Here is a 46,856-nt window from a genome sequence, read left to right on the forward strand (position 1 = left end):
GATTCCGTCTCGCGCCATTTTATATCGCGGGTGTAGTTTAGTGGTAAAACTACAGCCTTCCAAGCTGTTGTCGCGAGTTCGATTCTCGTCACCCGCTTTATAATTTCCAAGGATAACTTGGAATGGGCGCGTAGCTCAGGTGGTTAGAGCGCACGCCTGATAAGCGTGAGGTCGGTGGTTCGAGTCCACTCGTGCCCATATATGGAGAATTACTCAAGAGGCTGAAGAGGACGGTTTGCTAAATCGTTAGGTCGGGTAACTGGCGCAAGGGTTCGAATCCCTTATTCTCCGTCGTTAAACTATGATTATCGATAAGATAATCGTTTTTTTTAATTTCATTTTGTATAGAGGTATCCTGACTTGCATAGAGTAAAATTGTATCGCTTTTTTTTAATGCTAACCATCGCAAGCTTATTTTTTTCCCTCATTTTTATGGTCTATCGCACATCGGTTTCTCCGTATGTTGCCAGTATGCTTCGAAGTCCTATGACTCAGTTTGATTCTTTTGTGTCACGACCTCTTTTTGCTATTAAAGAAAGTATTTCTGAGGGTCATGCATTAATATCGACATTTTCTGATAATAAAACATTACAAAAAGAACTTAAAATTTATAAAGCAAAGGCCTTTAGAGAGAAGAATTTGCAAGCTGAAAATGATGAGTTGAGGCAATTATTGCATCTATCATCCACTAAATGGGATACTGATAAGCCTATTTTTGGAAAAATTATTTCTAGAAACCCTTATAGTTGGAGTCAAACTGTTATTATTGACACCAATGCAACTTCTTTGAAAAAGAAATCTTTGGTAACTTCTGAAGCTGGTTTATTGGGTCAGGTGACCAGTACTAGTAAATCATCTGCTCATGTTGAGTTATTAACGAGTGGCAAAGAGATTGATTTGCCAGTCAAAATGTTATCTGATAAGACTATTATTTATGGTAATTTAAAACAGTTTCAGGTGGACTCTCAAACGATGGTAATTAGTGAATTTAATTCCAATAATCCTGTTTCCTTAGGTACTAAGGTTTACACCAGTGGTTTAGATGGTGAGACATTGGCGGATATTCCAATTGGTAAGGTAGTGGGATTTGTTGATTCACCTGATCGTTTAAAACGACAAATATTGATTTCTTTATTTGCAGATTTCGATCACATTAATTATGTTCTTGTAGCTAGAAAAGGAGAATCATGATTAAGCAAAGAATTTATAGTTTTCCTTTTTTATTTCTGTTTTTTTTGATGGATACTCATATTTCAAATGCAGTCAATGCAATTTTTAGTTCGGAGTATAAGATTTCCTGTCACTTTTTTGTCTTTTTCTTTTTAATATTTTTAGTTCATATGAGTGAAAAGCGCTCAATGCTCTTTTTTGCTACTCTGATAGCATTTATTTTTGATTATTATTATTTTAATCAGTTAGGAATTTTTATCTTTTCTTTGCCTTTGGTGACTTTTTTTATCATTTGTTTGATTCAACTATTTCCTAAGGTTATTGGAGGTTTCCAACTGTTTCTATTATTTTTCATCTTTATTTTCTTACTAGATGTGATGAGTTTTATCGCTGCACGCTATTTTTCTTTGACCCATTTGACGCTGTCTTATTTTCTGACTTTTCAGATGTTGCCAACTTTATTTTTCAATTTCATTACCTTTTTAGCCTTGAAAAACCTGATAAGAAAGCAAAAAGCTTAATTATTACATACAACTGTAACAATTGCGTAACATTAAAACCCTATTTTTTTGGTAGAATATAAGATGTCTTATCGAAAAGGAGTAGTTTTAACATTATGAAAAAAAGAATTCTATCTGCAGTTCTAGTAAGTGGAATAACACTTGGAACAGCAACTACAGTTGGAGCAGAAGATTTTCAAGCGAAGATTGTAGCAAAGGATTTAGTTATTTCAAATCTTAATGCGCAACAGCGTGCTGCTCAAAAAGAAGTACTAGCTTTGGAAAAAGCAGTTAGTTTATTACAGTCTGAGCAAGATAAATTAGCTACAGAAAATACACAACTTAATTTAAAATCAGTTCAATTTGAACAAGAGATTCAAGTATTGGCGAGTCAAATTATTGCGCGCAATGAAAAATTGGATAATCAAGCTCGTAGTGCTCAAAAAAATCGTACAACACAAAGCTATATTAACGCACTTTTGAACTCTAAATCAATTTCTGATGCTATCACTCGTCTTGTTGCTATTAATAGAGCTATTTCGGCAAATGCTAAAATGTTAGAACAGCAAAAATCTGACAAATTAGCAATTGTCGAAAAACAAAAAGCTAATCAGTTGGCAATCAATACGATAGCAACTAATATGGAAGCTATTGAAGCTAATCAAAATGCTTTGAAAACACAGCAAGCTGATTTAAAGGTGGCTACTGTTAATTTAAAATTGGAGCTAACAACGGCGGAAAATGAGAAAGCAACCTTACTTTCTCAAAAAGCAGAAGCTGAAAAAGCGGCCGCACAAGCAAAAGCAGAAGCTGAAAGAGCAGCTGCTGAAAAAGCCGCACAAGCAAGTGCACAAGCACAATCGGTACAGAGGGCGCAGGCAGCAGTGGTAACGATTGCTCCTAGTACGCCTGCAGCTACACCTGCTCCTAGTACGCCTGCAGCTACACCTGCTCCATCAGCAATGGTTGCTACACCTGTTGTTTCAAGACCACAAGTTTCTTATAGCTCAGGAAACACTTATCCTATCGGGCAGTGTACTTGGGGAGCTAAGTCATTGGCACCTTGGGTTGGTAATAACTGGGGAAATGCTAACCAGTGGGGAGATAGCGCACGTGCCGCAGGGCATTCTACAGGCTCAACTCCAGTAGTTGGTTCGGTTATTGTTTGGCCATATGACGGTAATGGTTATGGGCATGTTGCTTATGTTACCTCAGTATCTGGTTCGACAATTACTGTTATGGAATCTAACTACTCAGGAAATCAATCTATCGGAGATTACCGTGGTAGCTTTGATGTCAATGCATCTGGCTCACACTACTTTATTTACCGTTAACAGAAAATATATCATAATTGATAAAGAGGGAACACTAGTGTCCTCTTTTTTTATATGATAAGAAAAGAAAGATTATCTGATTATTTTTTGTACCTGTCTTTGCTAGACTATCATAAGCAGCTGTGAAGAGAATGACTTACGATATTTTTAATGTTTTCTTTAATTTCATTTGATAAATTGGTTAAAAAGCGTTAAAATGGTATAGGATTAAAACTTTGGAGGAAAAAATGTCTTATTCTGATTTAAAATTGTTTGCGCTTTCGTCAAACAAAGAATTAGCGGAAAAAGTTGCTTCTGCTATGGGGCTTCAATTAGGTAAGTCTACGGTACGTCAATTCTCAGATGGTGAAATTCAGGTAAACATCGAAGAATCTATCCGTGGGCACCATGTGTTTATTTTACAATCAACGAGCTCACCAGTTAATGACAATTTGATGGAAATTTTAATCATGGTTGATGCTTTAAAACGTGCTAGCGCTGAAAAAATTTCTGTTGTGATGCCTTATTATGGTTATGCTCGTCAAGACCGTAAAGCGCGTTCGCGTGAGCCAATTACATCTAAATTAGTTGCTAATATGCTAGAAGTTGCTGGAGTTGACCGTTTATTAACAGTAGATTTACACGCTGCACAAATTCAAGGCTTCTTCGATATTCCTGTTGACCATTTGATGGGAGCACCTCTTATTGCCGATTATTTTGATCGTCATGGTCTCGTGGGTGAAGATGTTGTTGTTGTTAGTCCAGACCATGGTGGTGTGACGCGTGCTCGTAAACTAGCACAATTCCTCCACACACCAATTGCTATTATTGATAAGCGTCGTAGTGTTGATAAAATGAACACTAGTGAAGTGATGAATATTATTGGTAATGTTAAAGGTAAAAAATGCATTTTGATTGACGATATGATTGATACAGCTGGTACCATTTGTCATGCGGCGGATGCTTTAGCCGAAGCTGGTGCAACAGCAGTTTACGCTTCATGTACCCACCCTGTATTGTCTGGTCCAGCATTGATGAATATTGAAAAATCAGCGATTGAAAAATTGATTGTTTTAGATACCATTTATCTGCCAGAAGAACGCCTCATTCCTAAGATTGAACAAATTTCAATTGCCCACTTAATTGCTGAGGCGATTATCCGCATTCACGAAAGACGTCCACTTTCTCCACTTTTTGAAATGGGTAAATAATGATCAAACAGTTTGGGAATCAGTTATTCTCAGACTGTTTTATTTTAGAGAATTTTTAAGGTGCCTTCGAGCCTGTGGATAAATTGTGGATAACTAAAAATCATGAAAAGAGCAGCACTTTGTGTATAATAAGAGTGGATAAGCCCATTTTATGATAAATTGGGAAGCTGTGCTAATGAGTAGAATTGAGAACAAACTAAATTTTGTGGGGAATTATGCAAACGATAGAATCACTTGGAGTTATTCTTTATAATAAAAATTACCGAGAAGATGATAAATTAGTCAAAATATTTACAGAAATTTCGGGTAAGCGGATGTTTTTCATCAAGCATGTGAGTCATTCAAAGCTATCCTCTGTGATTCAACCATTGACCATTGCGGAGTTTATTTTGAAAATCAATGATTCAGGCTTGTCTTATATTGAAGACTATAATCATGTCGTAACGTATCGGCGAATTAATGAAGATTTGTTTCGACTATCTTATGCGTCATATATTTTGTCTTTAGCAGATGTTGCCATTTCAGATGGAGAGCCTGATCCACAACTGTTTTCGTTTTTAAAGAAGACACTTGATTTAATGGAAGAAGGTCTAGATTATGAAATTTTGACTAATATTTTTGAGATACAACTGTTGGGTCGTTTTGGCATCCAGTTGAATTTTCAACAATGTGTTTTCTGCCATCGGCAAGGACTACCATTTGATTTTTCGCATCAGTATTCGGGTGTCTTGTGTCCACAACATGTCCACGAGGATGACCGGCGTTATCGATTGGATCCTAATGTGATTTATTTATTGGGGCGATTTCAGACAATTCGTTTTGAGGAGTTGCGAACAATCCAGTTAAGCAAAGAGATGAAACAGAAGCTACGTTTTTTTATCGATGAGTTGTACGATAATTATGTAGGCATTCGATTGAAAAGCAAGCAGTTTATTGATGATTTGGATAAATGGGGTGACGTCATGAAAGAAAATGATAAGCCTTAATACTAAGGATAATGTTACTGTTTTATGGGAAATATAAGTGTAATATGCTATAATAAATACACTATTTTCATCATAAAAATAGGTTAAAGGAGCAAAAATGAAGAAAATTGCTATAGACGCTATGGGGGGGGATAATGCCCCTAAAGCTATTGTTGAGGGTGTTAATAAAGCTATTCAAAGCTTTTCGGATATCGAAATTCAGCTTTATGGCGATGAAGAAAAAATTAAACCTTATTTAATTGAGTCTAATCGTGTTTCTATTATTCATACTGATGAAAAGATTCATTCTGATGATGAGCCTGCTAAAGCTATCCGTCGTAAAAAAAATTCTTCGATGGTTTTAGCCGCAAAGGCTGTTAAAGATGGTGAGGCAGATGCTATTCTCTCTGCTGGAAATACTGGTGCACTATTGGCGGCAGGGCTCTTTGTTGTTGGGCGTATAAAAGGAATTGACCGTCCAGGTTTGATGTCTACAATGCCAACCATGGACGGTAAAGGTTTTGATATGTTGGACTTAGGAGCTAATGCGGAAAATACGGCAGCTCATTTACATCAATACGCTGTTTTGGGTTCTTTTTATGCCAAACAAGTGCGTGGTGTTGCTAAGCCCCGTATTGGTTTGCTCAATAATGGCACTGAAATGACCAAGGGAGATGCTCTAAGAAAAGAAACTTATGAGCTCTTAGCTGCTGATACTAGCTTGCATTTTGTTGGTAATGTGGAGGCACGTGATTTGATGTCAGGAGTTGCGGATGTCGTTGTTGCAGATGGTTTCACAGGAAACGCTGTGCTGAAATCTATCGAAGGAACAGCAATAGCTATAACAGGGCAATTAAAAGAGGCGATTAAGTCTGGTGGTTGGAAAGCTAAAATGGGTGCTTTTTTCTTGAAGGACAGCCTTTATGATTTGAAAAATACTTTGGATTACTCGAATGCCGGTGGTGCTGTTTTATTTGGTTTGAAAGCTCCGCTGGTAAAATCACACGGTTCGAGTGATGCCAAGGCTATTTTCCACACCATTAAACAGGTTCGTGTCATGTTGGAGACAGACCTTGTTGGACAATTAGCGACAGCCTTTTCTAAGGAGGCTGAAAAGAATGACTAAAGAAGCAATTTTAGAAAAGTTGATATTGTTGATGCGTCAACAAAAAGATAACTTAGATAGTCAGATTACCGAAAAAACTCATCTGAGAGATGATTTAGGAGTTGATTCCATTGAACTGGTGGAATTTGTGATTAATGTTGAAGATGAATTTGGGATTGCTATTCCAGATGAAGATATCGATACAATGACCTCCATAGGAGAGTTGGTAGATTATTTGGTAGTCCGTTTACACTGAGGTCAAAAAGTATAAAAGAGCTGCAGCTCTTTTTTTTGTGATTAAAAACGAACATTTAGTTATTTTGATTGGTAAAAGTAAATAAAAATATTGAATATTTACTCTCTATATGGTATCCTTTAATAAAAAAGCGCACGAAAGGCGAACAATTAAATGTCAAACCAACTTATTTATTCAGGTAAAGCAAAAGACATCTACGCTACAGAAGATGAGGATGTTATTTTATCGGTTTATAAAGACCAAGCTACGATGCTCAATGGTGCTCGTATGGAAACCATTGCTGGAAAAGGTGCTCTTAATAATCAGATATCATCTCTGATTTTTAAATGGTTGAATGCTGCGGGCGTAGCCACTCATTTTATTAAGCAAGTCTCTCAGACAGAACAATTGAATAAGAAGGTTCGGGTCATTCCTTTGGAGGTTGTTTTACGCAATGTGGTTGCAGGTTCTTTTGCGAAACGCTTTGGACTAACAGAAGGCGATTTGCTAGAATCACCTATTATTGAGTTTTATTATAAGAGTGATGCTTTGGATGATCCTTTTATGAATGACGAGCACATCAAATGCTTAAAACTTATCAATGATGACGAGATTGCTTACATTAAAAAGGAAACCCATCGTATTAATGAGCTACTTAGTGATTGGTTTAGTAAGGTTGGTCTGACATTGATTGATTTTAAACTTGAGTTTGGCTTTGATAAGGATGGCAATATTGTCTTGGCAGATGAGTTTTCTCCTGACAATAGTCGCTTGTGGGATGCTGATGGCAATCATATGGACAAGGACGTCTTTAGACGCCAGTTGGGCAGTTTGACAGATGCTTATCAGATTGTACTTGACCGATTAAAAGCTCTCGACTAATTGATATTCTCTTGCTGTTACGTTCTCGTAAGATTAGGACATTAGGCAGTGTTACGATTCAATACTTAGACCAAACCCGTTAAATAAAAAGGAACCAGACATGAATAAACGTATTTTTGTTGAGAAAAAATCAGATTTTCAGATTAAGGCTCAATCATTGCTAAAAGAATTAACCCATCACTTACAATTAAAAACAGTGACCGACTTACGCATTATCCAAGTCTATGATGTTTTTAATTTGGCAGATGATTTAGTGGCGCGTGCGCAAAAGCATATTTTTGCTGAGCAAGTGACGGATCATTTATTGACAGAAGAAGCTGTGCAAGATGCATTGGATAGCTACACTTTCTTTGCTATAGAGTCTTTGCCTGGACAATTTGACCAACGCGCAGCAAGTTCAAAAGAAGCTTTATTGTTATTAGGTAGCTCTAGTGATGTCCATGTGTTCACCTCACAGCTTTACTTGGTGAATAAAGACAGTGATGCTACTGAAGTAGAAGCGTTAAAACAGTATTTATTAAATCCAGTTGATTCGCGGTTCAAAGATATTACGGCAGAACTTGTTTTTCATGAATTTTTAGCATCTGAAACAACAATTCCACGACTAGACGTGTTTGAAACCTACGATGCCGAGGATTTTGCTCGTTACAAGTCGGAACAAGGTTTGGCTATGGAGGTAGCTGACTTACTCTTCATTCAAGATTATTTCAAGTCTATTGGGCGAGTTCCGACCGAGACAGAATTGAGAGTTTTAGACACTTATTGGTCAGATCATTGTCGTCATACGACTTTTGAGACAGAATTAAAGACAGTTGATTTTTCGGCTTCTAAATTTAAAGACCAACTCCAAGCGACTTATGATAAGTATTTAAACATGCGTGAAGAGCTTAGACGCTCGGAAAAGCCACAAACATTAATGGATATGGCTACTATTTTTGGACGATATGAGCGTGCACAGGGACGATTAGATGATATGGAAGTATCTGACGAAATCAATGCTTGCTCAGTTGCTATTGAGGTTGATGTTAATGGTGTCAAAGAGCCTTGGCTTTTGATGTTTAAAAACGAAACTCATAATCACCCAACAGAAATTGAACCTTTTGGAGGCGCTGCTACCTGTATTGGTGGAGCCATTCGTGACCCATTGTCAGGTCGTTCGTATGTTTACCAAGCGATGCGGATTTCTGGAGCAGGAGATATCACCGAACCTGTATCCGAAACACGCAAGGGCAAGTTGCCACAACAAGTGATTTCCAAAACAGCTGCTCATGGGTATTCTTCATATGGTAATCAAATTGGCTTAGCCACGACATATGTCAAAGAGTATTTTCATCCAGGGTTTGTCGCTAAGAGAATGGAACTCGGAGCTGTTGTTGGTGCCGCTCCTAAAAGAAATGTTGTCCGTGAAAAACCAGAAGCAGGAGACCAAGTGATCCTTTTAGGAGGAAAAACAGGTCGTGATGGTATCGGTGGGGCTACAGGATCGTCTAAGGTTCAAACGATTGAGTCTGTAGAGACTGCAGGAGCAGAGGTTCAAAAAGGTAACGCTATCGAAGAGCGTAAAATTCAGCGTCTTTTTCGTGATGGTGATGTAACACGCCTCATTAAAAAATCAAATGATTTTGGTGCAGGAGGTGTTTGTGTTGCTATCGGTGAATTAGCTGATGGTCTTGCCATTGACCTCAATAAAGTTCCTTTAAAATATCAAGGCTTAAACGGGACAGAAATAGCCATTTCAGAATCACAAGAACGCATGGCGGTTGTGGTTGCTCCAAGTGACGTTGACAGTTTTATTAGAGCATGTCATAAGGAAAACATTGATGCTGTTGTGGTTGCAACGGTTACTGAACGACCAAGTTTAGTCATGACCTGGAATGGTCAGACCATTGTTGATCTTGAACGCTCATTTTTAGACACGAATGGTGTGCGCGTGGTAGTAGATGCAAGAGTTGTTGATAGCAATACTGCCTTACCAGAACAACGCAAGACATCATTAAATACCTTAGAAGCTGATACGATAGAAGTTTTATCAGATCTTAATCATAGTAGCCAAAAGGGCTTACAGACTATTTTTGATAGTTCGGTTGGCCGTTCAACGGTTAATCACCCTCTGGGAGGTCGTTATCAAATTACACCGACAGAGGCATCCGTTCAAAAGCTCCCCGTTCAGCATGGGGTCACAACGACTGCTTCAGTTATTGCGCAAGGATACCATCCTTATTTAGCAGAATGGTCTCCGTATCATGGTGCAGCATATGCTGTGATTGAAGCAACTGCACGATTGGCAGCAGCAGGAAGCCGTTGGTCTCAGGCACGTTTTTCTTATCAAGAATATTTCCAACGAATGGACAAGCAAGCAGACCGCTTTGGTCAACCTGTTTCAGCCTTGCTTGGTTCGATTGAAGCGCAGTTGCAATTAGGGCTACCTTCTATCGGAGGTAAGGACTCTATGTCAGGTACTTTTGAAGAATTGACTGTTCCACCAACCTTAGTTGCATTTGGGGTGACAACAGCAGATGTTAATCATGTGTTATCACCAGAATTTAAAACCGCTGGGGAATCTATTTACTATTTGCCAGGGCAAATTCTTTCAGAAGACATTGCCTTTGATGTGATCAAACGGAATCTTGTCACCTTTGATGTCATCAAAGAAAAGCATCAAATTACCTCAGCTTCAGCAGTAAAATATGGAGGCGTGGTAGAGGCTCTTGCTTTAGCAACATTTGGTAATCGTATTGGAGCAAATGTCGTGTTGTCAAACTTAGATCAGGCATTGAGTGCACAACTAGGAGGCTTCTTATTTACCTCAAAAGAAGTGATTTCCGAAGCTATTAAAATTGGAGAAACGGTCTCTGAGTTTCAGGTGCAAGTAAATGAGTTAACCATGTCAGCAGACAAACTCTTAAAAGCATTTGAGAGGACATTAGAAGACGTTTACCCAACAGTGTTTGAACAGTCAGACCTTTTAGAAGAAGTACCCGCTGTTGTATCATCGTCAGTGATTAAAAACCAAAAGAAAGTTGCAAAACCATTGGTTTATATTCCAGTATTTCCTGGAACAAACTCTGAATACGATTCAGCTAAAGCTTTTGAGCAAGCTGGAGCAGAAGTTGCGCTCGTACCTTTTGTGACCTTAGATGAAGCAGCTATTGAAGCTTCTGTGGTTGAGATGGTAAAACATATTCAAAAAGCACAGATTCTTTTCTTTGCAGGAGGTTTCTCAGCAGCGGATGAGCCGGATGGATCGGCAAAATTCATTGTTAACATCTTGTTAAACGAGAAGGTTCGCCGTGCGATAGATGCTTTTGTTGATCGTGGTGGTCTAATTATTGGTATCTGTAATGGTTTCCAAGCTCTTGTCAAATCAGGTTTATTGCCTTATGGAAACTTTGAAGATGCTAATGAAACCAGTCCAACCCTCTTTTATAATGATGCCAACCAACACGTTGCCAAAATGGTTGAAACAAGAATAGCCAACACCAACTCTCCATGGTTGAATGGGGTAGCAGTTGGTGACATTCACTCTATCCCAGTGTCACATGGCGAAGGAAAATTCGTGGTTACTGCGAAAGAGTTTGCAGAGCTAAGAGCTTATGGTCAAATTTTTAGTCAATATGTTGATTTTTCAGGTAAACCAAGTATGGATTCGAGGTATAATCCTAACGGCTCTCTCCACGCTATTGAAGGAATCACAAGTCGCAATGGTCAAATTATTGGGAAAATGGGGCATTCTGAACGTTATGAAGACGGTCTCTTTCAAAATATTCCTGGTCAAAAAGATCAACAGTTGTTTATATCAGCAGTGAATTATTTTACGAAAAATTAAGCTGAACCATTTGGTGATTTCAAAACAGAATCAATGTCTAAGTCTTGACTGTTATGAGACAGTCAAGGAGTAGCGCTGATTATTAAAAATAAAGGGTAAAAGCCCTACTCATATAGAGGTAAAAATGACATACGAAGTAAAATCTCTCAATGAAGAGTGTGGTGTTTTTGGGATATGGGGTCATCCTCATGCCGCTCAAGTCACCTATTTTGGACTACATAGTCTACAACACCGAGGTCAAGAAGGAGCAGGGATTGTTTCGAATGATCAAGGACAACTCCATCAGCATCGAGATATCGGCTTATTATCAGACGTCTTTAAAAATCAAGATGATTTAAATAAATTAACCGGAGACTCAGCGATTGGGCATGTTCGCTATGCAACTGCGGGAACAGCATCAATCAATAACATTCAGCCCTTTTTGTATCAGTTTACAGATGCTCAATTTGGTCTTTGTCACAATGGAAATCTAACCAACGCCCTCTCATTGAAAAAAGAGCTAGAACGTGAAGGAGCCATTTTTAATGCCTCGTCTGACACAGAAATTTTGATGCATTTGATTCGTCGAAGCCATCATCCTGATTTTATTGGCAAGGTCAAAGAAGCACTAAATACGGTCAAGGGTGGTTTTGCTTACCTACTCATGACGGAGGATAAGTTGATTGCAGCGCTTGACCCAAATGGGTTTAGACCTCTTTCAATCGGGCAAATGAAAAATGGTGCTTGGGTGGTCTCTAGTGAAACCTGTGCTTTTGAAGTTATTGGAGCGCAGTGGGTACGAGATGTTATGCCTGGCGAGATGATTATCATCGATGATACAGGAATCACGTATGACCGATACACGACTGAGACCCAGTTAGCGATTTGTTCTATGGAATACGTCTACTTTGCACGTCCTGATTCTACTATCTATGGGGTTAATGTCCACACCGCTCGTAAAGAAATGGGAAAAAGGCTGGCGCAGGAATTTAAACATGAAGCAGACATAGTGGTTGGTGTGCCCAATTCATCTTTGTCAGCAGCCATGGGGTTTGCAGAAGAATCGGGTCTTCCAAACGAAATGGGACTGGTCAAGAATCAATACACCCAGAGGACCTTTATCCAGCCAACTCAAGAGTTGCGTGAACAGGGTGTTCGTATGAAATTATCAGCTGTTTCAGGAGTTGTTAAAGGCAAGCGCGTGGTAATGATCGACGATTCCATTGTTCGTGGAACCACTTCGCGTCGTATTGTCAATCTATTGCGTGAGGCAGGTGCAACAGAGGTGCACGTTGCTATTGGCAGTCCTGAATTAAAATACCCGTGCTTTTATGGGATTGATATTCAGACCCGACGGGAATTGATTTCTGCCAATCATACGGTAGATGAGGTTTGTGACATTATTAGAGCAGATAGCCTTACCTATTTATCCTTAGACGGTATGGTAGACGCTATCGGTTTGGACACAGATGCCCCTAATGGTGGTTTGTGTGTGGCCTACTTTGATGGCAAATACCCAACGCCACTGTATGATTACGAGGAAGAGTACCTTCGTAGTTTGGAAGAAAAAACCAGTTTTTACATTGAAAAAGTAAAATAGCGACAAGGGATTTTTGAGAGATGAGGTTATCAGCTTCTATTTTGAGGCTATTGCCAGAGGTTTCTCTTAAAAAAGTTTCTTGCGCTGCTATTTTCAAAACAGAAAGAAGAAAAATATGTCTAAAAATGCTTATGCTCAGTCAGGTGTTGACGTTGAAGCAGGTTATGAAGTTGTTGAACGAATCAAAAAGCACGTCGCTCGCACGGAACGCGCGGGTGCTATGGGTGCTCTAGGAGGCTTTGGGGGCATGTTTGACCTGTCGCAAACAGGTGTCAAGGAACCTGTCTTGATTTCAGGTACAGATGGTGTAGGCACAAAACTCATGCTAGCCATTCAGTACAACAAGCATGATACTATCGGTCAGGATTGTGTTGCCATGTGTGTTAATGACATCATTGCAGCAGGAGCAGAGCCACTTTATTTTCTAGACTACATTGCCACAGGAAAAAACGAACCAGAAAAGCTTGAGCAAGTGGTCGCTGGTGTTGCAGAAGGGTGCGTTCAAGCAGGAGCAGCACTCATTGGTGGTGAAACAGCTGAAATGCCTGGCATGTATGGTCAAGATGATTATGACCTTGCAGGTTTTGCGGTAGGTATCGCTGAAAAATCACAAATTATTGATGGTAGTAAGGTCGCTTCGGGAGACGTTCTTCTCGGTCTTGCTTCAAGTGGTATCCACTCAAATGGTTATTCCTTAGTTCGTCGTGTTTTTGCAGATCATACGGGTGATGAGATGCTTCCGGAATTAGATGGCAAAGGCTTAAAAGAAGTGCTTTTAGAGCCGACACGTATTTATGTTAAAGCGGTACTTCCTTTGGTTAAAGAAGGCTTGGTAAACGGGATTGCACATATCACAGGTGGTGGTTTTGTTGAAAATATTCCTAGAATGTTTAGTGACCACTTAGCTGCTGAGATTGATGAGACTAAAGTACCTGTGCTACCAATTTTCCAAGTGATTGAGCAATTAGGAGACATTGATCATCATGAAATGTTTGAAATCTTTAACATGGGAATTGGACTAGTGCTTGCGGTCAAACCAGAAAATGTTGAGCGTGTCAAAGCATTGCTTAATGAACCAGTTTATGAGATTGGGCGCATTGTCGATAAAACGACTGAGCGTGTTGTGATTAAATGAATAAAAAGATAGCTATTTTTGCATCTGGCAACGGGTCTAATTTTCAGGTAATTGCAGAACAATTTCCGGTTGCCTTTGTGTTCTCAGATAAACCTGACGCATATGTGCTAGAGCGAGCCCGTATTTTGGGAGTGCCAGCATATCATTTTGAGCTTAAAGCATTTGAGACAAAGCAAGCCTATGAAAATGCTTTGGTGAGTTTGCTAGAGGAGCATCAGATTGATTTGGTGGTTTTAGCAGGATATATGAAAATTGTTGGTGAGCGCTTGTTAGCGGCTTATGAAGGACGAATGATTAACATTCACCCAGCTTATTTACCTGAGTTTCCGGGCGCCCATGGGATAGAGGATGCTTGGGATGCTGGAGTTGCTCAGTCTGGGGTGACGGTACATTGGATTGATGGTGGCATTGATACTGGTCAAATCATCCAACAAGTACGCGTGCCACGCCTGGCAGGTGATTGCTTTGAAGACTTTGAAGCAAGAATTCACGACGCAGAGTATAAGCTTTATCCAGAAGTCTTGATGGCTCTAGGTGTTGAAAAAAAGCCTCTCTAGCAGACGAGCAAGGACCGAATCTTTGGTAACTTCCTGTATGACGTAGGGTTACTAGCTGTATTTTAATTAAGGAGAATAAAAAATGACGAAACGTGCACTAATTAGTGTCTCAGATAAAACGGGGATTGTAGATTTTGCTCAGGAACTAAAAAACCGTGGTTGGGAAATCATTTCCACAGGAGGCACAAGAGTAGCTTTAGAAAAAGCAGGTGTCACGACTATTGCGATTGATGATGTGACGGGTTTTCCTGAAATGATGGATGGACGTGTCAAAACTCTCCACCCGAATATTCACGGTGGTTTGTTGGCGCGTCGCGATTTAGACAGTCACCTAGAAGCTGCTAAGGCTAACAATATTGACTTGATTGATCTTGTGGTGGTTAACTTGTATCCGTTTAAAGAAACCATTGCACGACCAGATGTTACCTACGGACAAGCGGTTGAAAACGTTGATATTGGTGGTCCTTCGATGCTTCGGTCTGCAGCAAAAAACCATGACAGCGTGACAGTGGTTGTTGACCCAAGTGACTACACAGGTGTTCTTGCAGAGCTAAGAACTGATGGGGAAACGACTTATGAGACACGTCAGCGGTTAGCAGCTAAGGTTTTTCGCCATACAGCAGCTTATGATGCGTTGATTGCTGAGTATTTTACAGCACAAGTTGGAGAAAACAAGCCCGAAAAACTGACATTGACTTATGATTTGAAGCAAGAAATGCGTTACGGGGAAAACCCACAACAGCATGCTGATTTTTATCAAAAGGCTTTGCCGACAGCATACTCGATTGCCTCAGCTAAGCAACTAAATGGCAAGGAATTATCATTTAATAATATTCGTGATGCAGATGCAGCGATTCGTATTATTCGTGATTTCAAAGACCGCCCAACAGTTGTTGCCCTCAAACACATGAATCCTTGTGGCATTGGGCAAGCAGGGGATATTGAGACGGCTTGGGACTTTGCTTATGAAGCAGACCCTGTGTCGATTTTTGGTGGCATTGTGGTTTTGAATCGCGAAGTAGACGCAGCGACCGCTCAAAAAATGCATGGCATCTTTTTAGAAATTATTATTGCACCAAGTTATTCTGACGAAGCGCTAGCCATTTTAACAACGAATAAAAAGAATCTTCGTTTGCTAGAATTGCCATTTGATGAGCAGAATGCTAGTGAAATAGAAGCTGAATATACAGGTGTTGTTGGAGGCATGCTGGTCCAAAATCAAGACGTTATTGAAGAAAAAGCAGAGACATGGCAAGTAGTGACCAAGCGTCAACCAAGTGAGCAGGAAAAAGAAGCCTTAGAATTTGCCTGGAAATCCATTAAATATGTCAAGTCAAATGGTATTTTGATTGCCAATGATCACATGACATTGGGTGTAGGACCTGGTCAAACCAACCGTGTGGGCTCTGTTCGGATTGCTATCGAGCAAGCTAAGAATCGTTTGGAAGGCGCAGCCCTAGCTAGTGATGCTTTCTTTCCTTTTGCTGATAATATTGAAGAAATTGCTGCCGCAGGCATTAAGGCTATTATTCAGCCTGGTGGTTCTATTCGAGACCAAGATTCTATTGATATGGCCGACCAACATGGCATTACAATGGTCTTTACAGGAGTGAGACATTTTAGACATTAAACTCATTAACATCATTTTCTGATAAAAAATACCGTTTGACGCGATTGGTCAAACGGTATTTTAATGTTTAGTTGAGTGTTTAGATTTTTTTGGCCTTGTCTGTACTTACCCATGTTCCACGTGAACCAATTTGGACATAAATACCATTCGATGGTTTGTCAACTTTTAGAACCTTATAGGTTCCAGGAATAGAGAAGTATTCACCTGGTCGAAGGATCTGGTCTCCAGTAATATTGCCAGCAGCATCGGTTTCATTGACAGGGGTTGGGTCAATGAGGTTATAGTGAGTGGGATCACCTCCTGCTAAACTAGCACTAGTGACGAGATTTCCTTGGACACTAGTGACTTGGAAAGCCTCAGGAAATGATACGGTGTCGCCTACTGTGATATTGACAGTGACCGTTTCAGAAACAGACGGTTTACTTGGCGAAGGCTGTTCTGCTATTTTTCGGATAGGGATATAGCGACGATTTCCAGAAAAGCTAAGGTAGCTAATCCATTCATAGCCCTCGGCTGTCACGACTTGATCATAATGAACGGATTGCCCAGTATCATAGTGAGTCAAATCAGGGCTTGATAATTTGGGTTCGCCTTTAATAGGACTTTTACTTGTGAAATGGTAGGTTCCGCTTTGTGCAAGTGACGTTGCGGTTTCAGGTTTTTCTTGGCTAATCGGCTGAACCTGATGACTAACTATTGTGTTGAGGTCTTTAAAGTGAATATAGCCACTCACATGATTTTTATGAATTGTTCGTTTATGGTATTTTTCGGGACCTTGCCCAGCGTTGTAATTATATTCTTCAATAGTGACGTAATCGCCCTTGATATCTGCGACCCAAGCCACATGACCATATAAAGCATGAGACTGATTGATGCCTTTGTCCCACCAGGCAACCGCACCAATTTTTGGGGTTTTATTGACTTGATAGCCTTGGTTTCTGGCAATATGTCCCCAAGAATCAGCGTTGCCATACCCTCTTGGGAGACTAAACCCGTTAGCAGAGCTCAATCGAAAAGCTACAAATGAGGTGCATTGGCGCAAATACATGTTCCAAGAGTCAATGCCAAACCCTTTCTTCCACTTAGTCGGGTAATTATCTCCCAAAACGGCAGCATGAACAACACCAGACGGAGTGGTAGTAAAGGGAGATGCCAGAGATGATACGGCACCATTAAGACTTAAAAGGATTGCTCCTGAAACTAAAAATTGACGATATGTTTTCATTCATTTCCTCCTGTAACTTACTATTCGAAAGACAAGAGAGAAAAAGATGAGTCTTTTTCAAAAATTAGAAGCAATCAATAGGGGTTGTCAGATGATTACTAGCATAATCTTTCTTTTTTACGAACAAATATGTTATAATATCTATATAAAATTCGTATTATGGAGTGTGTCATGAAATTACTTGTTGTGGGTTCTGGTGGTCGCGAACATGCGATTGCTAAAAAGTTACTGGATTCTGATTGTGTTGATACTGTGTTTGTAGCGCCTGGAAACGACGGGATGCTTACTGATGGTATAGAAATAGTAAATATCGATATTTCCGAACATTCCGCTTTGATTGATTTTGCAAAAACTAATGAAATCGCATGGACTTTTATCGGACCTGATGATGCATTAGCAGCAGGAATTGTTGATGCGTTTAACCAAGCAGGTCTCAAAGCATTTGGACCAAGTCGCTTGGCGGCAGAGCTTGAGTGGTCTAAGGACTTTGCTAAGGAAATCATGGTCAAATACAAGGTACCAACCGCAGCCTATGCCACATTTTCAGATTTTGATAAAGCAAAAGCCTATATTGAACAAAAAGGAGCGCCAATTGTGGTCAAAGCCGATGGCTTAGCACTTGGAAAAGGTGTTGTGGTGGCAGAAACAGTTGATGAAGCTATCGCTGCTGCAGAAGAAATGCTCTTAGACAATAAGTTTGGAGATTCTGGGGCAAGGGTTGTTATTGAGGAATTTCTTGTTGGCGAAGAGTTTTCACTGTTTGCCTTTGTCAATGGGGACCAATTTTATGTGATGCCACCCGCTCAGGATCACAAAAGGGCCTTTGATGGTGATCAGGGACCTAATACAGGAGGTATGGGAGCTTATTCACCAGTACCACAGTTGCCTCAATCAGTAGTAGACACGGCTATCGAAACCATTATCAAACCAGTTTTAAAGGGTATGATTGCAGAAGGTCGCCCTTACTTAGGGATTTTATACGCAGGGCTTATTTTAACAGCTGATGGGCCTAAGGTCATTGAGTTTAATGCACGGTTTGGTGACCCAGAAACACAAGTCATTTTGCCACGATTGACCTCGGATTTTGCACAAAATCTGACTGATATTCTTATGAAAAAAGAACCTAACATCACTTGGTCTGAACATGGCGTAACCCTAGGAGTTGTTGTAGCTTCAGAGGGGTATCCGATGGTCTATGAAAAAGGTGTCAGCTTACCGCCTAAAACAACAGGAGAGGTTGTGACTTACTATGCAGGGGTAAAAGGTTCTGAAACAGGCCATGAACTAGTGTCCAATGGTGGGCGTGTTTATATGTTGGTAACATCAGAAAAAACCGTCAAAGCTGCACAAGACACGATATACCAAACCTTATCACAACAAGAAACAACTGGTTTATTTTACAGAACAGATATTGGGAGCAAAGCCTTATGAGTCAACTAACGATTTCAATTATTATGGGAAGCAAGTCGGATTGGCCGACGATGGAAAAAGCTGCAGCTATTTTGGACGAGTTTGGTGTGGCTTATGAGAAACGGGTGGTTTCGGCTCATAGGACACCAGATCTTATGTTTACTTATGCCGAAGAAGCACGAGCACGCGGCATTAAAATTATCATTGCAGGAGCAGGTGGGGCAGCCCATTTGCCAGGTATGGTCGCTGCAAAAACGACACTGCCAGTCATCGGTGTGCCCATTAAGTCAAGGGCTCTTAGTGGAATTGATTCGCTTTATTCTATTGTACAGATGCCAGCAGGAGTACCAGTGGCAACGATGGCTATCGGAGAGTCAGGCGCTAAAAATGCAGCCTTGATGGCCTTGCGTATCTTATCTATTGATAATCAACAGATAGCTCAAGCGCTAGCTGATTTTCATAAAAGAGAAGGGCAACTAGCAGAGGAGTCTACTCATGAGCTTAACTAAAACAATTGGCATCATTGGTGGTGGTCAATTAGGGCAAATGATTGCTATTTCAGCGATTTATATGGGGCACAAGGTTGTGACACTAGACCCTTCAGCGGACTGCCCTGCTGCGCGTGTGAGTGATGTTATTGTGGCGTCCTACGATAATGTAGAGGCTCTAAAACAGCTAGCAGAGCGTTGTGATGTCTTGACCTATGAGTTTGAAAATGTTGATGCAGATGCTCTAGATGCTGTTGTTTCAGAGCAACAGTTACCACAAGGGACCGATTTATTGCGTCTTTCTCAAAATCGTATTCTGGAAAAAGAGTTCTTGACTCAAAAAGCTGATGTGGCAGTAGCCCCATACAGAGTCATTACATCAAGTGCAGACTTGAGAGGCATTGATTTGTCTAAAACGCATGTTCTTAAAACAGCAACAGGCGGTTACGACGGCCACGGACAAGTGGTGATCAGATCTCAAGAGGATTTGGCAGCGGCGAGCAAACTAGCAGATTCAACAGACTGTGTCTTAGAAGAATTTGTAGCCTTTGATCTTGAAATTTCAGTCATTGTTTCTGGGAATGGCACTGATCTAACTGTTTTTCCAGTTCAAGAAAACAGCCATCGTAACAATATTTTGTCAAAAACAATTGTTCCAGCACGTATTTCAAAAGACTTGTCAGAAAAAGCCCAAGCAATTGCAGTTAGCATCGCTAAGGCATTGCATCTCTCAGGAACTCTGTGTGTGGAGATGTTTGCGACAGTAGATGCTATCATTGTAAATGAAATTGCCCCACGCCCCCACAATTCAGGGCATTATTCGATTGAAGCCTGTAATTTCTCACAGTTTGACACGCATGTCTTGGGTATTTTAGGAAAGGCTTTGCCAGAGATTAGTCTCCATGGCCCAGCTACCATGCTAAACATTCTAGGACAACATTTGGCAGAAGCTCAGCGATATGTCGCCAAAAATCCTAGCGCCCACCTTCACCTTTATGGTAAACTAGAAGCGAAACATAACCGTAAAATGGGACATGTGACCGTGTTGAGCCATCTACCAGATGAGGTGGCAGAGTTTGGAGTCGAAGAGTAGCAGTTGCTTTTCACCATCAAAAAAATAAAAAGATAGAGGAAAAACATGATTGAACGTTATTCACGCCCCGAAATGGCGGCGATTTGGAGTGAAGAAAATAAGTACCGTGCTTGGTTAGAAGTTGAGATTTTGGCTGATGAGGCTTGGGCTGAGTTGGGTGAAATTCCTAAAGAAGATGTGGCAAAAATCCGTGAAAATGCGGACTTTGATATTGACCGCATCCTTGAAATTGAGCAAGAAACCCGTCATGATGTGGTAGCTTTCACTCGTGCGGTATCTGAAACACTTGGCGAAGAGCGCAAGTGGGTACATTACGGACTGACCTCTACCGATGTGGTAGATACTGCCTATGGTTACCTCTATAAACAGGCTAACGACATTATCCGTCGTGACCTTGAAACCTTTACCCAGATTGTTGCTGACAAGGCTCGTGAGCACAAATTAACTATTATGATGGGACGTACCCACGGTGTCCATGCTGAGCCTACAACTTTTGGGTTGAAACTTGCCACATGGTATAGTGAAATGAAGCGTAATCAAGAGCGTTTTGAGCATGCTGCTGCTGGCGTTGAGGCTGGAAAAATTTCAGGAGCTGTTGGGAACTTTGCCAACATCCCACCATTTGTAGAAGAATACGTCTGTGAAAAATTAGGTATTCGTCCACAAGACGTGTCTACTCAGGTGTTACCTCGTGACCTACATGCGGAGTATTTTGCAGTGCTTGCTAGCATTGCAACTTCTATTGAACGCATGGCTACAGAAATTCGCGGGCTACAAAAATCAGAGCAGCGCGAAGTCGAAGAATTCTTTGCTAAAGGGCAAAAAGGTAGCTCAGCTATGCCTCATAAGCGCAATCCAATTGGGTCTGAAAATATGACAGGACTTGCGCGCGTGGTTCGTGGGCATATGTTAACAGCTTACGAGAATGTTGCACTTTGGCATGAGCGTGATATTTCACACTCATCTGCAGAGCGCATTATCACACCAGACACGACCATTTTGATTAACTACATGCTTAATCGCTTTGGCAATATTGTTAAAAACTTAACCGTATTTCCAGATAATATGCTTCGCAACATGAATTCAACCTTTGGATTGATTTATAGCCAACGGGTCATGTTAACCTTGATTGAAAAAGGCATGACGCGAGAAGCAGCCTATGACCTTGTGCAACCAAAGACAGCTTATTCATGGGACAATCAGGTAGACTTCAAGCCACTTCTTGAAGCTGATGACCAGGTGACCTCTTTGCTGACTCAAGCAGAAATTGATGACCTGTTCAATCCTATTTACTACACCAAGCGTGTGGATGACATTTTTAATCGACTAGGACTATAAAAAGGGGGCAACTGCCTCCTTTTTAAGTTTGGGCATATCAATGAGAAAAAAGTGTTAAAATCCTCACCTATATCATGTTATCTGGACCATTATTGGAGAGAAAATGCTAGAGAATTTTGGAGAAAAGGTAAAAGAGCTCAGAATTGAGAAAAATATTACTCGCGAAGAGCTTTGTGGCGATGAAACAGAACTATCCATTCGTCAATTAGCACGAATAGAATTAGGACAATCAATCCCCACATTATCAAAAGTTATGTTTATTGCCAAAGTGCTAGATGTTAGTGTAGGATTTCTAACAGATGGTGCCGAGTTAGAAGTCCCCAAGCGCTATAAAGAACTGAAGTATTTAATCCTAAGAACACCGACCTATATGGATGACCATAAGTTAAAAATCAGAGAACAACAGTTCGATGAAATTTTTGAAGATTATTATGACCAGTTGCCTGAAGAAGAAAAAATCGTTGTTGATTGTTTGCAGTCAAAATTTGATATTTACCAAAGTGGCGATATCAATTTTGGGTCTGCGTTACTAAAGGAATATTTGATTCAAATTAGCAAAAAAGAAATCAATCAAGTAAATGATTTGCTTATCATTGATTTATATTTGACCTGCGCAATAGTTTCTTCGTTTGATCGTGATTTCTTTGATGTTAATTTATACAATTATTTTGCAGACACTATCGTGTTGTTAGAAGATCGTTTTCAGGTAGAAGATTTATTTCTTCTGAACAACCTTTTACTGACTTGTTCAGGAATAGCTGTCAAGCTTGGAATTTTTGAGAAAGTTACAGGCCTAATGAAAGTTAGTCATACCATTATGACAAAGATTCAAGATTTTCAAAAAATGCCTATTTATTGTATGTATTTATGGAAATACCACCTCCATTTGGAAGATAAAGTGTCAGCCAAAGCTTATTTTGAACAAGCAATCATATTTACACAAATGACAGGAGATGCTTATTTAGGAAAACAACTACGAACAGAATGGCAAAAAGATTATGTGGTTTAGTGGACAAAAATGTCCTGTTCAGAGTTATGACAAAATCTTATAATAGATTCTATAAAAAATAATTAGGAGTTAATAATGAACAAATACAAATATTACGCTTTGTTAATCACTAAATTTTTGATGCTCGCTGCGATGGCTGTAACAGATAAAGACTGGTGGCCATTTGGATAAAAACACCGCAAAGATTATGGTATAATAAACCTATGACAAGAATTTTAGATAATGATGTGATGGGTGATGAGTCTTCGATTGAACGGACCTTGCGCCCACAGTATTTACGAGAATACATTGGTCAAGATAAGGTCAAAGAACAGTTGACAATCTTTATTGAAGCCGCTAAGCGGCGAGATGAATCATTAGACCATGTTCTTTTGTTTGGGCCTCCTGGTTTGGGGAAAACCACCATGGCTTTTGTGATTGCTAATGAATTGGGAGTCAATCTCAAGCAAACTTCTGGACCGGCTATCGAAAAAGCAGGAGACTTAGTCGCTATACTGAATGATTTAGAGCCTGGTGATGTGCTTTTTATTGATGAAATCCACCGAATGCCTATGGCTGTTGAAGAAGTCCTTTACAGTGCCATGGAGGACTTTTACATTGATATCATGATTGGTTCGGGAGATACTAGTCGTAGCGTGCACTTAGATTTACCTCCGTTTACGCTAATAGGGGCAACGACGCGAGCAGGGATGTTGTCTAATCCCTTGAGAGCTCGTTTTGGTATTACGGGTCATATGGAGTATTACCAGGTTGATGATTTAACCGAAATTGTCATGCGGACAGCGGATATTTTTGAGATGACCATTGATCAAGAAGCAGCCTATGAACTGGCTCGTCGCAGTCGGGGAACTCCTCGTATTGCCAATCGCCTTTTGAAGAGGGTTCGAGATTATGCTCAGATTATGGGAGATGGTCTCATCACCTCTAAAATTACAGATCAGGCACTTGACATGCTAGATGTTGACCAAGAGGGGCTGGATTATGTCGACCAAAAAATCCTTCGGACAATGATTGAGGTTTATAGTGGTGGTCCTGTAGGCTTGGGAACCTTATCAGTCAACATTTCTGAAGAACGAGAGACTGTTGAGGATATGTATGAGCCTTATTTGATTCAAAAAGGCTTTATCATGCGAACGAGAACAGGTCGCGTGGCAACTCCAAAGGCGTATCAGCACCTAGGATACCCGAGGGTATCTGACTAATTGATCACAACTCTAAAACAACGCTCACAAGGACGTTGTTTTTTTGTGCGAACTGCCAAGGATACCTTTTTTATAAGGTTGAAAGGTATTTTGGTAACAGGGCAAAAAATAGTGATGCATTTTTTTAATTATGCCTTATAAATTTGCTATAATAGACCAAAGGAGTTTTCCATGAAAAAAGTATGTTTTGTTTGTCTAGGGAATATCTGTCGCAGTCCAATGGCTGAATTTGTCATGAAACGTCTAGCATCTCAAGATCAGATTGAGATTAGTAGTAGAGCCACTTCTTCTTGGGAACAGGGAAATCCGATTCACCAAGGAACCCAGTCTATTTTAAACCAATATGGCATTGCCTATGATAAAAAAAAGACAGCTCAACAAATTGACCTTGACGATTTGAGACGATTTGATTATATTATTGGAATGGATCATCAAAATGTCAGTGATCTCAAAAAACTCTCTCAGGGGAAGTGGGATGATAAAATTCACCTTTTTAACGAAGATGGAGTCCCAGATCCGTGGTATACAGGAGATTTTGAGGAGACCTATCAACTGGTGATGCAAGGTTGTCGCGACTGGCTGAGCCAGCTAAAAAATAATAATAGAATAGAAAATGTAGATGAAAAAGATAATGACTAAGTTAAATGATGTGATCAGAACATTAAACATCACTAGGGCTAAAATTGAAATATTTTCGGCGATTGTTATCCTAGTATGTGGCTTTTCAGTGGTAACGCTAATGCTTTCTTCAAAGACTAGCCTGACATATGACCATGGGCAAATCAAGTATACTGGGTACGTGCATAATCACAAGATGAATGGCAAAGGTAAGCTTGTTTTTTCAAATGGAGACACTTACGTTGGTGATTTTAAAAATGGTGTCTTTGAAGGTAAGGGCACATTTACCTCTAGTATGGGGTGGTCCTACAGCGGTGACTTCAAAAATGGTCAGGTAGATGGCCAAGGAACGCTAAAAGCAAAAAATTCGAAGGTCTATAAAGGCACCTTCAAACAGGGGATATTTCAAAAATGAGAGTAAAATGGTTTTCGTTTGTTAGGGTAACAGGACTCTTGCTAGTGTTACTCTATCACTTTTTTAAGAACAGTTTTTCAGGAGGCTTTATTGGTGTTGACGTCTTCTTCACCTTTTCAGGCTATCTCATCACTGCTTTGTTGATTGATGAGTATGCTCGCAAGCACACCATCGATATTGTTGGCTTTTTAAGACGTCGCTTTTATCGCATCTTCCCACCTCTGGTTTTAATGATTTTGGTGACTGTCCCCTTTACTTTCCTGGTGAAGAGTGATTTCATCGCAGGATTTAGGGGGCAGATTGCTGCTGCTCTGGGATTCACAACAAACTTTTATGAGATTCTAACAGGCAGTAGCTATGAAACTCAGTTTATCCCCCATCTCTTTGTTCACACATGGAGCTTAGCTATTGAGGTTCATTTTTACCTGCTTTGGGGAGTTTTGATATGGCTGTTGGCTAAAAAAGATTACACTAATAAACAGTTCAGAGGAACCTTGTTTTTAATCTCTTCAGTCATATTTGCTATTAGTTTTTTAAGCATGTTCGTGCGTGCATTCTTGGTCCCTAATGTGTCGTTGATATACTTTTCAACGCTCTCACACAGCTTTCCTTTCTTTTTAGGAGCTATGTTTGCGACGATGACTGGAATAAAAGAGACTACTGTTCGCTTTCAAAAAAACGTCCGTCTCTGGTCACGACGACATGTTATTGGCGCCATGATGGGTTCTGCTTTTCTACTCTTGATATTGACCTTTGTGCTAGATTTTAATAACATTGTGACTTATTTATTTGGCTTTGTATTAGCTAGTCTGTTTACTTCCGTTATGATTTACGCAGCGCGCGTGCTCAATGATCAAACTCCTGATTGGCAAGAGCCTAAGTTGGTGACCTATATTGCAGATGTCAGCTACGGGGTCTATCTTTTCCACTGGCCGCTTTATATTATCTTTACTCAGATTATGTCAAACTGGCTAGCTGTCTTGTTAACCACCATCTTTTCGTTCTTGTTTGCGACATTGTCTTATTATATTGTGGAGCCGTTTATACAAGGAAAGACACCTAAATTATTTGATTATCATTTAGACTTGACTCCTTATAAAACCTGGTTTGCGGGCCTTGTTAGCGTGTTAGTCTTATTGACCTTAGGGACTTTTTTGATGGCTCCAAAAGTTGGTCGCTTTGAAACTCAGCTCCTCGTTAGTTCCTTAAAGCAGTCACAGAATACGATTAACAGAACGCACACTTTGGCAGCAGGTGACGCTAATGCACTGAGTGATATCAGTATCATTGGTGATTCGGTGGCGTTAAGGTCTAGCGCAGTTTTTGCTAAAATGATGCCAACAGCTCAGTTAGATGCAGCCGTAAGTCGTAGTTTCAAGGACGCTTTTGACGTGTTTGAAAATCAAATCAGATCAAAAACCTTATCTAAAACAACTGTTTTAGCAGTTGGTGTCAACTCTTTGTATAATTACGAAGAAGAAATCCAAAAATTTGCCGATGCGCTTCCAAAAGGCAATCGTTTGGTAATTGTTTCGCCTTACAATGCCAAAAATGCGGCCCAGGTAGCAGAAGCTAGAAATTTAGCGCTAAGACTCTCTAAAAAACACAGCTATGTAGCTGTAGCTGATTGGTATAAGGTTGCTGTTGAAAATCCTGACATTTGGAATGGCAGTGATGGTGTTCACTATAGTGACGCAAGCTCAAAAGGCGCTGAACTTTATGTGTCAACCATTCAATCGGCGATTGAGCGCGTGGCTAAAAAAGATGCAAAATAAGACCTTAAGGTCTTATTTTTTTGACTTCTAAAACACGTTCAAAAAAGTTTGAAAAAAAGTTCACAATTTTATTGTGAAACTATTTACAAACTTAAAAAAAGTGATATAATATCCTTGTAAACAAAAAATTGTGAAACTATTAACAAGTAGTTTCTAGAGGAGAACTATATGGCTGAAACACAATTAACATCAGAACAAAAGATGCAAGTAGCAGAAGCTCATGTTGATGAACTTGTTCAAAAAGGACTTGTTGCCTTAGAGAAGTTCCGTCAATTGAACCAAGAGCAAGTAGATTATATTGTTGCCAAAGCTTCAGTTGCAGCCCTAGATGCTCACGGCATCTTAGCAATGCATGCTTTTGAAGAAACAGGTCGAGGTGTTTTTGAAGACAAGGCTACAAAAAACCTTTTTGCTTGCGAACATGTTGTTAATAATATGCGTGATGTGAAAACAGTTGGTGTTATTGATGATGACCCAATCACAGGCATTACTCAAATTGCGGAGCCAGTTGGTGTTATTTGTGGTGTTACTCCAACAACTAACCCAACATCAACAGCTATTTTCAAATCATTGATTGCTTTGAAAACTCGTAATCCAATCGTGTTTGGTTTCCACCCATCAGCTCAAGAATCATCAGCTCATGCAGCACAAATCGTGCGTGACGCAGCTATCGCAGCAGGAGCTCCTGAAAACTGTATCCAATGGATTTCACAACCATCTATGGAAGCAACTGGTGCTTTGATGAATCATGATGGTATCTCAACAATTCTTGCTACTGGTGGTAACGCGATGGTACGCGCGGCTTACTCATGTGGTAAACCAGCAGTTGGGGTTGGAGCTGGTAACGTTCCTGCTTACATTGAAAAATCTGCTGATATCCGCCAAGCAGCTCATGACATTGTAATGTCTAAATCATTTGACAATGGTATGGTTTGTGCGTCTGAACAAGCAGTTATCATTGATAAAGAGGTTTACAGAGAGTTTGTTGAAGAGTTCAAATCATACAAAACTTACTTTGTTAATAAGAAAGAAAAAGCCCTTCTTGAAGAATACTGCTTTGGAGCAAAAGCTAACAGCAAAAACTGTGCTGGCGCTAAACTAAATGCTACCATCGTTGGTAAACCAGCTGCTTGGATTGCTGAGCAAGCAGGATTCTCAGTTCCAGAAGGAACTAACATCCTTGCTGCAGAATGCTACGAAGTAGGTGTTAACGAGCCTCTTACTCGTGAAAAACTTTCTCCAATTATTGCAGTTATTAAATCTGAAAATGTTGAAGATGGTCTTAAAAAAGCTCGTCAAATGGTTGAGTTTAACGGACTTGGACACTCAGCTGCAATCCATACTAAAGACGAAGAGCTTGCAAAACGTTTCGGTACTGAAATTAAAGCAATGCGTATCATCTGGAACTCTCCATCAACCTTCGGTGGTATTGGTGACGTTTATAATGCCTTCATTCCATCTCTAACACTTGGATGTGGTTCATATGGACGCAACTCAGTAGGTGATAACGTTAGTGCTATCAATCTTCTTAACATCAAGAAAGTAGGGAAACGTAGAAATAATATGCAATGGTTTAAAGTTCCTTCAAAAATCTACTTCGAACGTAATTCAATTCAATACCTTCAAACCTGCGAAGGCATTGAGCGTGTTATGATTGTTACTGACAAATCTATCGAAAAACTTGGATTTGTACAACGCGTTATTGACCAATTGAATGCAAGAACAAACACAGTGGCTATCCAAGTCTTTGCAGACGTTGAGCCAGATCCAGACATCACAACTATCCGTCGTGGTACTGAAGTAATGCGCGCCTTCGAGCCAGATACAATTATCGCTCTTGGTGGTGGATCTTCAATGGACGCTGCGAAAGGTATGTGGATGTTCTATGAGCAACCAGAAGTTGACTTCTCTGACCTTGTTCAAAAATTCATGGATATCCGTAAACGTGCATTCAAATTCCCATCTCTTGGTAAGAAAGCTAAATACATTGGTATCCCAACAACATCTGGTACAGGTTCTGAAGTAACTCCATTTGCGGTTGTATCTGATAAAGCTAAAAATCGTAAATACCCACTTGCTGACTACGCATTGACACCAACAATCGCTATCGTTGACCCAGCTTTGGTTGAGTCTGTTCCAGGATTCATTGCAGCTGACACAGGTATGGATGTGTTGACTCACGCAACAGAGGCATATACTTCAAACTTTGCAAATGACTACACTGATGGTCTAGCGCTTCAAGCTATTAAATTGGTATTTGATTACCTTAAAAAATCAGTTCTTGAAAGCGATGTTGAAGCACGCGAAAAAATGCATAACGCTTCTACAATGGCAGGTATGGCCTTTGCAAATGCCTTCCTTGGTATGAGTCACTCAATGGCTCACAAGATTGGTGGGGTACACCACACTCCTCACGGACGTACAAACGCTATCTTGCTTCCATACGTTATCCGCTACAATGGTACTCGCCCAAGTAAAACAACTACATGGCCTAAATACAACTACTGGAAAGCTGATGAAAAATTCCAAGACATCGCTCGCATGTTAGGATTACCAGCATCAACTCCAGAAGAAGCTGTTGCTTCTTATGCTAAAGCAGTTTATGACTTAGGTACTGCTGTAGGTATCAAGATGAACTTCAGAGATCAAGGAATTGAAGAAAAAGCTTGGATGGATAGCTTGCATGAATTGGCTCTTCTTGCATACGAAGATCAATGTTCACCAGCTAACCCAAGATTGCCACTAGTAGCAGACATGGAAGAAATCATGGCAGATGCTTACTATGGTTATGCTGACCGTCCAGGACGCTTGAAATAATTTTTGAAATCGATGAGATGCAAATCATTACCCCCTGTGCTTTTGACACAGGGGGTATTTTATGTCTAGAATAGAGAATTCCCTAACCGAGAAATAAAATCTATGATACAATAACAAAAAAGATTTTTAAATGGGTATGATATGAAATTAATGACAGATAACCGAAAACAAATCCTCTCAATAGCCATGCCTTCCATGGTAGAAAATATATTACAAATGTTTATGGGAATTGTAGATAACTACCTAGTTGCGCAAATAGGCTTAGTGGCTATTTCTGGCGTGTCCATCGCTAATAACATTATCACCGTCTACCAAGCCCTGTTTATTGCGCTTGGGGCTGCTGTTTCGAGCTTAGTTGCAAGAAGTTTAGCAGAAAAAAATCCATCCAAACACATCAACTACATGACTCAAGCTGTTCAAGTCACACTAGTGTTATCTTGTTTTCTCGGTGTGCTATCAGTAGTCGGGAAACAAAAAATCCTTCAGGTTTTAGGCTCAGAAGCTCTGGTGACAGCAGCAGGAGGTCAGTACTTATCGATTGTAGGTGGTGGTATTGTCGCTTTAGGGTTATTGACGAGCTTGGGAGCCATTGTCCGAGCACAAGGACAAACCAATATCCCCATGCGTGTTAGCCTATTTACAAATGTTATCAATGTGTTTTTGTCATTTTTAGCAATATACGTTTTTGATTTTGGAATAGTAGGTGTCGCCTGGTCCACGGTACTATCTCGCGCTCTTGGAATTTTTGTTTTGTGCTCTTTTCTCCCTATTAAATTAATCCTTAAACAGATGTCCAAACCTCTCGGAAAAGAAGTATTTCATTTATCTCTGCCAGCAGCAGGAGAAAGATTGATGATGAGATTGGGTGATGTTTTGATAGTCGCCATCATTGTTCAATTTGGGACAGAGGCCTTAGCAGGAAATGCTATTGGAGAAACCATGAGTCAATTTAATTACATGCCTGGCATGGGCATGGCTACTGCAACAGTTATATCAGTAGCTAGCCAACTAGGAGGAGGACAAAAAAGTAAAATTGAAGAAACCATCGGAGACAGTTTTTGGCTAGCAACCTTATTGATGGGACCGATAGCTCTTGTTACTTATCTCCTAGGACCATTTGCTATTCCTTTGTTTACGGAAAACCCGAATGCCCAACAAGCCGTTATGGTGGTGCTTTTATTTTCTCTCATTGGTGTGCCAGCCACGTCTGGTACCTTAGTCTATACCGCAGCTTGGCAGGGAATCGGGAAACCCAAACTGCCGTTTTATGCCACAACGATTGGCATGTGGCTGATCCGGATTATTTTAGGGTATGTGCTTGGTGTGAGTTTAGGCTACGGGCTGTTAGGTGTCTGGTTAGCAACGGTTTTAGATAATTCAGTCAGATGGGCCATTCTTTATCAGGCTTTTAAAAAGGAACAAAAGCTTGTTCAATAAAAAATAATATAAAAAACAAGAAAAAGGCTTGCAATGGGTCTTTTTTTTTGTTATGATATTATGGTGCTGTAAAATACAGCTATAGCTATGATACGAGAGGTTGCGACACGCTCGGTTGCATTGCCACGCAACACGTGTTGGTTTTCTCGAGGAGCTAGCCTATTATCGTAAATAGACGAGAGGAGAAAAGATGGCAAACAAAAAAATCCGTATCCGTTTGAAAGCGTACGAACACCGTACACTTGATACAGCGGCAGAAAAAATCGTTGAAACTGCAACACGTACAGGTGCGACAGTAGCTGGACCAGTTCCACTTCCAACAGAACGCAGTCTTTACACTATTATTCGTGCGACTCATAAATACAAAGATTCTCGCGAACAATTTGAAATGCGTACACACAAACGCCTTATCGATATCGTGAACCCAACTCAAAAGACTGTAGATGCTCTTATGAAATTGGACCTTCCAAGTGGTGTAAACGTAGAAATCAAACTTTAATGTGATTTCTGAGCACAAAAAACGCTCGTAAAAAACTTTTTTGAGCACAAAAAACGCTCATTAAAAACTTTTGAAATATTATTAAGAAAAGGAAATATTTTCTCATGACAAAAGGAATCTTAGGGAAAAAAGTGGGAATGACTCAAATCTTCACTGAATCTGGTGAATTTATCCCTGTCACTGTCATCGAAGCAACTCCAAACGTTGTGCTTCAAGTTAAAACTGTTGAAACAGACGGTTACGAAGCAGTTCAAGTTGGTTTTGATGACAAACGTGAAGTATTGAGCAACAAACCTGCCAAAGGCCATGTAGCAAAAGCTAACACAGCTCCTAAGCGCTTCATTCGTGAATTCAAAAACATTGAAGGCTTAGAAGTTGGAGCAGAAATTACTGTAGAAACATTCGCAGCTGGAGATGTTGTTGATGTGACTGGAACTTCAAAAGGTAAAGGTTTCCAAGGTGTTATTAAACGTCACGGACAATCTCGTGGACCAATGGCTCACGGATCTCGTTACCATCGTCGTCCAGGTTCAATGGGACCTGTTGCGCCAAACCGTGTTTTCAAAAACAAACATTTGGCAGGACGTATGGGAGGCAACCGTGTAACAATTCAAAACCTTGAAATTGTACAAGTTATTCCAGAAAAGAACGTTATCCTAATCAAAGGTAATGTACCAGGTGCTAAGAAATCTCTTATCACTATCAAATCAGCAGTTAAAGCTGCTAAATAATAAGAAAGGAGAAAACAGTTAAAATGGCAAACGTAAAACTATTTGACCAAACTGGTAAAGAAGTTAGCACAGTCGAATTAAACAGCGCTATCTTCGGTATCGAACCAAACGAATCAGTTGTTTTTGATGTTGTAATCAGCCAACGCGCTAGCCTTCGTCAAGGTACTCATGCGGTTAAAAATCGTTCAGCAGTATCAGGTGGCGGACGTAAACCATGGCGTCAAAAAGGAACTGGACGTGCTCGTCAAGGTTCTATCCGTTCACCACAATGGCGTGGTGGTGGTGTTGTCTTCGGACCAACTCCACGTTCATACGGGTACAAACTTCCACAAAAAGTTCGTCGCCTTGCTTTGAAATCAGTTTACTCAGCAAAAGTTGCTGATGAAAAATTTGTAGCTGTAGAAAACCTTTCATTTGCAGCGCCAAAAACTGCTGAATTTGTGAAAGTTCTTTCAGCGCTAAGCATCGATTCAAAAGTACTTGTTATCGTTGAAGAAGGTAATGAATTTGCAGCACTATCTGCTCGTAACCTTCCAAACGTTAAAGTTGCAACTGCAACAACTGCAAGTGTTCTTGATATTGTCAATAGCGATAAACTTCTTGTAACTAAAGAAGCAATCTCTGCAATTGAGGAGGTTCTTGCATAATGAATTTGTACGACGTAATCAAAAAACCAGTTATCACTGAAAAATCAATGTATGCCCTTGAAGAAGGAAAATACACATTTGAAGTTGACACACGTGCGCACAAACTTTTGATCAAACAAGCTGTAGAAGCTGCATTTGACGGAGTTAAAGTTGCTAACGTAAACACTGTTAACGTAAAACCAAAGGCTAAACGCGTTGGTCGTTACACAGGTTTCACTTCAAAAACTAAAAAAGCTATCATCACTCTTACAGCTGATTCAAAAGCAATCGAGTTGTTCGCAGCTGAAGCTGAATAATCTAAGGAGGAAATAACGTGGGTATTAAAGTTTATAAACCAACGACAAATGGCCGTCGTAACATGACTTCTTTGGATTTCGCTGAAATCACAACAAGCACACCTGAGAAAACATTGCTTGTTTCTCTCAAAAACAAAGCTGGTCGTAACAACAATGGTCGCATTACTGTTCGTCACCAAGGTGGTGGACACAAACGTCATTACCGTATCATTGACTTCAAACGTAACAAAGATGCTGTTGAAGCAGTTGTTAAAACAATTGAGTATGATCCAAACCGTACAGCTAACATCGCTCTTGTACATTACACTGACGGAGTTAAAGCTTACATCATTGCACCTAAAGGTCTTGAAGTAGGTCAACGTATTGTTTCTGGACCAGATGCAGATATCAAAATTGGTAACGCATTGCCTCTAGTAAACATCCCAGTCGGTACAGTTGTTCACAACATCGAGTTGAAACCTGGTAAAGGTGGAGAACTTGTACGTGCTGCTGGAGCATCTGCTCAAGTATTGGGTCAAGAAGGAAAATACGTGCTTGTTCGTCTTCAATCAGGCGAAGTTCGTATGATTCTAGGTGCTTGCCGTGCAACAATTGGTACAGTTGGTAACGAACAACAGTCATTGATTAACATCGGTAAAGCAGGACGTAACCGCTGGAAAGGCATCCGCCCAACAGTTCGTGGTTCTGTAATGAACCCTAACGATCACCCTCATGGTGGTGGTGAAGGTAAAGCACCAGTTGGACGTAAAGCGCCATCTACTCCTTGGGGTAAACCAGCGCTTGGTCTTAAAACTCGTAACAAGAAAGCTAAGACAGACAAACTTATCGTTCGTCGTCGCAACGAAAAATAATGGAGTCACTAGAAGTCTAGTATGCTAATTAGACTTCTTGTCACCTTTATTTTACTCGTTTACGCTTATCTAACTTCCGCCAACTCGGTAGTTCTTCAGTGAACAAGCCGTTGTGGTACAACATTTAAAGGAGAAAACTACAAAATGGGACGTAGTCTTAAAAAAGGACCTTTCGTCGATGAGCATTTGCTAAAAAAAGTTGAAGCTCAAGCAAAAGACGAAAAGAAAAAAGTAATTAAAACTTGGTCACGTCGTTCAACGATTTTCCCAAGTTTCATCGGATACACAATCGCAGTTTATGATGGACGTAAGCATGTTCCTGTTTACATCCAAGAAGACATGGTAGGTCACAAGCTTGGTGAATTTGCACCAACTCGTACTTACAAAGGTCACGCAGCTGACGACAAGAAAACACGTCGTTAATAGGAGGAGGACACAATGGCAGAAATTACTTCAGCTAAAGCAATGGCTCGTACAGTGCGTGTTTCACCTCGTAAAACACGTTTAGTACTTGATCTTATCCGTGGTAAGAAAGTTGCTGATGCAATCGCAATCTTAAAATTTACTCCAAACAAAGCAGCTCGTGTTATTGAGAAAACTCTTAACTCAGCAATTGCTAACGCAGAAAACAACTTTGGTTTGGAAAAAGCTAATTTGGTAGTATCTGAAACATTCGCAAACGAAGGACCAACAATGAAACGTTTCCGTCCAAGAGCGAAAGGATCAGCTTCACCAATCAACAAACGCACAACTCACGTAACAGTAGTTGTGGCAGAAAAATAAGGAGGTAAAATCGTGGGTCAAAAAGTACATCCAATTGGTATGCGTGTCGGTATCATCCGTGACTGGGATGCGAAATGGTATGCTGAAAAAGAATACGCGGATTACCTTCATGAAGATCTTGCAATCCGTAAATTCATTAAAAAACAATTAGCAGAAGCGTCAGTTTCAACTATTGAAATTGAACGTGCTGTCAACAAAGTGATTGTTTCACTACATACTGCTAAACCAGGAATGGTTATCGGTAAAGGTGGAGCAAACGTTGACTCTCTTCGTGGTCAACTTAACAAATTAACTGGTAAGCAAGTACACATCAACATCATTGAAATCAAAGCACCAGACCTTGATGCTCACCTTGTTGGTGAAAACATTGCTCGTCAACTTGAGCAACGTGTTGCTTTCCGTCGCGCTCAAAAACAAGCTATCCAACGTACAATGCGTGCTGGAGCTAAGGGGATCAAAACCCAAGTTTCAGGTCGTTTGAACGGTGCTGATATCGCTCGTGCCGAAGGTTATTCAGAAGGAACTGTTCCTCTTCATACCCTTCGTGCTGATATCGACTATGCTTGGGAAGAAGCAGATACTACATATGGTAAACTTGGTGTTAAAGTTTGGATTTATCGTGGTGAAGTTCTTCCAGCTCGCAAAAACACTAAAGGAGGCAAATAACATATGTTAGTACCTAAACGTGTTAAACACCGCCGTGAATTTCGTGGGAAAATGCGTGGTGAAGCCAAAGGTGGAAAAACTGTAGATTTTGGTGAATTTGGTCTTCAAGCTACAACTAGCTCATGGATCACTAACCGTCAAATCGAAGCTGCTCGTATCGCGATGACTCGTTACATGAAACGTGGTGGTAAAGTTTGGATTAAGATCTTCCCTCATAAATCTTATACAGCTAAAGCTATCGGGGTTCGTATGGGTTCTGGTAAAGGTGCACCTGAAGGTTGGGTATCACCTGTTAAACGTGGTAAAGTAATGTTTGAACTTGGTGGGGTTTCTGAAGAAATCGCTCGCGAAGCTCTCCGTCTTGCTAGCCACAAATTACCAGTTAAATGCAAATTCGTAAAACGTGAAGCAGAATAAGGAGAAGACATGAAACTTGAAGAAATCAAAAAGTTTGTTGCTGAGCTTCGTGGCTTGTCTCAAGAAGAGCTTGCTAAAAAAGAAAACGAACTCAAAAAAGAACTTTTCGACCTTCGTTTTCAAGCTGCAGCAGGTCAACTTGATCAAACTGCCCGTTTGAACGAAGTTAAAAAACAAATTGCACGTGTGAAAACTGTGCAATCTGAAATGAAATAATAGATTGGGAAAGGAGAAATTCTAATAATGGAACGTAATCAACGTAAAACCCTTGTTGGACGTGTGGTATCTGACAAGATGGACAAAACAATCACTGTTGTAGTTGAAACAAAACGTAACCACCCAGTCTATGGTAAACGTATCAACTATTCTAAAAAATACAAAGCACATGATGAGAAAAACCTTGCTAAAGAAGGCGATATTGTTCGTATCATGGAGACTCGTCCGCTATCAGCTACAAAACGATTCCGTCTTGTAGAGGTTGTGGAAAAAGCTGTTATTATCTAATCAAACTAAAAGGAGAAAATTGAAATGATTCAACAAGAAACTCGCTTGAAAGTTGCTGATAATAGCGGTGCCCGTGAGATCTTGACTATCAAAGTACTTGGTGGTTCAGGACGTAAATTCGCTAACATCGGTGACGTAATCGTTGCTTCTGTAAAACAAGCTACTCCTGGTGGAGCGGTTAAAAAAGGTGATGTTGTTAAAGCTGTTATTGTTCGTACAAAAACTGGTGCACGCCGTCCAGACGGTTCATACATCAAATTTGACGACAATGCTGCGGTAATCATCCGTGATGACAAAACTCCTCGCGGAACTCGTATCTTTGGCCCAGTTGCACGTGAACTACGTGAAGGTGGCTACATGAAGATTGTTTCACTTGCACCAGAAGTACTTTAATCTTTAAAAAGAAACAAACTAAGTCCCCTAGGTTTTACCTAGGGTGCCCATAGGGGCGTAAGAAAAAATAGGAGAAACCCATAATGTTTGTAAAAAAAGGCGACAAAGTTCGCGTAATTGCTGGTAAGGACAAAGGCACTGAAGCTGTTGTTCTTAAAGCACTTCCGAAAGTTAACAAAGTTGTTGTTGAAGGTGTTGGCATGATTAAAAAACACCAAAAACCAAATACTGAAAACCCTCAAGGTGCTATCGTAGAAAAAGAAGCTCCAATCCATGTATCAAACGTCCAAGTTCTTGATAAAAATGGTGTGGCAGGACGTGTTGGTTATAAAGTTGTCGACGGCAAAAAAGTTCGTTACAACAAAAAATCAGGCGAAGTGCTTGATTAATCACGAAGGAAAGGAGAAGCATAATGGCAAATCGTTTAAAAGAAAAATATACTAACGAAGTAATTCCTGCGTTGTCAGAGAAATTCAATTACACATCAGTTATGGCTGTGCCAAAAGTTGAGAAAATCGTTCTTAACATGGGTGTTGGTGATGCTGTATCAAACGCAAAAAACCTTGAAAAAGCTGCTGCTGAGTTAGCGCTTATTTCAGGACAAAAACCACTTATTACTAAAGCTAAGAAATCAATCGCTGGCTTCCGTCTTCGTGAAGGTGTTGCAATTGGTGCGAAGGTTACTCTTCGTGGCGAACGCATGTACGAATTCCTAGACAAATTGGTTAGCGTTTCACTCCCTCGTGTTCGCGATTTCCACGGTGTACCAACAAAATCATTTGATGGTCGTGGTAACTACACTCTTGGTGTGAAAGAACAACTTATCTTCCCAGAAATCAACTTTGATGATGTTGATAAAGTGCGTGGTCTTGATATCGTAATCGTCACTACTGCAAATACTGACGAAGAATCACGTGAATTGCTTAAAGGCCTTGGAATGCCTTTTGCAAAATAATAGGGGGTAAATAAATTGGCTAAAAAATCTATGATTGCTAAAAACAAACGTCCTGCGAAACACTCAACCCAAGCATACACTCGTTGTGAAAAATGTGGACGTCCACATTCAGTTTACCGCAAATTCAAACTTTGCCGTGTTTGCTTCCGTGAGTTGGCTTACAAAGGTCAAATTCCAGGTGTTGTTAAAGCTTCTTGGTAATAATATGTGGCAACGAACCCATGCATTCTGATAAAGAGACTCCTTTTTTGATTGCTTAATCACAAAAAGAAAGACCTTGATTGGAATGTTAGTTCTTGTTGCACTATATAATAAAAGAATCACTATTGATTCGAGTTCAATGAGGCATCAACCAAAATTGAACATAACTAGCCCTAGGGCATCATTAACTAGCAAGTGAGTTATTCAAACTACTAGTAAGAGGAGAACATAAAAATGGTTATGACTGACCCAATCGCAGACTTTTTGACACGTATTCGTAATGCTAATCAAGTAAAACACGAAGTGCTAGAAGTACCTGCATCAAACATCAAAAAAGGGATCGCAGACATCCTTAAACGTGAAGGTTTTGTTAAAAACGTAGAAGTTATTGAAGACGACAAACAAGGAATCATCCGTGTATTCCTTAAATATGGTCAAAATGGCGAACGCGTTATCACTAACTTGAAACGTATTTCAAAACCGGGTCTTCGTGTGTATTCTAAACGTGAAGATGTTCCTAAAGTTCTTAACGGACTAGGAATTGCAATCATTTCAACTTCTGAAGGTCTTTTGACTGACAGAGAAGCTCGCCAAAAAAATGTTGGCGGTGAAGTGTTAGCATACGTTTGGTAATTTAAGATAGAAAAAGCGTGATGGTTTGTGTGTCATAAAGAGTAATGTCTATTCACACAAATCATGGCTTTGGTTCATTTAGTTTACTAAATGACCTATCAGCACCAAACGCCCCGTGAAAACTCGTCGCATTAGCGGCTTGACAATCTAACAGGAGAAAAATAATGTCACGTATTGGTAATAAAGTAATTATCATGCCTGCAGGTGTTGAAATCAGCAACAACAATAACGTTGTTACTGTTAAAGGCCCTAAAGGCGAACTCACTCGTGAGTTCAACAAAAAAATTGAAATCAACATCGAAGGAAATGAGATCACTCTCACTCGTCCTAACGACTCAAAAGAAATGAAAACAATCCATGGGACTACTCGTGCGAACTTGAACAACATGGTTGTTGGTGTTTCTGAAGGTTTCAAAAAAGATCTTGAAATGAAAGGTGTCGGTTACCGTGCACAACTTCAAGGATCAAAACTTGTCCTTTCAGTAGGTAAGTCTCACCAAGATGAAGTAGAAGCTCCAGCAGGTATTACATTTACTGTAGCTAACCCAACATCAATTTCAGTTGAAGGTATCAACAAAGAAGTTGTTGGACAAACTGCTGCTTACATCCGTAGCTTGCGTTCACCAGAGCCTTATAAAGGCAAAGGTATTCGTTACGTTGGTGAATACGTACGTATCAAAGAAGGTAAAACTGGTAAATAATGTCCATGGTTGGACATTAGAAAGAGTTTTCTATCTTTTGCCCAACTGTCTTATTTACAACTTGTCAAATAGACAAACTTAAAAATTTAAGAGGTGAAAATTGTGATTTCGAAACCAGATAAAAACAAAATCCGCCAAAAACGCCATCGTCGCGTTCGCGGTAAACTCTCTGGAACTGCAGAACGCCCACGTTTGAACGTATTCCGTTCTAATACAGGCATCTACGCTCAAGTTATTGATGACGTAGCGGGTGTAACGCTCGCAAGTGCATCAACTCTTGATAAAGAAGTTTCTCAAGGAACAAAAACTGAACAAGCCGTTGTAGTCGGCAAACTTGTTGCTGAACGTGCAGTGGCTAAAGGTATTTCTGAAGTGGTGTTTGACCGCGGTGGATATCTATATCACGGCCGTGTTAAAGCTATGGCTGACGCAGCTCGTGAAAACGGATTGAAATTCTAATAGGGAGGACACAAAATAATGGCATTTAAAGATAATGCAGTTGAACTTGAAGAACGCGTAGTTTCTATTAACCGTGTTACAAAAGTTGTAAAAGGTGGACGTCGTCTCCGTTTTGCAGCCCTTGTAGTTGTTGGTGATGGAAATGGTCGTGTTGGATTCGGTACTGGTAAAGCTCAAGAAGTACCAGAAGCTATTCGTAAAGCGGTTGAAGCTGCTAAGAAGAGCATGATTGAAGTACCAATGGTTGGCACAACAATTCCTCACGAAGTTTACACAAACTTCGGTGGAGCAAAAGTATTGTTGAAACCAGCTGTAGAAGGTTCTGGAGTTGCCGCTGGTGGTGCAGTACGTGCCGTCATCGAATTAGCAGGTATTGCTGATATTACTTCAAAATCTCTAGGTTCTAATACACCAATCAACATTGTTCGTGCAACTGTTGAAGGACTAAAACAACTTAAACGTGCAGAAGAAGTTGCCGCACTACGTGGCATCTCAGTTTCTGACTTAGCATAAGAAAGGGGATCATCATGGCTCAAATTAAAATTACTTTGACTAAGTCTCCAATCGGACGTAAGCCAGAACAACGTAAAACAGTTGTTGCTCTTGGACTTGGTAAATTAAACTCTTCAGTAATCAAAGAAGATAATGCAGCTATCCGTGGTATGGTTACTGCAATCTCTCACTTGGTTACCGTTGAAGACGTTAAATAAACGCTTCGTTAGGAAACGCAAGTTTTCTAGATTAATTCGCAGAACCGACTTTTGTCAGTTATTCATGATTGAGTGACTAACAGTGGTCGGTTAGTGTGTATCAATGGTTGCCGTAATGCAACTGAGTTAAATAATGTATAGGCGAGTTTCTATAGGAGGTCCTTTCTTCCTATAGAGGCGCTAGCATTTTACAAAAAAGGAGAAAAAATGAAACTTCATGAATTAAAAGCTGCTGAAGGTTCACGTAAAGTACGTAATCGTGTTGGACGTGGTTCTTCATCAGGTAATGGTAAAACATCTGGCCGTGGTCAAAAAGGTCAAAAATCTCGTAGTGGTGGCGGCGTACGCCTTGGTTTTGAAGGTGGACAAACACCATTATTCCGTCGTATTCCAAAACGTGGATTTACAAACATCAATGCTAAAGAATACGCTCTTGTTAACCTTGATCAACTAAATGTTTTTGAAGATAACACAGAGGTTACTCCAGTTGTTCTTAAAGAAGCTGGAATTGTCCGTGCTGAAAAATCAGGAATTAAAATTCTTGGTAACGGCGAATTGACTAAAAAGTTGACTGTTAAAGCAGCTAAATTCTCAAAATCTGCTGAAGCAGCAATCACTGCTAAAGGCGGTTCAATCGAAGTTATCTAATGAGGGGAACTCATTATGTTCTTAAAAATACTTAAAGATGCATTGAAAATAAAGGCTGTTAGAAAAAAAATCTTTTTCACAATCTTTATTATCCTTGTATTCCGAATCGGGACACACATTACTGTTCCAGGAGTGAATGCAAAAAGCTTAGAGCAATTGAGTGAATTACCCTTTTTGAACATGTTGAACCTGGTTAGTGGGAATGCCATGAGAAACTTTTCTGTTTTCTCAATGGGTGTTAGTCCATACATCACGGCATCGATTGTTGTTCAACTTTTACAAATGGATATTTTACCCAAGTTTGTTGAGTGGGGCAAACAAGGAGAAGTTGGCCGTCGTAAGTTAAATCAAGCTACGCGTTATATTTCTTTAGTATTGGCTTTTGCTCAATCAATCGGTATCACGGCTGGCTTTAACGCCATCTCAAGTGTCGCTTTGGTAAAAACACCAGATGTATCTACTTACTTGCTTATCGGAGCATTGCTCACAACTGGTAGTATGGTTGTTACCTGGCTTGGTGAACAAATCACAGATAAAGGTTTTGGTAATGGGGTGTCGATGATTATCTTTGCAGGGATTATCTCAGCAATTCCAAACGCCATTGCAACAATCCGTGAGGATTATTTTGTCAACGTTAAAGCAAGTGATATGCAATCGTCATACCTTGTTGTTGGTATCTTGATTTTAGCAGTTCTTGCAATTATCTTTTTCACAACCTATGTTCAACAAGCGGAATACAAAATTCCAATCCAATATACAAAACTTGTTCAAGGAGCACCAACAAGTTCATACCTTCCCCTTAAAGTAAATCCAGCAGGCGTCATTCCCGTTATCTTTGCCAGCTCGATTACAACTATTCCAAGTACGATTATACCTTTCTTTCAAAATGGTCGAGATATTCCGTGGTTAAATCAACTACAAGAGCTATTTAACTATCAAACCCCAGTGGGAATGATGGTCTATGCACTATTGATTATTTTGTTCTCTTTCTTCTATACTTTTGTACAAGTAAACCCTGAGAAAACAGCTGAAAATCTACAAAAGAACTCGTCCTACATTCCAAGTGTTAGACCTGGACGTGAAACAGAACAATTTATGTCATCATTGCTAAAAAAATTAGCAACAGTAGGAGCAATTTTCCTAGCTTTTATCTCTCTTGCACCCATTGCAGCACAACAAGCCCTAAACCTTTCTTCTAGTATTGCTTTAGGAGGGACTAGTTTGCTGATTTTGATCTCAACAGGTATTGAAGGGATGAAACAACTTGAAGGCTATCTTCTCAAGAGAAAATATGTCGGATTCATGAACGCTACAGAATAGAATACAGGTTGACAATGTCAACCTTCTATTTTGTTTTTTAATGACAACAAGACTTTTAAACAGCATTATTATTTCTTGTTGCCATTTGAAAACAAAATACAAAGGAAACTTTCCTATATTATTTAGTCAAAAAGGAGAAAAAGATGAACCTTTTAATCATGGGATTGCCAGGTGCTGGCAAGGGAACTCAGGCAGCAAAAATTGTTGAATCGTTTGGTTTGATTCATATCTCAACAGGAGATATGTTCCGTGCCGCAATGGCTAATCAAACAGAAATGGGAAAACTTGCCAAGTCATACATTGATAAAGGCGACTTGGTACCAGATGAAGTAACAAATGGTATTGTCAAAGAGCGTCTTGCTCAAGCAGACATTAAAGAAAAAGGCTTTTTGTTAGATGGCTATCCAAGAACAATTGAGCAAGCTCAGGCTTTGGATGTCACCTTGAAAGATTTAGGACTTTCGCTCGACGGTGTTATCAATATTGATGTTGATCCTGCTTCTTTGCTTGAGCGATTGAGCGGACGCATTATTAATAAAAAAACAGGGGAAACCTTCCACAAAGTCTTTAACCCACCAGTAGGAGACTATGACGAGAATGATTTTTACCAACGTGAAGATGATAAGCCAGAAACTGTGAAACGTCGTTTAGATGTTAATATTGCTCAAGGGGAACCTATTTTGGGACATTATCGTCAAGCTGACCTTGTTCATGATATCGATGGCAACCAAGCCATTTCAGAAGTTTTTGATGCCATTTCAGAAGCAATCAAAAGCTTAAAATAAAATAAGGATAAGTCTTGCGCAAGCTATTGCTATGTGATATAATAGGCTAGTCTGACTTATAATTGTTACCTCTGTTTTTCAGAGGACATCAAATCGAAATTTAGGGGGTGCTTTTGCGTGGCAAAAGAAGACGTGATTGAAATTGAAGGCAAAGTTGTAGAAACAATGCCAAATGCAATGTTTACTGTTGAATTAGAAAATGGCCATCAGATTTTAGCAACTGTATCAGGAAAAATCCGCAAAAATTACATTCGTATTTTAGTGGGTGACCGTGTTACTGTAGAGATGAGTCCATATGATTTGACACGTGGACGCATCACATACCGCTTTAAATAATCGAAATAATTGGAGGGATTAAAAAATGAAGGTAAGACCATCGGTTAAACCAATTTGCGAATACTGCAAAGTCATTCGTCGTAACGGTCGTGTTATGGTGATTTGTCCAACAAATCCAAAACACAAACAACGTCAAGGATAAGATAGAAAGGAGACAAAATGGCTCGTATAGCTGGAGTTGATATTCCAAATGATAAACGCGTAGTAATTTCACTTACTTACGTCTTCGGAATTGGTCTTGCAACGTCTAAAAAAATCTTAGAAGCAGCTGGTATCTCAGAAGATATCCGTGTTAAAGATTTAACATCAGACCAAGAAGATGCAATCCGTCGTGAAGTAGACGCTATCAAAGTTGAAGGTGACCTTCGTCGTGAAGTGAACTTAAACATCAAACGTTTGATGGAGATCGGTTCATACCGTGGAATTCGTCACCGTCGTGGACTACCTGTTCGCGGACAAAACACTAAAAACAACGCTCGCACTCGTAAAGGTAAAGCTGTCGCGATTGCAGGTAAGAAAAAATAAAATAGGAGGTAAAAAAATTGGCTAAACCAACACGTAAACGTCGTGTGAAAAAGAATATCGAGTCAGGTATTGCTCACATTCACGCAACATTTAACAACACTATTGTTATGATTACAGATGTGCATGGTAACGCTCTTGCATGGTCGTCAGCCGGTGCTCTTGGTTTCAAAGGTTCTCGTAAATCTACTCCTTTTGCTGCTCAAATGGCTGCAGAGGCTGCTGCAAAATCTGCGCAAGAACACGGATTAAAAACTGTTGAAGTTACTGTAAAAGGTCCTGGTTCAGGTCGCGAATCTGCAATCCGTGCCCTAGCTGCTGCTGGTCTTGAAGTAACTGCAATTCGTGATGTGACTCCTGTACCACACAATGGTGCTCGTCCTCCAAAACGTCGTCGTGTATAATCAAAAAACAAATAGTACACAAGTTTCGTTTCGAGGGGTGAAAAAATGATTGAGTTTGAAAAACCAATAATAACAAAAATTGATGAAAAAAAAGATTACGGTAGATTTGTAATCGAACCACTTGAACGTGGATATGGTACAACTCTAGGTAATTCTCTTCGTCGTGTACTCTTGTCGTCCCTTCCAGGTGCAGCAGTTACGTCAATTAAAATTGATGGAGTATTACACGAATTTGATACAATCCCAGGTGTACGTGAAGATGTTATGCAAATAATCCTTAATGTTAAAGGACTTGCAGTAAAATCATACGTCGAAGACGAAAAGACTATTGAACTTGAAGTAGAAGGCCCTGCAACTGTAACTGCGGGGGATATTCTCACCGATAGTGATATCGAACTTGTAAACCCGGATCATTATCTTTTTACCATCGCTGAAGGACATTCTCTGAGAGCAACAATGACCGTTGCTAAAAAGAGAGGCTATGTGCCAGCTGAAGGCAACAAAAAAGATGATGCACCTGTGGGCACACTGGCAGTAGATTCAATCTATACGCCAGTTAAAAAAGTTAACTATCAAGTAGAACCTGCCCGCGTTGGTAGCAATGATGGCTTTGATAAGTTAACAGTTGAAATCATGACAAACGGAACAATTATTCCTGAAGATGCATTAGGACTATCTGCTCGTGTATTAATCGAACACTTAAATCTATTTACTGATTTGACAGATGTTGCGAAAGCTACAGAAGTTATGAAAGAAACAGAAAAAGTGAACGACGAAAAAGTATTAGACCGAACCATCGAGGAACTTGATTTGTCCGTACGCTCATATAACTGTTTAAAACGTGCCGGAATCAATACGGTATTTGATTTGACAGAAAAAACTGAGCCTGAAATGATGAAAGTTCGAAACCTTGGACGTAAGAGTCTTGAAGAAGTTAAGATAAAACTTGCTGATCTTGGTCTCGGACTAAAAAACGATAAATAATATAGGAGGACAAAATGGCTTACCGTAAACTAGGACGCACAAGCTCTCAACGTAAAGCAATGCTTCGTGATTTAACTACAGATCTTCTAATCAACGAATCAATTGTAACAACTGAAGCACGTGCAAAAGAAATCCGTAAAACAGTTGAAAAAATGATTACACTTGGTAAACGTGGTGATCTTCATGCTCGTCGCCAAGCTGCTGCATACGTACGCAACGAAGTTGCATCAGAAAACTATGATGAAGCTAATGATAAATACACATCAACTTCAGCACTTCAAAAACTTTTCTCTGAAATTGCACCTCGTTATGCAGAACGTAACGGTGGATACACTCGTATTCTCAAGACAGAACCACGCCGTGGAGATGCTGCTCCAATGGCAATCATTGAATTAGTTTAATTTTTATCAATTTTGTTGAGTGTTATGATGATGGAATAGGTTATTAACTATTCTTAGTCTAGCTCTGGTCTACCGCTAGGAAAACTCCTAGCGGGAACACTCATCATGTTGTTAGTAAGTAACGCTTGTTTACGAAATGTTTCTAAAACATAGAAATTTTTCGTAAGCAGGCGTATTTTGATTGCCAAAATTTGGGTCAGAGTAGTAAAATTGCTAAAAATCTATGCTTTTGGCTATCATATTATTAAAAAATCGAGAGAGATTAAACGATTGATTGGCTTTTAAAAAGTATCATCCTAGTTTGGAGGTGAGTAACGAATAAAATATTCAGGAAATTTAAGTTAGACGGTAGATATTTGCTACGTAATAACATTTTGATAAACTTAAGGAGCAAAGCTATACAGAGGGGTCAAAGCTTCTTAAGCATCAGCTAGATCATAGGCAGAGCTGCCACAAGCTACTAATACAGCTCATAGGAAGCTCCAGAGTGCTTCAGTAGCAGTTTAAACTGATTAGATGGTATCTAGGGACATGAGTCTAAACAACGCCCTGTGCCTTATGTAACTAGACAGTTTAGGAATGAGGGACTTGATATGGCATAAGAATGATTTATAGTTGATCAGTTAGTAATGCCTTGCTATGGTCACTGCAACAAGTTTGAGATAGGTTTACACCAATAATGTTCCAGCTATTAATGAAAAAATGTACTAGCCTTAACAATTATCTCTGATTGGAATTGTACTTGGACCCCATGCCATGAGTAATCATTTTATAGATAGTTTTAACAGGTTTAGGGATTATTTAGTCTTTTCATCAGTTCATTAAACAAAATCAGCTTTAGAAATTTCAAATAAACAGCATTCTGTTATTGTCAAATATTTCTCTTTGAGGTATAATACTTTTATATCTCAAAAGTAAGTCTTTGTATTGAACGACAATTGCATCTTTTTGAGATAGCTTCTAATATCTAAATCTATTAATATTATTTTTAAATGTTTGTGTTGATAAAAAATATTTAAAAATATGACAAAACCTATTGACAAAGGTGTGATAGTGTCGTATACTAATAAAGTTG

The 46,856-nt window shown here is 39.8% G+C and carries 54 protein-coding genes and 3 tRNA genes; 56 read left to right on the forward strand and 1 reads right to left on the reverse strand.

Features of this window, described 5'->3' with window-relative positions:
* Positions 1–26: 26 nt before the first annotated feature.
* The 16 genes from AKK44_RS00005 to purH all read left to right on the forward strand — a co-directional run bounded on the left by AKK44_RS00005 (position 27) and on the right by purH (position 16,108).
* A tRNA-Gly gene (locus tag AKK44_RS00005) sits at positions 27–97 on the forward strand.
* A 27-nt stretch (positions 98–124) separates the two neighbouring features.
* Positions 125–198 (forward strand) — tRNA-Ile (locus AKK44_RS00010).
* Positions 199–203: 5 nt separating this feature from the next.
* Positions 204–291: transfer RNA gene (locus AKK44_RS00015), tRNA-Ser, on the forward strand.
* A gap of 102 nt (positions 292–393) precedes the next feature.
* Positions 394–1,191, forward strand: a complete 798-nt coding sequence (gene mreC / locus AKK44_RS00020) for a rod shape-determining protein MreC (RefSeq protein WP_236686631.1) — start codon at positions 394–396, stop codon at positions 1,189–1,191.
* Positions 1,188–1,691, forward strand: a complete 504-nt coding sequence (mreD, locus tag AKK44_RS00025; protein ID WP_054277990.1) for a rod shape-determining protein MreD — start codon at positions 1,188–1,190, stop codon at positions 1,689–1,691. The genes mreC and mreD overlap by 4 nt, the downstream gene beginning before the upstream one ends.
* A gap of 95 nt (positions 1,692–1,786) precedes the next feature.
* Positions 1,787–3,004: a peptidoglycan hydrolase PcsB gene (gene pcsB, locus AKK44_RS00030; RefSeq protein WP_054277991.1), complete on the forward strand. Its 1,218-nt coding sequence runs from the start codon at positions 1,787–1,789 to the stop codon at positions 3,002–3,004.
* Positions 3,005–3,231: 227 nt separating this feature from the next.
* On the forward strand, positions 3,232–4,194 hold the full coding sequence (locus AKK44_RS00035) for a ribose-phosphate diphosphokinase (protein ID WP_037595625.1): 963 nt from the start codon (positions 3,232–3,234) through the stop codon (positions 4,192–4,194).
* A gap of 215 nt (positions 4,195–4,409) precedes the next feature.
* On the forward strand, positions 4,410–5,180 hold the full coding sequence (gene recO, locus AKK44_RS00040; protein ID WP_054277992.1) for a DNA repair protein RecO: 771 nt from the start codon (positions 4,410–4,412) through the stop codon (positions 5,178–5,180).
* 97 nt (positions 5,181–5,277) lie between these two features.
* Entirely contained in the window at positions 5,278–6,285 is a 1,008-nt protein-coding gene (gene plsX, locus AKK44_RS00045) for a phosphate acyltransferase PlsX (RefSeq protein ID WP_054277993.1), read from the forward strand.
* Positions 6,278–6,520 carry a phosphopantetheine-binding protein gene (locus AKK44_RS00050; protein ID WP_054277994.1) on the forward strand — a complete coding sequence of 81 codons (243 nt, stop codon included), beginning with the start codon at positions 6,278–6,280 and terminating at the stop codon, positions 6,518–6,520. Before plsX ends, AKK44_RS00050 begins: the two co-directional genes overlap by 8 nt.
* A gap of 153 nt (positions 6,521–6,673) precedes the next feature.
* On the forward strand, positions 6,674–7,381 hold the full coding sequence (purC, locus tag AKK44_RS00055; protein WP_054277995.1) for a phosphoribosylaminoimidazolesuccinocarboxamide synthase: 708 nt from the start codon (positions 6,674–6,676) through the stop codon (positions 7,379–7,381).
* Between the two features lie 100 nt (positions 7,382–7,481).
* Positions 7,482–11,207 (forward strand): phosphoribosylformylglycinamidine synthase, encoded by a 3,726-nt coding sequence (locus AKK44_RS00060; RefSeq protein ID WP_054277996.1) that lies wholly within the window; start codon positions 7,482–7,484, stop codon positions 11,205–11,207.
* Between the two features lie 124 nt (positions 11,208–11,331).
* Positions 11,332–12,786, forward strand: coding sequence for an amidophosphoribosyltransferase (purF, locus tag AKK44_RS00065; RefSeq protein ID WP_054277997.1), 1,455 nt, complete (start codon positions 11,332–11,334; stop codon positions 12,784–12,786).
* A gap of 115 nt (positions 12,787–12,901) precedes the next feature.
* Positions 12,902–13,921, forward strand: a complete 1,020-nt coding sequence (gene purM, locus AKK44_RS00070) for a phosphoribosylformylglycinamidine cyclo-ligase (protein WP_054277998.1) — start codon at positions 12,902–12,904, stop codon at positions 13,919–13,921.
* Entirely contained in the window at positions 13,918–14,478 is a 561-nt protein-coding gene (gene purN / locus AKK44_RS00075; protein ID WP_054277999.1) for a phosphoribosylglycinamide formyltransferase, read from the forward strand. Before purM ends, purN begins: the two co-directional genes overlap by 4 nt.
* An 82-nt stretch (positions 14,479–14,560) precedes the next feature.
* The gene (gene purH / locus AKK44_RS00080) at positions 14,561–16,108 is read left to right on the forward strand and encodes a bifunctional phosphoribosylaminoimidazolecarboxamide formyltransferase/IMP cyclohydrolase (protein ID WP_054278000.1); all 1,548 of its coding nucleotides are present in this window, start codon (positions 14,561–14,563) and stop codon (positions 16,106–16,108) included.
* Between the two features lie 79 nt (positions 16,109–16,187).
* On the opposite strand, the gene AKK44_RS00085 is transcribed toward purH, so the two are convergent.
* On the reverse strand, positions 16,188–17,333 hold the full coding sequence (locus AKK44_RS00085; protein ID WP_054278001.1) for an SH3 domain-containing protein: 1,146 nt from the start codon (positions 17,331–17,333) through the stop codon (positions 16,188–16,190).
* A 171-nt stretch (positions 17,334–17,504) separates the two neighbouring features.
* Here AKK44_RS00085 and purD point away from each other — a divergent pair, with 171 nt between their 5' ends.
* The 40 genes from purD to rplQ all read left to right on the forward strand — a co-directional run bounded on the left by purD (position 17,505) and on the right by rplQ (position 45,781).
* The gene (purD, locus tag AKK44_RS00090) at positions 17,505–18,764 is read left to right on the forward strand and encodes a phosphoribosylamine--glycine ligase (protein WP_054278002.1); all 1,260 of its coding nucleotides are present in this window, start codon (positions 17,505–17,507) and stop codon (positions 18,762–18,764) included.
* Positions 18,761–19,252 (forward strand): 5-(carboxyamino)imidazole ribonucleotide mutase, encoded by a 492-nt coding sequence (gene purE / locus AKK44_RS00095; protein WP_037595643.1) that lies wholly within the window; start codon positions 18,761–18,763, stop codon positions 19,250–19,252. The genes purD and purE overlap by 4 nt, the downstream gene beginning before the upstream one ends.
* Positions 19,239–20,324, forward strand: coding sequence for a 5-(carboxyamino)imidazole ribonucleotide synthase (gene purK, locus AKK44_RS00100; RefSeq protein WP_054278003.1), 1,086 nt, complete (start codon positions 19,239–19,241; stop codon positions 20,322–20,324). The genes purE and purK overlap by 14 nt, the downstream gene beginning before the upstream one ends.
* 45 nt (positions 20,325–20,369) lie before the next feature.
* Complete coding sequence (gene purB, locus AKK44_RS00105) at positions 20,370–21,662, forward strand: adenylosuccinate lyase (protein WP_054278004.1); 1,293 nt, start codon at positions 20,370–20,372, stop codon at positions 21,660–21,662.
* A 103-nt stretch (positions 21,663–21,765) separates the two neighbouring features.
* The gene (locus tag AKK44_RS00110) at positions 21,766–22,671 is read left to right on the forward strand and encodes a helix-turn-helix domain-containing protein (RefSeq protein ID WP_054278005.1); all 906 of its coding nucleotides are present in this window, start codon (positions 21,766–21,768) and stop codon (positions 22,669–22,671) included.
* A 203-nt stretch (positions 22,672–22,874) separates the two neighbouring features.
* A complete protein-coding gene (gene ruvB / locus AKK44_RS00115; protein WP_054278006.1) occupies positions 22,875–23,873 on the forward strand; it encodes a Holliday junction branch migration DNA helicase RuvB in 999 nt (332 codons plus the stop codon).
* 171 nt (positions 23,874–24,044) lie between these two features.
* A complete protein-coding gene (locus AKK44_RS00120) occupies positions 24,045–24,512 on the forward strand; it encodes a low molecular weight protein-tyrosine-phosphatase (protein WP_054278007.1) in 468 nt (155 codons plus the stop codon).
* Positions 24,505–24,906 carry an MORN repeat-containing protein gene (locus AKK44_RS00125; protein WP_054278014.1) on the forward strand — a complete coding sequence of 134 codons (402 nt, stop codon included), beginning with the start codon at positions 24,505–24,507 and terminating at the stop codon, positions 24,904–24,906. The genes AKK44_RS00120 and AKK44_RS00125 overlap by 8 nt, the downstream gene beginning before the upstream one ends.
* A complete protein-coding gene (locus tag AKK44_RS00130) occupies positions 24,903–26,681 on the forward strand; it encodes an acyltransferase family protein (RefSeq protein ID WP_054278008.1) in 1,779 nt (592 codons plus the stop codon). Before AKK44_RS00125 ends, AKK44_RS00130 begins: the two co-directional genes overlap by 4 nt.
* 168 nt (positions 26,682–26,849) lie before the next feature.
* A complete protein-coding gene (gene adhE / locus AKK44_RS00135) occupies positions 26,850–29,498 on the forward strand; it encodes a bifunctional acetaldehyde-CoA/alcohol dehydrogenase (protein WP_054278009.1) in 2,649 nt (882 codons plus the stop codon).
* A 150-nt stretch (positions 29,499–29,648) separates the two neighbouring features.
* Positions 29,649–30,935 (forward strand): MATE family efflux transporter, encoded by a 1,287-nt coding sequence (locus AKK44_RS00140; RefSeq protein ID WP_054278015.1) that lies wholly within the window; start codon positions 29,649–29,651, stop codon positions 30,933–30,935.
* 190 nt (positions 30,936–31,125) lie between these two features.
* Positions 31,126–31,434 carry a 30S ribosomal protein S10 gene (rpsJ, locus tag AKK44_RS00145; RefSeq protein WP_003046044.1) on the forward strand — a complete coding sequence of 103 codons (309 nt, stop codon included), beginning with the start codon at positions 31,126–31,128 and terminating at the stop codon, positions 31,432–31,434.
* 104 nt (positions 31,435–31,538) lie between these two features.
* Positions 31,539–32,165, forward strand: a complete 627-nt coding sequence (gene rplC / locus AKK44_RS00150; protein ID WP_037595661.1) for a 50S ribosomal protein L3 — start codon at positions 31,539–31,541, stop codon at positions 32,163–32,165.
* Between the two features lie 23 nt (positions 32,166–32,188).
* Positions 32,189–32,812, forward strand: a complete 624-nt coding sequence (gene rplD / locus AKK44_RS00155; RefSeq protein WP_037595665.1) for a 50S ribosomal protein L4 — start codon at positions 32,189–32,191, stop codon at positions 32,810–32,812.
* Positions 32,812–33,108 carry a 50S ribosomal protein L23 gene (locus AKK44_RS00160; protein ID WP_037595666.1) on the forward strand — a complete coding sequence of 99 codons (297 nt, stop codon included), beginning with the start codon at positions 32,812–32,814 and terminating at the stop codon, positions 33,106–33,108. The genes rplD and AKK44_RS00160 overlap by 1 nt, the downstream gene beginning before the upstream one ends.
* Before the next feature lie 17 nt (positions 33,109–33,125).
* Positions 33,126–33,959, forward strand: coding sequence for a 50S ribosomal protein L2 (rplB, locus tag AKK44_RS00165; protein WP_037595668.1), 834 nt, complete (start codon positions 33,126–33,128; stop codon positions 33,957–33,959).
* A 144-nt stretch (positions 33,960–34,103) separates the two neighbouring features.
* Entirely contained in the window at positions 34,104–34,382 is a 279-nt protein-coding gene (gene rpsS, locus AKK44_RS00170) for a 30S ribosomal protein S19 (RefSeq protein ID WP_054278010.1), read from the forward strand.
* Positions 34,383–34,397: 15 nt separating this feature from the next.
* Complete coding sequence (gene rplV / locus AKK44_RS00175) at positions 34,398–34,742, forward strand: 50S ribosomal protein L22 (RefSeq protein WP_012657637.1); 345 nt, start codon at positions 34,398–34,400, stop codon at positions 34,740–34,742.
* A gap of 12 nt (positions 34,743–34,754) precedes the next feature.
* Complete coding sequence (gene rpsC / locus AKK44_RS00180) at positions 34,755–35,408, forward strand: 30S ribosomal protein S3 (RefSeq protein ID WP_054278011.1); 654 nt, start codon at positions 34,755–34,757, stop codon at positions 35,406–35,408.
* Between the two features lie 3 nt (positions 35,409–35,411).
* On the forward strand, positions 35,412–35,825 hold the full coding sequence (gene rplP / locus AKK44_RS00185; RefSeq protein ID WP_037595675.1) for a 50S ribosomal protein L16: 414 nt from the start codon (positions 35,412–35,414) through the stop codon (positions 35,823–35,825).
* 9 nt (positions 35,826–35,834) lie between these two features.
* Positions 35,835–36,041 (forward strand): 50S ribosomal protein L29, encoded by a 207-nt coding sequence (gene rpmC, locus AKK44_RS00190; RefSeq protein WP_003046054.1) that lies wholly within the window; start codon positions 35,835–35,837, stop codon positions 36,039–36,041.
* Positions 36,042–36,068: 27 nt separating this feature from the next.
* Positions 36,069–36,329 (forward strand): 30S ribosomal protein S17, encoded by a 261-nt coding sequence (rpsQ, locus tag AKK44_RS00195; RefSeq protein WP_037595682.1) that lies wholly within the window; start codon positions 36,069–36,071, stop codon positions 36,327–36,329.
* A gap of 24 nt (positions 36,330–36,353) precedes the next feature.
* Entirely contained in the window at positions 36,354–36,722 is a 369-nt protein-coding gene (rplN, locus tag AKK44_RS00200) for a 50S ribosomal protein L14 (RefSeq protein WP_000615920.1), read from the forward strand.
* Between the two features lie 83 nt (positions 36,723–36,805).
* Positions 36,806–37,111, forward strand: coding sequence for a 50S ribosomal protein L24 (rplX, locus tag AKK44_RS00205; protein ID WP_003046059.1), 306 nt, complete (start codon positions 36,806–36,808; stop codon positions 37,109–37,111).
* A 23-nt stretch (positions 37,112–37,134) separates the two neighbouring features.
* Entirely contained in the window at positions 37,135–37,677 is a 543-nt protein-coding gene (gene rplE, locus AKK44_RS00210; protein ID WP_008087625.1) for a 50S ribosomal protein L5, read from the forward strand.
* A gap of 15 nt (positions 37,678–37,692) precedes the next feature.
* Positions 37,693–37,878, forward strand: a complete 186-nt coding sequence (locus tag AKK44_RS00215; protein ID WP_002987746.1) for a type Z 30S ribosomal protein S14 — start codon at positions 37,693–37,695, stop codon at positions 37,876–37,878.
* A gap of 234 nt (positions 37,879–38,112) precedes the next feature.
* Positions 38,113–38,511, forward strand: a complete 399-nt coding sequence (rpsH, locus tag AKK44_RS00220; protein ID WP_037595684.1) for a 30S ribosomal protein S8 — start codon at positions 38,113–38,115, stop codon at positions 38,509–38,511.
* 164 nt (positions 38,512–38,675) lie between these two features.
* The gene (gene rplF, locus AKK44_RS00225) at positions 38,676–39,212 is read left to right on the forward strand and encodes a 50S ribosomal protein L6 (protein WP_037595687.1); all 537 of its coding nucleotides are present in this window, start codon (positions 38,676–38,678) and stop codon (positions 39,210–39,212) included.
* A 102-nt stretch (positions 39,213–39,314) separates the two neighbouring features.
* A complete protein-coding gene (gene rplR / locus AKK44_RS00230) occupies positions 39,315–39,671 on the forward strand; it encodes a 50S ribosomal protein L18 (RefSeq protein ID WP_037595688.1) in 357 nt (118 codons plus the stop codon).
* 18 nt (positions 39,672–39,689) lie between these two features.
* The gene (gene rpsE, locus AKK44_RS00235; protein ID WP_037595691.1) at positions 39,690–40,184 is read left to right on the forward strand and encodes a 30S ribosomal protein S5; all 495 of its coding nucleotides are present in this window, start codon (positions 39,690–39,692) and stop codon (positions 40,182–40,184) included.
* A gap of 14 nt (positions 40,185–40,198) precedes the next feature.
* Positions 40,199–40,381: a 50S ribosomal protein L30 gene (gene rpmD / locus AKK44_RS00240; RefSeq protein ID WP_003046072.1), complete on the forward strand. Its 183-nt coding sequence runs from the start codon at positions 40,199–40,201 to the stop codon at positions 40,379–40,381.
* Positions 40,382–40,588: 207 nt separating this feature from the next.
* Entirely contained in the window at positions 40,589–41,029 is a 441-nt protein-coding gene (rplO, locus tag AKK44_RS00245) for a 50S ribosomal protein L15 (protein WP_037595693.1), read from the forward strand.
* 15 nt (positions 41,030–41,044) lie between these two features.
* A complete protein-coding gene (gene secY, locus AKK44_RS00250) occupies positions 41,045–42,349 on the forward strand; it encodes a preprotein translocase subunit SecY (protein ID WP_054278012.1) in 1,305 nt (434 codons plus the stop codon).
* Between the two features lie 143 nt (positions 42,350–42,492).
* Complete coding sequence (locus AKK44_RS00255; RefSeq protein WP_054278013.1) at positions 42,493–43,134, forward strand: adenylate kinase; 642 nt, start codon at positions 42,493–42,495, stop codon at positions 43,132–43,134.
* 117 nt (positions 43,135–43,251) lie between these two features.
* Positions 43,252–43,470: a translation initiation factor IF-1 gene (infA, locus tag AKK44_RS00260; protein WP_001040189.1), complete on the forward strand. Its 219-nt coding sequence runs from the start codon at positions 43,252–43,254 to the stop codon at positions 43,468–43,470.
* Positions 43,471–43,495: 25 nt separating this feature from the next.
* Complete coding sequence (gene rpmJ / locus AKK44_RS08535) at positions 43,496–43,612, forward strand: 50S ribosomal protein L36 (protein ID WP_000868345.1); 117 nt, start codon at positions 43,496–43,498, stop codon at positions 43,610–43,612.
* A gap of 17 nt (positions 43,613–43,629) precedes the next feature.
* Positions 43,630–43,995, forward strand: coding sequence for a 30S ribosomal protein S13 (gene rpsM / locus AKK44_RS00265; protein WP_037595701.1), 366 nt, complete (start codon positions 43,630–43,632; stop codon positions 43,993–43,995).
* A gap of 17 nt (positions 43,996–44,012) precedes the next feature.
* Positions 44,013–44,396: a 30S ribosomal protein S11 gene (gene rpsK / locus AKK44_RS00270; protein ID WP_003080097.1), complete on the forward strand. Its 384-nt coding sequence runs from the start codon at positions 44,013–44,015 to the stop codon at positions 44,394–44,396.
* 45 nt (positions 44,397–44,441) lie between these two features.
* A complete protein-coding gene (locus AKK44_RS00275) occupies positions 44,442–45,380 on the forward strand; it encodes a DNA-directed RNA polymerase subunit alpha (RefSeq protein WP_037595702.1) in 939 nt (312 codons plus the stop codon).
* A 14-nt stretch (positions 45,381–45,394) separates the two neighbouring features.
* Complete coding sequence (rplQ, locus tag AKK44_RS00280) at positions 45,395–45,781, forward strand: 50S ribosomal protein L17 (RefSeq protein ID WP_037595703.1); 387 nt, start codon at positions 45,395–45,397, stop codon at positions 45,779–45,781.
* The last annotated feature ends 1,075 nt before the right edge of the window (positions 45,782–46,856 follow it).

Origin of the sequence: Streptococcus phocae (assembly GCF_001302265.1) — a bacterium.
Lineage (GTDB): Bacteria > Bacillota > Bacilli > Lactobacillales > Streptococcaceae > Streptococcus > Streptococcus phocae.

Bases quoted from the DNA above. Each gene is read 5' to 3' on its own strand.
- purB (WP_054278004.1), top strand. From the start codon at position 20,370: ATGATTGAACGTTATTCACGCCCCGAAATGGCGGCGATTTGGAGTGAA.
- rpsM (WP_037595701.1), top strand. From the start codon at position 43,630: ATGGCTCGTATAGCTGGAGTTGATATTCCAAATGATAAACGCGTAGTA.
- rpsH (WP_037595684.1), top strand. From the start codon at position 38,113: ATGGTTATGACTGACCCAATCGCAGACTTTTTGACACGTATTCGTAAT.
- rpsJ (WP_003046044.1), top strand. From the start codon at position 31,126: ATGGCAAACAAAAAAATCCGTATCCGTTTGAAAGCGTACGAACACCGT.
- AKK44_RS00125 (WP_054278014.1), top strand. From the start codon at position 24,505: ATGACTAAGTTAAATGATGTGATCAGAACATTAAACATCACTAGGGCT.
- AKK44_RS00085 (WP_054278001.1), bottom strand. From the start codon at position 17,333: ATGAAAACATATCGTCAATTTTTAGTTTCAGGAGCAATCCTTTTAAGT.
- rplF (WP_037595687.1), top strand. From the start codon at position 38,676: ATGTCACGTATTGGTAATAAAGTAATTATCATGCCTGCAGGTGTTGAA.
- rplE (WP_008087625.1), top strand. From the start codon at position 37,135: ATGGCAAATCGTTTAAAAGAAAAATATACTAACGAAGTAATTCCTGCG.
- AKK44_RS00255 (WP_054278013.1), top strand. From the start codon at position 42,493: ATGAACCTTTTAATCATGGGATTGCCAGGTGCTGGCAAGGGAACTCAG.
- rplN (WP_000615920.1), top strand. From the start codon at position 36,354: ATGATTCAACAAGAAACTCGCTTGAAAGTTGCTGATAATAGCGGTGCC.
- rpsE (WP_037595691.1), top strand. From the start codon at position 39,690: ATGGCATTTAAAGATAATGCAGTTGAACTTGAAGAACGCGTAGTTTCT.
- pcsB (WP_054277991.1), top strand. From the start codon at position 1,787: ATGAAAAAAAGAATTCTATCTGCAGTTCTAGTAAGTGGAATAACACTT.
- rplQ (WP_037595703.1), top strand. From the start codon at position 45,395: ATGGCTTACCGTAAACTAGGACGCACAAGCTCTCAACGTAAAGCAATG.
- purD (WP_054278002.1), top strand. From the start codon at position 17,505: ATGAAATTACTTGTTGTGGGTTCTGGTGGTCGCGAACATGCGATTGCT.
- AKK44_RS00050 (WP_054277994.1), top strand. From the start codon at position 6,278: ATGACTAAAGAAGCAATTTTAGAAAAGTTGATATTGTTGATGCGTCAA.
- recO (WP_054277992.1), top strand. From the start codon at position 4,410: ATGCAAACGATAGAATCACTTGGAGTTATTCTTTATAATAAAAATTAC.
- purF (WP_054277997.1), top strand. From the start codon at position 11,332: ATGACATACGAAGTAAAATCTCTCAATGAAGAGTGTGGTGTTTTTGGG.
- rplD (WP_037595665.1), top strand. From the start codon at position 32,189: ATGGCAAACGTAAAACTATTTGACCAAACTGGTAAAGAAGTTAGCACA.
- purE (WP_037595643.1), top strand. From the start codon at position 18,761: ATGAGTCAACTAACGATTTCAATTATTATGGGAAGCAAGTCGGATTGG.
- rplX (WP_003046059.1), top strand. From the start codon at position 36,806: ATGTTTGTAAAAAAAGGCGACAAAGTTCGCGTAATTGCTGGTAAGGAC.
- purK (WP_054278003.1), top strand. From the start codon at position 19,239: ATGAGCTTAACTAAAACAATTGGCATCATTGGTGGTGGTCAATTAGGG.
- AKK44_RS00130 (WP_054278008.1), top strand. From the start codon at position 24,903: ATGAGAGTAAAATGGTTTTCGTTTGTTAGGGTAACAGGACTCTTGCTA.
- AKK44_RS00275 (WP_037595702.1), top strand. From the start codon at position 44,442: ATGATTGAGTTTGAAAAACCAATAATAACAAAAATTGATGAAAAAAAA.
- purC (WP_054277995.1), top strand. From the start codon at position 6,674: ATGTCAAACCAACTTATTTATTCAGGTAAAGCAAAAGACATCTACGCT.
- rpsS (WP_054278010.1), top strand. From the start codon at position 34,104: ATGGGACGTAGTCTTAAAAAAGGACCTTTCGTCGATGAGCATTTGCTA.
- rpsQ (WP_037595682.1), top strand. From the start codon at position 36,069: ATGGAACGTAATCAACGTAAAACCCTTGTTGGACGTGTGGTATCTGAC.
- rpmD (WP_003046072.1), top strand. From the start codon at position 40,199: ATGGCTCAAATTAAAATTACTTTGACTAAGTCTCCAATCGGACGTAAG.
- AKK44_RS00110 (WP_054278005.1), top strand. From the start codon at position 21,766: ATGCTAGAGAATTTTGGAGAAAAGGTAAAAGAGCTCAGAATTGAGAAA.
- secY (WP_054278012.1), top strand. From the start codon at position 41,045: ATGTTCTTAAAAATACTTAAAGATGCATTGAAAATAAAGGCTGTTAGA.
- rplV (WP_012657637.1), top strand. From the start codon at position 34,398: ATGGCAGAAATTACTTCAGCTAAAGCAATGGCTCGTACAGTGCGTGTT.
- ruvB (WP_054278006.1), top strand. From the start codon at position 22,875: ATGACAAGAATTTTAGATAATGATGTGATGGGTGATGAGTCTTCGATT.
- AKK44_RS00160 (WP_037595666.1), top strand. From the start codon at position 32,812: ATGAATTTGTACGACGTAATCAAAAAACCAGTTATCACTGAAAAATCA.
- mreD (WP_054277990.1), top strand. From the start codon at position 1,188: ATGATTAAGCAAAGAATTTATAGTTTTCCTTTTTTATTTCTGTTTTTT.
- adhE (WP_054278009.1), top strand. From the start codon at position 26,850: ATGGCTGAAACACAATTAACATCAGAACAAAAGATGCAAGTAGCAGAA.
- rpmJ (WP_000868345.1), top strand. From the start codon at position 43,496: ATGAAGGTAAGACCATCGGTTAAACCAATTTGCGAATACTGCAAAGTC.
- mreC (WP_236686631.1), top strand. From the start codon at position 394: ATGCTAACCATCGCAAGCTTATTTTTTTCCCTCATTTTTATGGTCTAT.
- AKK44_RS00120 (WP_054278007.1), top strand. From the start codon at position 24,045: ATGAAAAAAGTATGTTTTGTTTGTCTAGGGAATATCTGTCGCAGTCCA.
- rpmC (WP_003046054.1), top strand. From the start codon at position 35,835: ATGAAACTTGAAGAAATCAAAAAGTTTGTTGCTGAGCTTCGTGGCTTG.
- purH (WP_054278000.1), top strand. From the start codon at position 14,561: ATGACGAAACGTGCACTAATTAGTGTCTCAGATAAAACGGGGATTGTA.
- rplC (WP_037595661.1), top strand. From the start codon at position 31,539: ATGACAAAAGGAATCTTAGGGAAAAAAGTGGGAATGACTCAAATCTTC.
- purN (WP_054277999.1), top strand. From the start codon at position 13,918: ATGAATAAAAAGATAGCTATTTTTGCATCTGGCAACGGGTCTAATTTT.
- purM (WP_054277998.1), top strand. From the start codon at position 12,902: ATGTCTAAAAATGCTTATGCTCAGTCAGGTGTTGACGTTGAAGCAGGT.
- AKK44_RS00060 (WP_054277996.1), top strand. From the start codon at position 7,482: ATGAATAAACGTATTTTTGTTGAGAAAAAATCAGATTTTCAGATTAAG.
- plsX (WP_054277993.1), top strand. From the start codon at position 5,278: ATGAAGAAAATTGCTATAGACGCTATGGGGGGGGATAATGCCCCTAAA.
- AKK44_RS00140 (WP_054278015.1), top strand. From the start codon at position 29,649: ATGACAGATAACCGAAAACAAATCCTCTCAATAGCCATGCCTTCCATG.
- rplO (WP_037595693.1), top strand. From the start codon at position 40,589: ATGAAACTTCATGAATTAAAAGCTGCTGAAGGTTCACGTAAAGTACGT.
- AKK44_RS00035 (WP_037595625.1), top strand. From the start codon at position 3,232: ATGTCTTATTCTGATTTAAAATTGTTTGCGCTTTCGTCAAACAAAGAA.
- rplP (WP_037595675.1), top strand. From the start codon at position 35,412: ATGTTAGTACCTAAACGTGTTAAACACCGCCGTGAATTTCGTGGGAAA.